General features: G+C 60.9%; 51 protein-coding genes (2 of these 51 cut by a window edge). 11 read left to right on the plus strand and 40 right to left on the minus strand.

Annotated features, from left to right (window positions below):
* Positions 1-422, minus strand: partial view of an alkaline phosphatase gene (locus tag GRX31_RS03150; protein ID WP_047326519.1) — the 5' end (the start) only. The gene continues 1,096 nt to the left of window position 1, outside the view; only the first 422 of its 1,518 coding nucleotides appear in the window; its start codon is at positions 420-422; the stop codon falls past the left edge of the window.
* A gap of 38 nt (positions 423-460) precedes the next feature.
* Positions 461-1,873, minus strand: a complete 1,413-nt coding sequence (locus GRX31_RS03155; protein ID WP_016445549.1) for an alkaline phosphatase — start codon at positions 1,871-1,873, stop codon at positions 461-463.
* A 194-nt stretch (positions 1,874-2,067) separates the two neighbouring features.
* Here GRX31_RS03155 and GRX31_RS03160 point away from each other — a divergent pair, with 194 nt between their 5' ends.
* On the plus strand, positions 2,068-3,165 hold the full coding sequence (locus GRX31_RS03160; protein WP_160851410.1) for an MBL fold metallo-hydrolase: 1,098 nt from the start codon (positions 2,068-2,070) through the stop codon (positions 3,163-3,165).
* Positions 3,166-3,184: 19 nt separating this feature from the next.
* Here the strand turns inward: GRX31_RS03160 and GRX31_RS03165 are convergent, their stop codons facing one another.
* The 11 genes from GRX31_RS03165 to GRX31_RS03215 form a co-directional block, all read right to left on the minus strand.
* Positions 3,185-4,066 (minus strand): class I SAM-dependent methyltransferase, encoded by an 882-nt coding sequence (locus tag GRX31_RS03165; RefSeq protein ID WP_017406651.1) that lies wholly within the window; start codon positions 4,064-4,066, stop codon positions 3,185-3,187.
* Positions 4,063-4,683, minus strand: a complete 621-nt coding sequence (locus GRX31_RS03170) for a DUF1415 domain-containing protein (protein ID WP_016445546.1) — start codon at positions 4,681-4,683, stop codon at positions 4,063-4,065. The genes GRX31_RS03165 and GRX31_RS03170 overlap by 4 nt, the downstream gene beginning before the upstream one ends.
* A gap of 138 nt (positions 4,684-4,821) precedes the next feature.
* Positions 4,822-6,000: a deoxyguanosinetriphosphate triphosphohydrolase gene (locus tag GRX31_RS03175; protein ID WP_160851412.1), complete on the minus strand. Its 1,179-nt coding sequence runs from the start codon at positions 5,998-6,000 to the stop codon at positions 4,822-4,824.
* A gap of 64 nt (positions 6,001-6,064) precedes the next feature.
* The gene (gene aroB, locus GRX31_RS03180; protein WP_160851414.1) at positions 6,065-7,183 is read right to left on the minus strand and encodes a 3-dehydroquinate synthase; all 1,119 of its coding nucleotides are present in this window, start codon (positions 7,181-7,183) and stop codon (positions 6,065-6,067) included.
* A gap of 129 nt (positions 7,184-7,312) precedes the next feature.
* A complete protein-coding gene (locus GRX31_RS03185) occupies positions 7,313-7,858 on the minus strand; it encodes a shikimate kinase (RefSeq protein ID WP_174538850.1) in 546 nt (181 codons plus the stop codon).
* A gap of 8 nt (positions 7,859-7,866) precedes the next feature.
* Positions 7,867-9,474 (minus strand): Ig-like domain-containing protein, encoded by a 1,608-nt coding sequence (locus GRX31_RS03190; protein WP_160851417.1) that lies wholly within the window; start codon positions 9,472-9,474, stop codon positions 7,867-7,869.
* A 23-nt stretch (positions 9,475-9,497) separates the two neighbouring features.
* A complete protein-coding gene (gene pilQ, locus GRX31_RS03195) occupies positions 9,498-11,648 on the minus strand; it encodes a type IV pilus secretin PilQ (protein ID WP_160851419.1) in 2,151 nt (716 codons plus the stop codon).
* On the minus strand, positions 11,645-12,193 hold the full coding sequence (locus GRX31_RS03200; protein ID WP_160851421.1) for a pilus assembly protein PilP: 549 nt from the start codon (positions 12,191-12,193) through the stop codon (positions 11,645-11,647). Before GRX31_RS03200 ends, pilQ begins: the two co-directional genes overlap by 4 nt.
* Positions 12,190-12,870 carry a type 4a pilus biogenesis protein PilO gene (locus GRX31_RS03205; protein ID WP_160851424.1) on the minus strand — a complete coding sequence of 227 codons (681 nt, stop codon included), beginning with the start codon at positions 12,868-12,870 and terminating at the stop codon, positions 12,190-12,192. Before GRX31_RS03205 ends, GRX31_RS03200 begins: the two co-directional genes overlap by 4 nt.
* Positions 12,870-13,481 carry a PilN domain-containing protein gene (locus GRX31_RS03210; protein WP_043789993.1) on the minus strand — a complete coding sequence of 204 codons (612 nt, stop codon included), beginning with the start codon at positions 13,479-13,481 and terminating at the stop codon, positions 12,870-12,872. Before GRX31_RS03210 ends, GRX31_RS03205 begins: the two co-directional genes overlap by 1 nt.
* A complete protein-coding gene (locus tag GRX31_RS03215) occupies positions 13,478-14,557 on the minus strand; it encodes a pilus assembly protein PilM (protein ID WP_026062715.1) in 1,080 nt (359 codons plus the stop codon). The genes GRX31_RS03210 and GRX31_RS03215 overlap by 4 nt, the downstream gene beginning before the upstream one ends.
* A 371-nt stretch (positions 14,558-14,928) precedes the next feature.
* Between GRX31_RS03215 and GRX31_RS03220 the strand changes: the two genes are divergently transcribed.
* A complete protein-coding gene (locus GRX31_RS03220; RefSeq protein WP_046238459.1) occupies positions 14,929-17,253 on the plus strand; it encodes a penicillin-binding protein 1A in 2,325 nt (774 codons plus the stop codon).
* 70 nt (positions 17,254-17,323) lie between these two features.
* On the opposite strand, the gene cyaY is transcribed toward GRX31_RS03220, so the two are convergent.
* Positions 17,324-17,662 (minus strand): iron donor protein CyaY, encoded by a 339-nt coding sequence (gene cyaY, locus GRX31_RS03225; RefSeq protein ID WP_017406663.1) that lies wholly within the window; start codon positions 17,660-17,662, stop codon positions 17,324-17,326.
* A gap of 12 nt (positions 17,663-17,674) precedes the next feature.
* Between cyaY and lptM the strand changes: the two genes are divergently transcribed.
* Together lptM and GRX31_RS03235 are read left to right on the plus strand one after the other, a co-directional pair.
* Complete coding sequence (gene lptM, locus GRX31_RS03230; RefSeq protein WP_082254145.1) at positions 17,675-17,956, plus strand: LPS translocon maturation chaperone LptM; 282 nt, start codon at positions 17,675-17,677, stop codon at positions 17,954-17,956.
* A gap of 91 nt (positions 17,957-18,047) precedes the next feature.
* Positions 18,048-18,875 carry an MBL fold metallo-hydrolase gene (locus GRX31_RS03235; protein WP_160851426.1) on the plus strand — a complete coding sequence of 276 codons (828 nt, stop codon included), beginning with the start codon at positions 18,048-18,050 and terminating at the stop codon, positions 18,873-18,875.
* On the opposite strand, the gene GRX31_RS03240 is transcribed toward GRX31_RS03235, so the two are convergent.
* The 12 genes from GRX31_RS03240 to GRX31_RS03295 all read right to left on the minus strand — a co-directional run bounded on the left by GRX31_RS03240 (position 18,872) and on the right by GRX31_RS03295 (position 32,837).
* Positions 18,872-19,492: a sulfite oxidase heme-binding subunit YedZ gene (locus GRX31_RS03240; RefSeq protein ID WP_160851428.1), complete on the minus strand. Its 621-nt coding sequence runs from the start codon at positions 19,490-19,492 to the stop codon at positions 18,872-18,874. The genes GRX31_RS03235 and GRX31_RS03240 overlap by 4 nt on opposite strands.
* Positions 19,493-19,505: 13 nt before the next feature.
* A complete protein-coding gene (gene msrP / locus GRX31_RS03245) occupies positions 19,506-20,486 on the minus strand; it encodes a protein-methionine-sulfoxide reductase catalytic subunit MsrP (RefSeq protein ID WP_016445533.1) in 981 nt (326 codons plus the stop codon).
* Positions 20,487-20,678: 192 nt separating this feature from the next.
* Positions 20,679-22,016, minus strand: a complete 1,338-nt coding sequence (gene ccsB / locus GRX31_RS03250; RefSeq protein WP_016445532.1) for a c-type cytochrome biogenesis protein CcsB — start codon at positions 22,014-22,016, stop codon at positions 20,679-20,681.
* Positions 22,013-24,196: a cytochrome c biogenesis protein ResB gene (locus tag GRX31_RS03255; protein ID WP_160851430.1), complete on the minus strand. Its 2,184-nt coding sequence runs from the start codon at positions 24,194-24,196 to the stop codon at positions 22,013-22,015. The genes ccsB and GRX31_RS03255 overlap by 4 nt, the downstream gene beginning before the upstream one ends.
* Positions 24,197-24,335: 139 nt before the next feature.
* Positions 24,336-24,986, minus strand: coding sequence for a c-type cytochrome (locus tag GRX31_RS03260; protein WP_016445530.1), 651 nt, complete (start codon positions 24,984-24,986; stop codon positions 24,336-24,338).
* Between the two features lie 279 nt (positions 24,987-25,265).
* The gene (locus GRX31_RS03265; RefSeq protein ID WP_160851432.1) at positions 25,266-26,198 is read right to left on the minus strand and encodes an AraC family transcriptional regulator; all 933 of its coding nucleotides are present in this window, start codon (positions 26,196-26,198) and stop codon (positions 25,266-25,268) included.
* Between the two features lie 61 nt (positions 26,199-26,259).
* On the minus strand, positions 26,260-27,228 hold the full coding sequence (locus tag GRX31_RS03270) for a carbohydrate kinase family protein (RefSeq protein WP_160851434.1): 969 nt from the start codon (positions 27,226-27,228) through the stop codon (positions 26,260-26,262).
* 1 nt (position 27,229) lies between these two features.
* Positions 27,230-28,669, minus strand: a complete 1,440-nt coding sequence (gene dalD, locus GRX31_RS03275; RefSeq protein WP_160851436.1) for a D-arabinitol 4-dehydrogenase — start codon at positions 28,667-28,669, stop codon at positions 27,230-27,232.
* Between the two features lie 62 nt (positions 28,670-28,731).
* Entirely contained in the window at positions 28,732-29,784 is a 1,053-nt protein-coding gene (locus GRX31_RS03280; RefSeq protein ID WP_074921493.1) for an ABC transporter ATP-binding protein, read from the minus strand.
* 23 nt (positions 29,785-29,807) lie between these two features.
* On the minus strand, positions 29,808-30,629 hold the full coding sequence (locus GRX31_RS03285) for a carbohydrate ABC transporter permease (protein ID WP_160851439.1): 822 nt from the start codon (positions 30,627-30,629) through the stop codon (positions 29,808-29,810).
* Positions 30,630-30,633: 4 nt separating this feature from the next.
* Positions 30,634-31,491 carry a carbohydrate ABC transporter permease gene (locus GRX31_RS03290; RefSeq protein WP_151019603.1) on the minus strand — a complete coding sequence of 286 codons (858 nt, stop codon included), beginning with the start codon at positions 31,489-31,491 and terminating at the stop codon, positions 30,634-30,636.
* 35 nt (positions 31,492-31,526) lie between these two features.
* Positions 31,527-32,837 (minus strand): ABC transporter substrate-binding protein, encoded by a 1,311-nt coding sequence (locus tag GRX31_RS03295; RefSeq protein ID WP_047326507.1) that lies wholly within the window; start codon positions 32,835-32,837, stop codon positions 31,527-31,529.
* A gap of 231 nt (positions 32,838-33,068) precedes the next feature.
* On the opposite strand from GRX31_RS03295, the gene GRX31_RS03300 reads away from it, so the two are divergent.
* Complete coding sequence (locus tag GRX31_RS03300; RefSeq protein WP_202396475.1) at positions 33,069-33,971, plus strand: SMP-30/gluconolactonase/LRE family protein; 903 nt, start codon at positions 33,069-33,071, stop codon at positions 33,969-33,971.
* Positions 33,972-33,994: 23 nt separating this feature from the next.
* Here the strand turns inward: GRX31_RS03300 and pgi are convergent, their stop codons facing one another.
* A complete protein-coding gene (gene pgi / locus GRX31_RS03305; RefSeq protein ID WP_034364876.1) occupies positions 33,995-35,539 on the minus strand; it encodes a glucose-6-phosphate isomerase in 1,545 nt (514 codons plus the stop codon).
* A gap of 154 nt (positions 35,540-35,693) precedes the next feature.
* On the opposite strand from pgi, the gene zwf reads away from it, so the two are divergent.
* From zwf to GRX31_RS03320, 3 genes are all read left to right on the plus strand, one after another.
* Positions 35,694-37,148 (plus strand): glucose-6-phosphate dehydrogenase, encoded by a 1,455-nt coding sequence (zwf, locus tag GRX31_RS03310; RefSeq protein WP_016445520.1) that lies wholly within the window; start codon positions 35,694-35,696, stop codon positions 37,146-37,148.
* A 217-nt stretch (positions 37,149-37,365) separates the two neighbouring features.
* Positions 37,366-38,136, plus strand: coding sequence for a ribosome biogenesis GTP-binding protein YihA/YsxC (gene yihA, locus GRX31_RS03315; RefSeq protein ID WP_160851443.1), 771 nt, complete (start codon positions 37,366-37,368; stop codon positions 38,134-38,136).
* A 45-nt stretch (positions 38,137-38,181) separates the two neighbouring features.
* Positions 38,182-39,093 carry an alpha/beta fold hydrolase gene (locus GRX31_RS03320; protein WP_160851446.1) on the plus strand — a complete coding sequence of 304 codons (912 nt, stop codon included), beginning with the start codon at positions 38,182-38,184 and terminating at the stop codon, positions 39,091-39,093.
* Here GRX31_RS03320 and GRX31_RS03325 read toward each other — a convergent pair.
* Both GRX31_RS03325 and GRX31_RS03330 read right to left on the minus strand, forming a co-directional pair.
* Complete coding sequence (locus GRX31_RS03325; RefSeq protein ID WP_160851448.1) at positions 39,087-39,953, minus strand: lysophospholipid acyltransferase family protein; 867 nt, start codon at positions 39,951-39,953, stop codon at positions 39,087-39,089. The two genes, GRX31_RS03320 and GRX31_RS03325, sit on opposite strands and share 7 nt — an antisense overlap.
* The gene (locus tag GRX31_RS03330) at positions 39,950-40,795 is read right to left on the minus strand and encodes a lysophospholipid acyltransferase family protein (protein ID WP_160851450.1); all 846 of its coding nucleotides are present in this window, start codon (positions 40,793-40,795) and stop codon (positions 39,950-39,952) included. The genes GRX31_RS03325 and GRX31_RS03330 overlap by 4 nt, the downstream gene beginning before the upstream one ends.
* A gap of 134 nt (positions 40,796-40,929) precedes the next feature.
* Between GRX31_RS03330 and metK the strand changes: the two genes are divergently transcribed.
* From metK to GRX31_RS03345, 3 genes are all read left to right on the plus strand, one after another.
* Positions 40,930-42,111, plus strand: a complete 1,182-nt coding sequence (gene metK, locus GRX31_RS03335) for a methionine adenosyltransferase (protein WP_017403953.1) — start codon at positions 40,930-40,932, stop codon at positions 42,109-42,111.
* Positions 42,112-42,346: 235 nt separating this feature from the next.
* Entirely contained in the window at positions 42,347-44,353 is a 2,007-nt protein-coding gene (locus tag GRX31_RS03340; RefSeq protein WP_160851452.1) for a tetratricopeptide repeat protein, read from the plus strand.
* A gap of 12 nt (positions 44,354-44,365) precedes the next feature.
* A complete protein-coding gene (locus GRX31_RS03345) occupies positions 44,366-46,222 on the plus strand; it encodes a glycosyltransferase (RefSeq protein WP_160851454.1) in 1,857 nt (618 codons plus the stop codon).
* Here GRX31_RS03345 and GRX31_RS03350 read toward each other — a convergent pair.
* The 11 genes from GRX31_RS03350 to GRX31_RS03400 form a co-directional block, all read right to left on the minus strand.
* Positions 46,219-47,367: a glycosyltransferase family 4 protein gene (locus tag GRX31_RS03350; protein WP_160851456.1), complete on the minus strand. Its 1,149-nt coding sequence runs from the start codon at positions 47,365-47,367 to the stop codon at positions 46,219-46,221. The two genes, GRX31_RS03345 and GRX31_RS03350, sit on opposite strands and share 4 nt — an antisense overlap.
* A gap of 9 nt (positions 47,368-47,376) precedes the next feature.
* Positions 47,377-48,291, minus strand: a complete 915-nt coding sequence (locus GRX31_RS03355) for a GDP-mannose 4,6-dehydratase (protein WP_160851458.1) — start codon at positions 48,289-48,291, stop codon at positions 47,377-47,379.
* A gap of 19 nt (positions 48,292-48,310) precedes the next feature.
* The gene (gene gmd, locus GRX31_RS03360) at positions 48,311-49,345 is read right to left on the minus strand and encodes a GDP-mannose 4,6-dehydratase (protein ID WP_160851525.1); all 1,035 of its coding nucleotides are present in this window, start codon (positions 49,343-49,345) and stop codon (positions 48,311-48,313) included.
* Positions 49,346-49,461: 116 nt separating this feature from the next.
* Positions 49,462-50,607, minus strand: a complete 1,146-nt coding sequence (gene rffA, locus GRX31_RS03365; protein ID WP_160851460.1) for a dTDP-4-amino-4,6-dideoxygalactose transaminase — start codon at positions 50,605-50,607, stop codon at positions 49,462-49,464.
* Positions 50,604-51,221, minus strand: coding sequence for a class I SAM-dependent methyltransferase (locus GRX31_RS03370; protein WP_160851462.1), 618 nt, complete (start codon positions 51,219-51,221; stop codon positions 50,604-50,606). The genes rffA and GRX31_RS03370 overlap by 4 nt, the downstream gene beginning before the upstream one ends.
* Positions 51,222-51,223: 2 nt before the next feature.
* Positions 51,224-51,529, minus strand: coding sequence for an EamA family transporter (locus tag GRX31_RS03375; RefSeq protein ID WP_160851464.1), 306 nt, complete (start codon positions 51,527-51,529; stop codon positions 51,224-51,226).
* Between the two features lie 94 nt (positions 51,530-51,623).
* On the minus strand, positions 51,624-52,337 hold the full coding sequence (locus tag GRX31_RS03380) for a WbqC family protein (RefSeq protein ID WP_202396460.1): 714 nt from the start codon (positions 52,335-52,337) through the stop codon (positions 51,624-51,626).
* On the minus strand, positions 52,334-53,014 hold the full coding sequence (gene purN / locus GRX31_RS03385; protein WP_160851466.1) for a phosphoribosylglycinamide formyltransferase: 681 nt from the start codon (positions 53,012-53,014) through the stop codon (positions 52,334-52,336). The genes GRX31_RS03380 and purN overlap by 4 nt, the downstream gene beginning before the upstream one ends.
* Positions 53,007-53,945, minus strand: a complete 939-nt coding sequence (locus tag GRX31_RS03390; protein WP_272918439.1) for a glycosyltransferase family 2 protein — start codon at positions 53,943-53,945, stop codon at positions 53,007-53,009. Before GRX31_RS03390 ends, purN begins: the two co-directional genes overlap by 8 nt.
* A gap of 117 nt (positions 53,946-54,062) precedes the next feature.
* On the minus strand, positions 54,063-56,195 hold the full coding sequence (locus tag GRX31_RS03395; protein WP_160851470.1) for a YfhO family protein: 2,133 nt from the start codon (positions 56,193-56,195) through the stop codon (positions 54,063-54,065).
* A gap of 21 nt (positions 56,196-56,216) precedes the next feature.
* A protein-coding gene (locus GRX31_RS03400; RefSeq protein WP_160851472.1) for a glycosyltransferase crosses the window boundary here: on the minus strand, positions 56,217-57,355 show its 3' end. The gene runs 2,611 nt beyond the window's last position; 1,139 of the gene's 3,750 nt are visible here — the last part of the coding sequence; the start codon falls outside the window, past its right edge; its stop codon occupies positions 56,217-56,219.

Below are 57,355 nucleotides of genomic sequence, written 5' to 3' on the forward strand. Positions count from 1 at the left end.
GCCGGGCAGGTGGTGTCCTCGCCGTTGATGTACTGCTGGCCGTTGGCCGCGTAGGCCATGGTCTCGGCCGACATGGAGATGACTTCGTTGTTCATCTTCACGCCGGTCATGTAGGCGGCCATCGAGGGCGCGCTGTCCGTGGTCTGGCCATCGCGCGAGAAGGTCTTGATGCGGCTGGCGTAGGGCAGGGACTGCATGGTCAGCGTGGCGCGTTCGCTGCTGGCCAGGGAGCCGGCCTTTTCGGCCAGCTGCTTTTCACCCTTGTAGATGCGCGCGGCGGTCACGGTGACCGGGCCCATGCCGTCGCCAAGGAAGAAGATGACGTTCTTGGCCTCGCCAGCCGCATGGGCTGCAGGCGCCAGCAGCGCCAGCGCGCCGGCCGCCGCCAGGGCGAGGGAGGTCTTTTGGAGGATCGGATGCATGTGGAATTCCTTGAGTGCCTTGAATGCAGCGTGCGGCATCACAAGCCGATGCTCTTCTTGATCAGGTTGAACACGGCCGTGTTGTCGATCACGCCCGAGAACGTATCGGCGCCCATGCCTTGAGCCCCCAGGAACACGTCGCCGCCGCCGTGGGTTTCGGAGGCCAGGGGCACCACGGCCTCCTGCAGGTAGTCGGGGCTCTCCAGCGAGGCCGCGTCGATGGGGCCGCGCGTGGCCAGGCGCTTGGGACCGTTGCCGAAGCCCAGGATGGTGTAGGGATTGCCATCCACATCGGTGGAGGCCTTGCCGTCCACGTAGTTCTTGACCAGGCCCAGCACGCCGGGCTTGCCGGCCTCGGTCTTGCCGGTGCGCGCGGCATAGCCGTTCAGGTGCAGCGTGTGGTCATGGTCGGCTGTGACGACGATCAGCGTGTTCTTCAGGCCCGGATCGAGCTTGGCCATCTTGTCCAGCGCGGTCTGGATGGCGTTGTCGAAGGCCACGGTATCCTGCAGCGCGCGGCGCGCGTTGGTGGCGTGCAGCGCATGGTCGATGCGGCCGCCTTCCACCATCAGGAAGAAGCCCTTCTTCTTGGCCGACAGTGCGTCGATGGCCTTGCCCGTCATCTCGGCCAGGCTCGGTTCCTTGGTCGCGTCGCGGTCCAGGTCATAGGCCATGTGGTCCTTGGTGAACAGGCCGGCGATCTTGCTGCCGTCCACGGGCAGCTTGTCGAACTCGCTCTTGTTGGCGGCGTAGCTGTACTTTTGCGTCTTGAACTCGGCGATCAGGTTGCGGCTGTCGTTGCGGCGGCCGCCGTCGGCCTTAGGCGTGAAGTAGTACGAGCCACCGCCCAGGATCACGTCCACGCCGTCGCCGAGCTTGCTGTTGTAGCCGGATCCGCCAGGCACCAGGGCCGCGGCAATGGTGTTTTCCGCATCGCGGTGGCAGACGTGCGAATAGGTGGCTGCCGGCGTGGCATGCGTGATGCGCGCGGTGGAGACCACGCCCGTGCCGTAGCCGGCGGACTTCATCTGCTCGAGCAGCGTGGGAACGGCCTGGCCGTTGCCGCTGGGGCAGGTGCTGTCGTAGTTGGTGTGATAGGCCTTGCCGCTGGCATCCGTGGCCTTGGTGTCGGGCGTCATGGAGATGACTTCGTTGTTCATCTTCACGCCGGTCATGTAGGCGGCCATCGAGGGTGCGCTGTCCGTCACCTGGGCGTCGTTCGAGAAGGTGTGGACGAAGGCCGTCTCGGGCAGCTTGTCCATGGTCAGCTCACCGTCTTCGCCCACGCTGTAGATGCGCGCGGCGGTCATGGTGGTGATGCCCATGCCGTCACCCAGGAAGAACAGCACGTTCTTGGTCGGGGTGGCAGCGGACGATCCATCGCTGCCGCCACAGGCGCTCAACAGCAGCGACGCACCGGCCAGCGCGCTGCACAACATCTTCAGTTTCATGCGGATATCCCTCTGTAGGCAGGGGACCCCGCGGCAAGGCCGCGCCCTCCCCCTGTTGATTGATTTGTGCACTGTAGGAACAGCCCGTGACGAGCCAGTGACAGTCAGCCCAGGCCGGCAGGCGTATCGTTGCAGGCAAGGCGCTGAGGGCCGGATAGCATTGCGGCCAGCCCAGCGACGGAACAAGGAACCCCATGAACCAGACAGCCCAAGACCCGATCGCCTCGCAGGCCCCGGAAGCGCCGCCCAGGCCGGTGCTCGACTACCCGTTCGAGGCGCCGCCGCAGCACGGGCAGACGCTGGAGGTGGCGCCCGGCGTGCTCTGGCTGCGCATGCCCCTGCCCTATGCGCTGGACCACATCAATCTCTGGGCCATCGATGACGGCCAGGGCTGGGCCATCGTCGATACGGGTGCGCGCACCGACGAAGGCGTGGCCACCTGGCGCGCGCTGTTCTCCCAATCCACCGATGGCCGCTCGCTGACGCGCGTCTTCGTCACCCACATGCACCCCGACCATGTGGGCCTGGCCGGATGGCTGACGCGCAAGTTCCATGTGCCCCTGTACATGACGCGCCTGGAGTACCTCAACTGTCGCGTCGTGGTCTCGGACTGCAGCCGCGAGGCCCCGCCCGACGCCATCGCCTTCTACCGCCGCGCAGGCTGGAGCGACAGCGCACTGGAGTCCTACCGCGCCCGCTTCGGCAACTTCGGCAAGCACATCCATGCCCTGCCCGACAGCTACCGCCGCCTGCACGATGGAGAGGAACTGCGCATAGGAAAACACCTGTGGCGCGTGGTGGTCGGCAGCGGCCACTCGCCCGAGCACGCCAGCCTGTACTGCCCCGATCTCAAGCTGCTGATCTCGGGCGACCAGGTGCTGCCGCGCATCTCGTCCAACGTCTCGGTCCACCCCATGGAACCCGACGCCAACCCCATGGCCGACTGGATGGAGTCTCTGGAAAAGGTCAGGCGCGAAGTGCCCGACGATGTGCTCGTCCTGCCCGCGCACGGCGATTGCTTTCGCGGCCTGCATGCGCGCATCGATTCGCTGGTGGCAGGCCAGGAGCGTGCCAGCGACCGGCTGCTGGCAGCCCTGGCCGAGCCGCGTCGCGCCGTCGATGTCTTCGGCGCCCTCTTCTCACGCCCGATCAGCGAATCCAGCCCCGCCCTGCTGGGCATGGCCACGGGCGAAAGCCTGGCCTGCCTGAATCATTTGATGCATGCGGGGCAGGTGCAGCGCAGCATCGATGCCGATGGCATCGCTTGGTACCGCGCCGTGGCGGGGGCCTGAGACTGCAGCGGCAGCCGGCTCAGGCTGCCTGCAGCAGCGGATAGCGCTGTGCCATCGCATCCTGCAGGCCGAACTCCGCCAGGATGGCGCGCATGCGCTCGACCGCACTGCGCTTTTTCTGCCCCGTGTAGCGCGCAATGATCAGTTCGTTTTTCATGCTGTGCTCCCAGCCCACCAGCTCTGTCACGGTGACCTGGTAGCCGCAGGCCTCCAGGTACAGGCAGCGCAGCACGTTGGTGAGCTGGCTGCCCATTTCGCGGGTGTGTATGGGATGGCGCCACAGTTCGGCCAGCGGCGTGCGCGTCAGGCTCAGCGCCTTGGTCTGGCGCAGGCAGGCTGCGACCTCGGCCTGGCAGCAGGGCACCAGCACCATGGCCTTGGCCTTCTTCTCCAGGCCGAAGGCGATGGCGTCGTCGGTGGCGGTGTCGCAGGCGTGCAGGGCCGTGACCACGTCGAATTGCGCAGGCATGAAGTCGGCATGCGTGGACTCGGCCACCGACATGTTCAGAAAGCCCATGCGCTCGAAGCCCAGCTCGGCAGCCAGCTTCTGCGAAGCCTCCACCAGCGGCGCGCGCGTTTCTATGCCGTAGATATGGCCGCGCCCCAGCGGCTTGAAATACAGGTCGTAGAGGATGAATCCCAGGTAGGACTTGCCGGCGCCGTGGTCGGCCAGGGTGACCGCATGGCCGTCGGCCGACAGTTCTTCGAGGATGGGCGCGATGAACTGGTAGAGGTGGTAGACCTGCTTGAGCTTGCGGCGCGAATCCTGGTTGATCTTGCCTTCGCGCGTGAGGATGTGCAGTGCCTTGAGCAGTTCAATGGACTGGCCGGGCTTGAGGCCCAGCTGCGCGGTCACATCCTGCTCGGGCTTTGCGGCAGGCTTGCCCTGGCGCGCCTTCATTCGGCAGCGCCCGGCTTGGCTGCGTGCGCCATAGGGCAGCGCGCGCCCACACCCAGGTCCAGCCAGCCTTCGATGCCGATCTTCTCCAGCGTCTCCATGTTGCGCTCGTAGATGGATTCGGCTTCGGGGAACACCTCGACCGCCTTGTCTATGCTGTCCTCGCGCAGCAGGTGCAGCGTGGGATAGGGAGAGCGGTTGGTGCAGTTGGTGACGTCGTCGGCTTCGGTGCCCTCGAACTGGAACTGCGGGTGGAACGAGGCCACCTGCAGTATGCCGCCCAGGTCCAGCTCCTCGACCATGGCGTCGGCCACTTCGAGAAAGTCGTTGAAGTCCAGGAAGTCCTGCAATGCGTGCGGCAGGATCAGCAGCGTGGTGTCGCGCTTGTCCGGGGAGGCCTCGGCCAGGGCTTCCAGCTCGCGGTGCAGGTCTGCCGCCACGCCTTCGGCGTCGGTGGCCTGGCTGACCGTGTAGTGGATCTGGCCCTTGATGTGCACGCCCTTGGCGAAGGGGCACAGGTTCAGGCCGATCACGGCCTTTTCGAGCCAGTGCACCGTATCCTCGATCACGGTGACAGGCGGAAACTCGGCCGCGCGAATCTCGTGGTTGGTATCGGTCATGGCTGTGCCCTTCAAAAATGCGAACGGGGGCACTGCGCCCCCAGACATTGCGAAACCGTCCAGGAACCCTTCCCTGCCCTGTCACGCAGGGTCCGCATTCTAGCCGCGCCGCCCCGGCGACGCCGTTGCTCGGATTTCTCAGCCCAGCAGGCGCAGGCCCGTCAGCAGCTCATGCTCACGGGCCGCGTAGCGGTCCGTCATCCCGGCGATGAAGTCGGCCACCACCCGCGCACGCGCCGATACGTCCTCGGCCAGCATGGCCCGCTGCACGAAGCGCGGCTTCATGCGATCGGGCTCGACCATGTAGGCCGCAAACAGCTCGGCCACCACCTGCTGCGCGCCTTCCATGGTCTTCACCACCTGCTCATGGCGGTAGAGATTGCGGAACAGGAACTGCTTGAGCTGCTGCGACTGCTGCCTCATGGTATCGCTGAAGCCCACCAGAGGGCCAGGCTGGGCGCGCACCTCGTCCACCGAACAGGGCCGCGCCTGCGCAATGCGCTGCTGCGTGGCGGCGATCACGTCATAGACCTGATCGCTGAGCATGCGGCGGATGCTTTCGTACAGCAGGCGCCGCTCGGCCAGGGGCATGCCCAGTTGAGGATGCTCGGCCAGTGTTGCGTCGTGATAGCGCGCGAACAGGGGAACAGCCTCGCACAGCTGGGGCATGGTGATCAGGCCGGAGCGCACGCCATCGTCCACGTCATGGGCGTTGTAGGCAATGGCATCGGCCAGGTTGCACAGCTGGGCCTCCAGCGAAGGCTGCCGGCCCAGCAGAAAACGCTGCGCCACCCCGCCGGGCTCGCGCGCCTCCAGGTGCTCGGCATTGGTGCGCGAGCAATGCTTGAGAACGCCCTCGCGCGTCTCGAAGCTCAGGTTCAGGCCGTCAAAGGCTGGATAGCGCTCTTCCAGCCGGTCCACCACGCGCAGGCTTTGCAGGTTGTGCTCGAAGCCGCCATGCGGCTGCATGCAGGCATTGAGCGCGTCCTGGCCCGCATGGCCGAAGGGGGTGTGGCCCAGGTCGTGGGCCAGGCAGATGGCTTCGACCAGATCCTCGTCGAGCTGCAGGGACCGGGCGACCGAGCGGCCCAGTTGGGCAACCTCCAGCGAGTGCGTCAGCCGTGTGCGGAACAGGTCGCCTTCATGGTTGACGAAGACCTGGGTCTTGTAGACCAGCCGCCGGAACGCCGAGGAATGGACGATGCGGTCCCGGTCGCGCTGGTAATCGCTGCGCGTGGGCGCAGGCGCCTCCGGGAAACGCCGCCCCCGGCTGAACGCCGGGTTGCAGGCATAGGGGGCCAGGGCCTGTTTCTGCATTCGATCGCCTCATCATGCTGACAAGGGCACTCTAGCAGTTCCGGCTTGCCCCCAGCGCCGCGCGTCAGGCGCAGCAGGCGTCTATGACTTCGCGCACCAAGGCATCGGGCGCCGAGCGCATGACGGCCTTTCCCGGCCCGTCAATGAGAACGAAGCGGATCTCGCCCGCCTCGGACTTCTTGTCCACGCGCATCAGTTCCAGATAGCGGCCAGCGTTGTCACGCGCATCCAGCACGGCGCCGCGCACCGGCAGGCCCGCACGTTCGATCAGCACGCGCAGCCTTTGCACAAAGGCGGCATCCACCAGGCCAAGGCGCTGCGACAGCTCGGCCGCCATGACCATGCCGGCGCCCACGCCTTCGCCGTGCAGCCAGTTGCCGTAGCCCATGCCGGCTTCGATCGCATGCCCGAAGGTGTGGCCGAAATTGAGAATGGCGCGCAGCCCAGCCTCTTTCTCGTCCTGCCCCACGACCCAGGCCTTGATCTCCACGCTGCGCTTGATCGCGTGCGCCAGTGCAGTGCGGTCGCGGGCAAGCAAGGCGTCCATGTTCTCCTCCAGCCAGGCCAGGAAGTCCATGTCGGCGATGGGCCCGTACTTGATGACCTCGGCCAGGCCGGCGCTCAGCTCGCGCGCGGGCAGCGTGTCCAGCGAGGCCAGATCGCAAACCACCAGCTGCGGCTGGTAGAAGGCGCCGATCATGTTCTTGCCCAGCGGATGGTTGATGGCGGTCTTGCCGCCCACCGACGAGTCCACCTGCGACAACAGCGTGGTGGGCACTTGCACGAAGGGCACGCCGCGCATGTAGCTGGCGGCAGCAAAGCCCGTCATGTCGCCAATGACGCCGCCGCCCAGCGCGAACAGCACGGTCTTGCGGTCGCAACCACCGGACAGCAGGTCATCGAAGATCAGATTCAGCGTCTGCCAGTCCTTGTGGGCTTCGCCATCGGGCAGCACCACGGTCCGCACGCTGCGGTAGCGCTGCTCCAGCACGCGGCGCAGTGCTGGCTCATAGAGCGGTGCGACCACATCGTTGCTGACGATGACGGCCTGTACCGCAGAAGGCAGCGCGGCATAGGTGGCTGCCTGGTCCAGCAGGCCGGTGCCGATGGCAATCGGATAGGAGCGCTCACCCAGGTCAATGGTCACGACCTGGGCAGCAGGCGAGGAGGAGGCGTGGGGCAAGATGATGTCGCTCCAGGGGAGAAAGAATGAAAAGGTTTCCGCGACACGGCAGCGCGCCCGGCAAATGCCGATCTTAAAGAAAAAGGCCCCGGCAAGTGCCGAGGCCTTTGGTGTTCCAGCAGGCAGCGTTCAGGCCAGTTCCGCCTGCATGCGTATGCGCTGGGCGGCCTGCGCCACAGACAGGCCGGATGTCTGGATCACGAAGTGCGCCGTCTCCAGATACAGGGGCTCGCGCTGCAGCAGCAACTCGCGCAGGCGCAACGCCGGATCCTCCACCTGCAGCAAGGGCCGCGTCACATCGTTGCGCAGCCGCGCGGCGATGTCCTCTGGCGTGCAATCCAGGTAGAAGACCTGGGTGCGCTCATGCAGATGGCGGCGATTTTGCTCGCGCAGCACCACGCCGCCGCCCGTGGACAACAGCAGGCTGGATGTGGAGGCCGACAGCTCATCAATGACCTGCGACTCCATGTCGCGAAAAGCCTGCTCGCCCTCACGCTCGAAAAACTCCCGGATGCTGCAGCCCAGGCGCTGCTCGATCACATGGTCCGAATCCACAAAACGCATCGACCACAGGCGCGCCAGCTGGCGCCCTATGGTCGATTTGCCGGAGCCGGGCAGGCCGATCAGGGCCACCACCGGCGCACGGAGCGAGGCAGGACCTTGATCGGGATTCACCGACTTGTTCACTCGGGCAGGCAGACGGATGTCACTCCGTAAGGCGAGGTCAGGAAGGAGCCGTTCTTCTGGTCGCCCTCGACGAACGAGGTCACAAAGATGCGCTCGGCACGACCTTCGGAACCAGCCGCATTGGAGCTCACCGTCAGCTTGTAGATCAGCCAGGTGGCTACGTTCTGCGGATATTCCGTCTGCACGATCACGCGGCCATTGGCTCCCGTTTTGCGGCCATTGAAATAGGAAACCACGATGTCTGCCTTGGGCGGCGTCAAGCGGCCATCGCCATTGGCGTCTTCACCGCTGTCCAGATTGCCGTTGCGGTTGATATCCTCATTCAGGCAAAAACCGGATCCATCGACATGTGCATTCTTCACAGTGTCATAGCTGCCAAATCCATATCGCAGGATATCCACGCTGACCGAAACATCCGCATCCGCAACCGCCTCGCCGGCAGCATTGGCAACAGCCACGTCGAATTTCTTGATATAGGTCAGGTTGTTGGCGCCCTTTTCCAGCTCATTGTTGTCGCCAATAGTGATGGAAACAGGCTCGCTGGCAACCGTCAGAGTGCTGACGCGCGACGCGGGGCACTTTCCATTGGATACGGCGGCATCAGAATTGCCGTAGCACATGCGGATGCTGACCCCATTGGTCGGGCTGATGCGCAAGCCTGGAATATATTGCGCCAAGGCAACACCGCTGGCATTGGAAATCACGGACTGGCTGCCCGTGGAGATAGCTTCTCCGGAACCCAGCCCGGGCGGAACGATCTCGAAGCGGACGCGCATATTGGGAATGGCGCGGTTGTCCTTATCCAGGAACAGTGCCCTCAATTGCGCCATATTTGTACGTCCGCCATCCAGATTGGGCTTGATAGTATTCGGCACTATAGAAAGGCTTGCCGCACTGACAACACCTACAGCATCAGGCACCTGAGTAGCTCCGCCGGCAACAGTGATCTGTTCATTGGAAACCACTCCCGAAGCCTTTGCTTGCAAGGAATAAATTTGAGCAGCACCAGGTGCGTTAAATGCAGAGAACTTCGCCACACCCGATGTATCAGTTTGGGCAGTAATCGCTGCACTCAGGGCAGATCCCGAGAGGACGACAGGAATCCCCGAGATTCCAGCACCATTGACATCGGCAACTTTTGCCGTTACCTCCACTGGCTGTCCGGGGGTCGGAGCAGAAGGCACTACCGTCAATGCTATCTGACTACCGGTGACGGCAACGACACCCGCACCAGTTTGAGCACCAGCCTTGAGGTCGAACCGAATATCTCGATTGGAACGATCACCACCAATCTCAATTTTCCCACTCATGCGTCCGGATGCATCCGTCACATTGGAGGTGGGAGTGAAAATACCTGAAGTCAAAACCACAGAGACAGGAGCATTTGCCACAGGGTTTCTACTGGCAGACAATGCAGTTACTGTGATTGTTGCCACATCGCTTCCGGAATTTGCAATAACGGTCTTATCCAGCAGGAACTCCACACTGGCCACATCAGGCGTCGCTCCACCTGTCCCACCTCCAGGAGTTCCTGGATTTCCACCACCGCCACCGCAGGCGACTAACGCGCACGACGCCAATATTGTAAGCAAGATTCTTTTCATCAACTATCTCCCAAAGATTTTAATTAACGCTTGAGACCATCAGATATCATTTTTGGCGTAATAAACACCAGCATTTCTCGCTTTTGAGATTCTCTCACGCGACTTTTAAAAAGATGCCCCAAAACAGGGACATCACCCAATAGCGGAATCTTGTTTTCCGTATTGGTTTCCTCCATCTCGAAGATACCGCCGATGACTACAGTTCCACCATTTTGGACAAGAACCTGGGTACGCACATGCTTGGTATCGATGGCAACACCTTGCAACGTGCTCTCACCACGTGAATCCTTGTTGACATCGAGGTCCAGAATGATATCGCCTTCGGGAGTGATCTGAGGCGTCACCTCCAACTTCAGAACCGCCTTTTTGAAAGCAATGGTCGTCGCACCGTTAGGCGCGGTCACAGAGTAGGGATACTCAGTACCCTGCTCAATCAATGCCTTGGTTTGATCAGCCGTTACCAATCTCGGACTGGAAATGATCTTTCCCTGTCCATCGGACTCCATAGCAGAAAGCTCAAGAGTCAGGAATCGATTTGCAGCCGCATTGAAAATAGACATGGCAAACGTCCCGGAGTTCGCCACGTTTGACAGCTTCCCAGGCAGATTGACAAAATTTCCCGAGGTATTCACAGCCTGCCCGCTTGCCCCAGCGGAAGCATTGGCATTATCAAAACCAGTGCCGATGGCCACGCGGTTATCCCCACCAATACTGTATCCCCCGTCGCCACCGCGCTGAGCCCGCAAATCCCCGCCGCCTAGACGAACGCCCAGTGCACGGCCAAATGTGTCACGGGCTTCAACGATACGAGCTTCGATCAGCACTTGGCGAACAGGCACGTCCAGTGTTGCCAACAGCACCTTCACTTCTTCCAGTTTCGTGGCTGTGTCGGTCACGAACAGCTGGTTGGTTCGGGGCTCCGAAATCGCAGATCCGCGCTCAGACAGAAATCTGGTGGAGGTTCCGCCAGCCCCACCGCTCCCACCGCTGCTTGCGCTGATCTGTTGAAGAATATCGGCCGCCTTCGCATAGTTCAGCTGAAAGCCCTGGGTGCGCAGCGGCTCCAGTTTCTGAATTTCCATCGCGGCTTCATAGTCACGCTTGGTGCGTGCATCGATCTCATCCTTGGGCGCAATCCAGAGCACCGAGCCCGACTTGCGCATGCCAAGGCCCTTGGCATCCATGATGATCTGCAGCGCCTGGTCCCAGGGAACATCCTTGAGACGCAGGGTCAACGCCCCGGAAACCGTGTCCGAGGTCACGATATTGAAGTTCGTGAAGTCGGCAATCACCTGCAGCAGGGAGCGCACTTCGATGTTCTGGAAATTCAGGGAAAGCTTTTCACCGCTGTAGCCGGGGCCCTGTGTGAGCTTGCTCACATCCACCTTTTTCTGACGGACCTCGATCACAAACTGGCTGTCGCTTTGATACGCGCTGTGCTCCCAGTCACCGACGGGAGCGATACGCATGCGCACGGATTCCCCCTGCTGCACCGAGGAGATTGTCTGCACCGGTGTTCCGAAATCTGCAACATCCAGCTTGCGGCGCAAGCCTTCAGGCAAGGAAGAACGCAGAAAATCGACGACCAGTTCCTTGCCTTCGCGGCGCAGATCCACGCCAATCTGGCTATTGCTCAATCCCACGACGATGCGGCCCGAGCCATCGCTGCCACGACGGAAAGCAACATCCCGAATGGGTTGGATATCATTACTGGCGGCTGTTTTGGCTTCAAACACACCCTGCTGCGCAGAAGGCTTCACCGCAGCAGACACGGCCACAGGATCCAGCAGGATCAGCAACGCCTTGCCTTGGCGTTCAGTGCGGTAGGAAGTCGCCGTTTTCAAATTCAGCACCAGCCGGGAGCGGCCCGAGGCTTCCACGATATTGATGGAACGCAGGTTGCCCTGATTGAGTTCGACCATCGATTTGCCCGTGGCATTGGCTGCGCCAGGAAAATCCAGGGCGATCCGCGCAGGCGACTGGATCGCAAATCCGGTCGGGTCCGCAGCCAGCGCTTCGGAAAGCTCGATGCGCACCACCTCGGTGCCCCCCTGGATGGAACCGGAGACCGACTCTATCGCGGACTGCGCCCATGCAAAAGAGCCCAGCAACCAACCGCCCAAGGCGATTCCCCAGCGAGCTTTGTGAGACATGCTGCGATGTGTACCCATCATTTCCTTCCCTCCTGCAACTCCAGTGTGCTGTTTCTTTCTATCCAGTCGCCGCTGCCATCCTGGACGATTTCCCGCAACTGGATGGAAGTCTCCGTGATCCGGGTGATCTTCCCGTAGTTCTGCCCCAGGTAATTTCCTGGACGAACCTGATACAGCAAGGCTCCTACCTTGATCAACGCCGTAGGAACACCCTTCTTGTCAAGGCTGCCCACCATGGTCATTGCATCCAGGGGCTCTGCTTCCAGCGGCTCCTTGCGGCGATTGAGTTCTGCGGCAATCAGGCTGGTATTCGCATTGGTCTGGGCCGATTCCTTGCGCAGCACCTGCATCAGTTTCAAGGGATTGAAGGGGTCCATGCCATCAGCCCCCAGGTAGGCTTGGGGCGTAAACGCTTTGGGCTTTTCCAAAGGCTTGATCCGAGGCTTTGCATTGGCTTTCTCCTGGGCCATCCAGGTTTGCAGTTCCTCTTGATCAAAAGAGGTGCAGCCCGAGACGGCCAAACAGGCAGACAACATAAGCAAGACGCTGCAGCGCATGTGTCTCATTTCTTCTTGCCCTTCCCGGCGGCCGCACGTTGCGCCTGCACTTCCTCGGCATCCAGGTAGCGGAAGGTTCGCGCCGTCGCCTCCATGCTCAAGACCTCGCTGCCCTCCTTGCCCACAGGGACAATCGACAAGTTGTTCAAGGTCACGATGCGAGACAGGTAGGCCACGTCGGAAGCGAATGAACCGATGTCATGAAAGCGTCCTGTGACCTTCAAAGCAATGGGCAGCTCGGCGTAGTACTCCTTGACCACCATCGCCCCGGGGCGGAACGTTTCAAACTGCAGGCTGCGCCCCAGTCCGGCCTGGTTGATGTCCGAGAGCAGCGCAGCCATTTCCGCCTTGCTGGGCAACTGCTTTTCCAGCTGTGTCACATATTGCTGGACCTGTTCACGCTGCTTCTTCAGGCCATCCAGGCTGACCGCCTTGGACAGCTTCTGGCTGAAGTCCTGGCGCAGCGTGACTTCGGTGTTGCGCTCTTGCTCCAGCATGTCCTCATAGTCCTTGATCAGTACGTACCAGAGCAAGGCGGCGACGCCCAACGCAATGGCAACGCACAACAGAAAACGCGGCAGCAAGGGCCACCGCGAAGGATCATTGGGATCAAGACCACGGAATTGGCGCTGGATGTTCTCCTGCAGTGCGGAGAAGTCGATGTCGTTCTTTTTCTTCTTGGCCATCACTGGGACTTTCCTGGGTTGGCCGCCGTCGGAAGGCCTTTCTCCGCAACGCTGGCGCGCGTGAGCTGGAAGCGCAGATTGAACGCTGCAGCACGGCGCTGGTCCTTGGGCGTGACGTTGACCGTCTTGGCCACGATCTCCACCAGTTCCGGCTTGGAGATCCAGGGCGTTCCCTCGGATAGATTGCGCAGCATCTCGGACACCCGCTCATTGGACTGCGCCGTGCCCTGCATGGTCACGGCCAGACCTTCCTGCTTGATGCTGGTGATGTAGACGCCATCGGGCAGCTGGGACACCAGCTCATTGAGCATGTGCACCGGCAGATTGCGATCGGACTGCAGGTCTTCCACGGCCTTCTGACGTGCACGCAGGGCAGTGATCTCATCCTCCAGCCCGGCGATTTCCTTGATCTGGGACTCCAGCACCGTGATCTCGGCGCGCAGCATGCTGTTCTTTGCCTGCTGGGCTTCGATCATCATCTGGTACCACCAGTAGACAGCACCAATGATCAAAAGCCCTATCAGGGCCGAAAGGACCATGGTGGCCTGGAATGCTTCCTTGCGTCGCTTGCGTGTGGCTTCTCTGTGAGGAAGCAGATTGATCAGGATCACGACACAAACCTCCGCATGGCCAGACCGCAGGCGGTCAGGTAGGCGGGGGCCTCGCGCGACATGCGCTTGAGGCGCACGCCGCTGCCGACTTCCATGCCATCGAAGGGATTGGCAAGGCTGCAGGCGAATCCGGTCTGCTGCGTGATGGCCTCGGACAGGCCGGAAAGCGGTGCCGAGCCGCCAGCCAGCAGGATGTGGTCTATGCGGTTGTGGGGCGTGCTGGTGAAAAAGAACTGCAGTGCGCGCGACACTTCCTGCGTCATGCTCTGCACGAAGGGCTTGAGCACGGCGGAAGCGTAGTCCTCCGGCAGTTCGCCGTTGCGCTTCTTGGACTCGGCCTCTTCGAGGGAAAAACCATATTGGCGCGCGATCAGCTGCGTCAGCTGGGCGCCGCCAAAGGCCTGGTCACGGTCGTACAGCACCTCGTCGTCACGCAGGATCTGCATGCTGGTCGTCATGGCGCCTACCTCGAACAGCGCCACCAAAGCGTTGTTGCCCTGATTGGGCAGGCGCTCGATCAACCGTCCGGCGGCCATGCGGGAGGCATGGGGCTCGATGTCGATGACCATCGGCTTGAGGCCGGCCGCCTCGGCCAGGCCCTGGCGGTCCTGCACCTTCTCGCGACGGGAGGCGGCAATGAGCACATCCACGTCGCCAGGCGAATTCGATGACGGGCCTATGACACAGAAGTCCAGACTCACTTCGTCGAGCGAAAAAGGAATGTACTGATTGGCCTCGGATTCGACCTGGACCTCCAGTTCCTGCTCGCTCATGCCGTCGGGCAGCGAAATCTTCTTGGTGATCACGGCCGAAGCCGGCAATGCCATGGCCACGTTCTTGGTCCGCGTGCCGCTTTTTTTGACCAGCCGCCGTACAGCCTCTGCCACTTCGTCGAACTTTTCGATGTTGCCATCCGTGATCCATCCCCGCTCCAGCGGCTCGATGGCACAGCGCTCCAGCAACAGTTCGCCCGACCTGGCACGAGACAGCTCAACGAGCTTGGCGCTCGAAGAACTGATGTCGATGCCTAGCAAAGGTGCGGGCTGGCGACTGAATAAGGATCCCATAGCAATCAACTTGCCCTCCCTCTTCTTGTGTATGTAAAGAACGCAACAAACCTTCACATATAGGTTGAATGCTATCAGCAAGACTGCGCGCAACTCACCATGCCTGCCGGAGCACGGTTGACGGTAGTGGCCAAAAACAGACATTGTTGCGGGCCATCAAATGCGACAGGAATGCACCCCTGCTTGCATGTCGGCCTGTACGCCTGGCTTAGGATGCGAGGCTTGCGGCCATGCTGGCAACCGTGTGCAGCCGCCTCCTACCGACCCCCTGGGGAACGCATTTTTATAATGCGGCACTCCTCAGCACTCCCTGCGACATGCCGTCCTCAGACTCCCGAGAACCCCAGGCTGGAAAGCCTCGCTCCGCTCCGTCCAAGCCCATGCATTGGTTTCCCAAGGCCTTGCTATGGCTGACGGGCATCGCCGTCGCCGGCGCGCTGGCCCTGATGCTGACCGTGGCCGTGGCCCTGGCCATGGCCTACCCCAACCTGCCCGACGTGTCCGAGCTGGCCGACTACCGGCCCAAGCTGCCGCTGCGCGTGTACTCCAGCGAAGGCGCCCTGCTGGGCGAGTTCGGCGAGGAGCGGCGCACGCTGACGCCCATCCAGGACATCCCCAAAGTGATGACCGACGCGGTGCTGGCCATTGAAGACACCCGCTTTTTCGAGCACGGTGGCGTCGACTACAAGGGCATGGCCCGCGCCGCGCTGGCCAATCTGGGCCGCGTGAAAAGCCAGGGCGCATCGACCATCACCATGCAGGTGGCACGCAATGTCTATCTGTCTTCCGAGAAAACTTTTACACGCAAAATTTACGAAGTCTTACTGACTTTCAAGCTAGAGCATCTGCTGAGCAAAAACCAGATTCTCGAGATCTACATGAACCAGATTTATCTGGGAAATCGGGCCTATGGCTTTGCCGCCGCCTGTGAAGCCTATTTCGGCAAACCGCTCAAGGACATCACCGTCGCCGAAGCCGCCATGCTGGCCGGCCTGCCCAAGGCGCCCTCGGCCTACAACCCGATCAGCAACCCCAAGCGCGCCCGCTCGCGCCAGCTCTACATCATCGAGCGCATGGAGGAAAACGGCTTCATCACGGCGGCCCAGGCCACTGAAGCCAAAGCCGAGCCGCTGAAGATCCGCACAGGCTCCTTCAACACCCGGGTGCATGCCGAGTACGTGGCCGAAATGGCGCGCCAGCTGATCTTTGCCCAGTACGGCAACGAGGCCTACACGCGCGGACTGAACGTCTATACCACCATCAATGCCGGCGAACAGGAAGCCGCCTACGCCGCGCTGCGCCGCGGCATCATGGACTACGAGCGCCGCCAGAAGTACCGCGGCCCCGAGAAGTTCGTGGCCCTGCCCGCCGACGCCGAGGACCGTGAAGACGCCATCGACGACACCCTGGCCAACCACCCCGACAACGGAGACGTGCTCGCCGCCGTGGTGCTGGATGCCAACCCGCGCAAGATCCTGGCGGCCCGTGCCGACGGCGAGCAGATCGAGATCACGGGCGAAGGCCTCAAGCCTGCCGAATCGGGCCTGAACCCCAAGGCACCGCCCAACATCAAGATCCGTCCCGGCGCCGTGATCCGCGTGGTCAAGACGCCCAAGAACACCTGGGAAATCACGCAGCTGCCCGAGGTGGAAGGCGCCTTCGTGGCCCTGGTTCCCCAGACGGGCGCCTTGCGCGCCCTGATCGGCGGCTTCGACTTCCAGAAGAACAAGTTCAATCATGTGACCCAGGCCTGGCGCCAGCCCGGCTCGGCCTTCAAGCCCTTCATCTACTCCGCGGCGCTGGAAAAGGGCTTCTCGCCCTCCACCATGATCAATGACGCACCGCTGTTCTTCAGTGCGGGCGTGACGGGGGGGCAGCCCTGGGAGCCCAAGAACTACGACAGCCGCTACGACGGGCCGATGACCATGCGCACAGGCCTGAACAAGTCCAAGAACATGATCTCCATCCGGCTGTTGCAGGCCGTGGGGCCCAAGCAGGGCCAGGAGTGGGTCACGCGCTTCGGCTTTGACGCCGCCAAGCACCCGGCCTACCTGACCATGGCTTTGGGCGCAGGTGCCGTCACGCCGCTGCAGCTGGCGGCAGGCTACTCCGTGTTCGCCAACGGCGGCCACCGCGTCAATCCCTGGCTGATTTCCCGCGTCACCGATCACAAAGGCCGCATCCTGTCCGAATTCACACCGCCCCCGGTGCAGGAACTGCCCCAAGCCATCGACGCGCGCAACGCCTTCATCATGGACAGCCTGCTGCAGGACGTGGCGCGCGTGGGCACGGCAGCGCGCGCGCAGTCCACGCTCAAGCGCCCCGACCTGTATGGCAAGACCGGCACGACCAACGATTCGGTGGATGCCTGGTTTGCGGGCTTCCAGCCCACGCTGGCCGCCGTATCCTGGATCGGCTACGACACGCCGCGCAACCTGGGTAGCCGCGAGACCGGCGGCGGCCTGAGCCTGCCGATCTGGATCAGCTTCATGCAGCACGCGCTCAAGGGCGTTCCCGTGGCCGAGATGCCCGTGCCGCCCGGCGTCGTGAACATGGGCGGCGAGTGGTACTACGAGGAAAACGCGCGCAACGGCGGCGTCAGCAGCCTGGGCATGGACAGTGCATCCACGGGCAGCGCCGCAGGCGCCACGCCCCCGCCCGCCACCGAGGAGCGCAACCGCATCCTCGACCTGTTCCGCAACTGAGGCGGTCGACCACGCAAGAAAGCCCGGCCATGCCGGGCTTTTCTTTTGGAGCCAGCCGAAAGCCGGGGTCTCAGCGCGCCGAGAACTGCAGCGCCAGGCCCGATTGCTCGGTGGCGTAGCGGCTCAGGTTGGCGAAGAACTCGCCCGCGCCCTTGGTATCGAGCCAGGCGCCCTGCGACGCGTCGTAGCGGTAGTGGAAGCCGCCGGCCTTGGCGGCCAGCCAGATCTCATGCAGCGGCTTTTGCTGGTTGATCACGATCTGGCTGCGGTTGGCAAAGACCAGGGTCACCATGCCTCCCACGCGCTGGGCATCGAGGTCGGCATCGGTTTCATCGTTGATGCGATCGCAGTCTTGCTCCACCGCCAGCAGCAGTCGTTCGGCAAGGTCCAGAAATTCTTGGTCGGTCATTACAATTCGCTTATGTTGAAAGCCTCGCAAATTCTAGTCAGGTGCATTGCCCTTGGGGCCTGTGCGGCGTCCCTTGCGGCCTGTGGGCAGAAGGGGCCTCTGTTCCTGCCCAGCTCGCCAGCCGCCAGCCACCGCGCCACGCTGCCGCAGACCCTGGGCATCTCCAGCCCGGCCGAGCGGGCAACGCCCGCACCGGCGCCCACCACCTTGCCGACCGGCCCCTCCAATGCAGCCGTCGAGGAAAGCTCCACGCCCACGGGCGCCTCGGACTCCCGCAGGCCACAGGCCGACTGACGCGGCAGCCGCACTGCGGCTTGATGCACGTCAACCCCGCTGCATGGCATGGCGCTTAGAGTGACCGCATCTTGTCCCTCGACAACCCGCCATGCCCGTAGAGCTTTACCGAGACAAAAACCACGCCTGCCTGATGTTCACCGACCTCATCGAGGAAGATGGACAGGCCATCCAGGCCAACCAGTTCCTCATCGTCGATGACGACACGGGCGCCATCATCGATCCGGGCGGCAATCTCGCGTTCAACGAGCTGTTCATGGGCATGTCTCGGCATTTCGCGCCGCACAAGCTTTCCTATCTGATTGCCTCCCACGCCGATCCCGACATCATTGCCTCGCTGGATCGCTGGATGACCAGCACCAAGGCCCAGCTGGTGATCTCGCGCATCTGGGAGCGCTTTGCGCCCCACTTCACCAAGGTCGGCAAGACCGAGAACCGCGTGATCGGCGTGCCGGACGCCGGCGGCCGGCTGCCGCTGGGCCGCCATGAGCTGCACCTGCTGCCCGCCCACTTCCTGCATGCCGAGGGCAACTTCCACTTCTACGATCCCGTCAGCCGCATCCTGTTTACGGGCGACCTGGGCGTGTCCCTGATGAACGGCATCGAGGCACAGGTGCCGGCGACCGATCTGGTGCCGCACATCGCGCGCATGGAAGGCTTTCACCGCCGCTACATGGTCTCCAACAAGATCCTGCGGCTGTGGGTGCAGATGGCGCGCCAGCTGCCCATCGACATGATCGTGCCCCAGCACGGCGCGCCCATCATGGGCGCCAAGGCGATTGCCGACCTGTTCAACTGGCTGGAAGGCCTGCAGTGCGGCATTGATCTGTTCGACCAGCGCAACTACCAGTTGCCCATGGCGGACATCGACCCCGTCACCCGCCAGCTGCGCCCTGCCCTGCGCGCCGTCGCGGGCTAGCTTCTGGCGCGCCGGCGGCGCAGTGCATGGGCCACACGCCAGCCCAGCAGCAGCGCAAGAATGGCGGCGTATACGCCGACCTCGGCGAAGTTGTTCTTGCCCGCGCGCATCCAGAAGAAATGCAGCAGGGCCAGCGGCGCCACCGCATAAATGCAGCGGTGCAGCCATTGCCAGCGCTTTGCGCCCATGGCCCGGAGCACACGGTGCGGCGATGTGGCGGCAAGCGCGGTCAGCAAGAGCAGGGCCGCAAAGCCCACGAGGATGAACGGGCGTTTGGGGATGTCGAGCACGATCTCGCCCCAGTCCAGCCCCATGTCGAACCACGCATAGCACAGCAGGTGCAGCACGGCGTAGAAGAACACATACAGGCCCAGCATGCGCCGAAAGCGCGCCAGCGCCGTCAGCCCCAGCGCCTGGCGCAGCGGTGTCACGGCCAGCACCACGCACAGAAAGCGCAGCGTCCAGTCCCCCGTGGAGCGCAGCAGGGCCTCGGCCGGATTGGAGCCGAGAGTGTTCAGGATGGCTCCGGCCAGCAGCCACGCAAACGGCAGCAGGCACACAAGAAACACCAGCGGCTTGGCCGCCCGGTGCAGCAAAAGGCGCTGTAACACCGTCATTGCATGGGCCGCATCAATAGAACTTCTTCAGATCCATGCCCGTGTAGAGCTGGCCGACCTGGGCTTCGTAGCCGTTGAACAGCAGCGTCTTGCGCTTCTTGGCGAACAGGCCATCCTCGCCAATGCGCCGCTCCGTGGCCTGGCTCCAGCGCGGGTGCGGCACGTCCGGATTCACATTGGAATAAAAGCCGTACTCGTTGCGCGCCGCCTTGTTCCAGGCCGTGCCCGGCTCCTTGTCGGTCAGGCGGATGGCAACGATGCTCTTGGCGCTCTTGAAGCCGTATTTCCACGGCACGACCAGCCGCACGGGCGCGCCATTCTGGTTGGGCAGCACTTCGCCATACATGCCGAAGGCCAGCAGCGTCAGCGGGTGCATGGCTTCATCAAGGCGCAGCCCCTCGGTGTAAGGCCAGTCCAGCACGCCGCTGCGCAGGCCCGGCATCTGCGCCTTGTCGGCCAGGGTCACGAATTCCACGTACTTGGCACTGCCCAGCGGCTGCACCTTGCGCAGCAGCTCGGCCAGGGAATAGCCGACCCAGGGAATCACCATGGACCAGCCTTCCACGCAGCGCAGCCGGTAGATGCGCTCTTCCAGCGGTGCGAGCTTGAGCAGCGCATCCAGGTCCAGTGTCTGCGGCTGCTGGACCAGGCCTTCGATCTTCACTGTCCACGGCCGCGTCTTGAGCGTGTGGGCGTTCTTGGCAGGATCGTCCTTGTCCAGGCCGAATTCGTAGAAGTTGTTGTACTGCGACGCATCGGCATAGGCGGTGACGCGCTCCATGGAGTTCGCACCCGGCACCTGCGAAGGCACGGAAGCCAGCGCCGCCAGCTTGCCGGGGCGCTGCACGCCTGCCGCCCAGCCCGGCAAGGCGGCACCGGCCGAACCTGCGGCCAGGTACTGCAGCCAGGCCCGGCGCTGCAGGTAGCTCGCCCGGGGCGTGATTTCGCTGCCTTGCGGATGTTGGAAGCCGTTGTCGTGGGAGCGGATCAGCATGGGAATCTCCGAAAGTGCCTGCTGCGGCAGGGGTGCCGGGCGGCATGACGATTGGGAGCCTTGCAGGCCCGCGCAAGTTCCATGCTACGCCCCAGCCTCAACTGCCATGAAAAAGAGCCGGATATAAAAAGGGCTGCATGCGTGCCGGCGCATGCAGCCCTTTGTTCGGCGGCGGTCCGAATCAGCAGCGGATCACAGCTCGCCGTAGCTGTGCAGTCCCGACAGGAACATGTTCACGCCCAGGAAGGCGAAGGTGGTGATGGCCAGCCCGCCCAGCGCCCACCAGGCGGACACGGTGCCGCGCAGCCCCTTGACCAGGCGCATGTGCAGCCAGGCCGCGTAGTTGAGCCAGACGATCAGCGCCCAGGTCTCCTTGGGGTCCCAGCTCCAGTAGCCGCCCCAGGCCTCGGCCGCCCACAGCGCGCCCAGCACGGTGGCGATGGTGAAGAAGGCAAAGCCCACGGCGATGGACTTGTACATCACATCGTCCAGCAGCTCGAAGCTGGGCAGCCGCTCGGCGATGCGCTTGCGCGCCAGCAGGATGCCGGCCACGATCAGCGCCGAGACGCCGAAGTACACCATCCAGTAGCTGCCGCCGTTGTCGGTCGCACCCTTGCGGAAAACGATGGGCTCGAAGCACAGCACCACGCCCAGCATCCACAGCGGGGCGAGCTTGTACCAGCGCGTCTCCGTGGCCTGCTGCTTGATGAGGTAGGCGAAGGAGACCATGGCAGCCAGCGCGAAGGTGCCGTAGCCGATGAAGTTGGCCGGCACATGCAGCTTCATCCACCAGCTCTTGAGCGCCGGCACCAGGGGTTGGATCTCGTGCGCCTCGCGCACCAGCGTGTACCACAGCAAAAAGCCCACGGCCGCGCTGACCACCAGCATCACGAAGCCACCCAGGGCGCGCGTGTCGTAGTGCTGTTCGTAGTACAGATAGAACAGCGCCGTCATCCAGCAGAACATGACGAACACTTCATAGAGGTTGCTGACCGGGATGTGCCCCACGTCAGGGCCGATCAGATAGCTCTCGTACCAGCGCACCATGGTGCCCACCAGCGCCAGCGTCACGGCCAGCCAGGCCAGGCGCGAGCCCAGCAGCGACAGCGCCGTGCCCTCGCCCCGCGCAAACATGCCGATCCAGTAGAAGACGGTGCTGATGAAGAACACCATGCTCATCCAGAGGATGGCCGACTGGCTGGACAGGAAGTACTTGAGGCCGAACACCGTGTCCGAGCGCGCCAGCTGCGCCCCCTCCGGCCCCTGGTACAGCGCAATGGCCAGCAGCGACAGCCCGGCCACCACCAGCATCAGCGCCCGCAGCGAGCGCCAGAACCAGCCCAGCCAGATGGCCGCGGGAATGGTGCCGACCAAGATGCACTTCTCGTAGACGTCCATGTACTCGCCATAGCGCTGCAGCGCATAGAGCAGCCCCGCCGCCACGAGGGCCGCAAACACCCAGTCGAACCAGTTGCGGCGGGCGAAGAAGCCCTCGTTGAGCGTCAAAGTCGTCGTGGTGGCGGTGTTCATGCGGAACCTCCGGGGGGTTTCTTGTGGATGGGCTCGGCGCCTATCAGCTTGCCGGCCAGCATGGCGAATTCTCTATCACCATCGAGTGTCTTGCGATTGGTGGACAAGGCCATTTCGGCATGGCTTTGGCCATCGCGAGGCGTGAGCCAGATCCAGATGCGGCGGTCGCGCACGTACAGCATGCAGAACACGCCGATGATGAGAAACAGGCAGCCCAGATACACCACGTTCTTGCCCGGCGCACGCGCCACCTGGAACACGCTGGCCTGCACCTGCTTGAAGTCCTGCAGCATGAAGACCATGGGCACGGGGTAGAACTGCGCGTCGCTGAGCGAGAACACGGACTGTGTCATGAAGGACTGCGTCTGCTCGCTGGGCTCCAGCGGTGCCTGGCCGGCCTGGGCCCGCACGATCTGGGCCATCTCGAACAGCACGCCATTGAGAATGCGCACCAGCACCTCGCCCGCGCGTTCACGCTCGGCCGCGGGCACATTGCTTTCCATGAAATCGGAGATGGCCTGCAGCCCGCCCAGCGGCTTGCCATCGGGACCCTTCTTGTCGGTCTGTCCCGCGAACAGCTCCAGCGCCTTGGTGGCCGACTGCGCCAGCGCACCGCTCAGCTCGGAGCGCGAGGAATCGATGGCCTTGGCCACATAGGCCCGGGCCGCCTGCTCGCGCAGTTTGGGATCCTGCAGCGCGCTGCGCAGGCGCAGGAAGGTGTCCATTTCGCTTTCGGGGTCGGCGGGAATGCGCAGATAGCGCATGGCGTCGGCCTGGTTGTCGCGCACGCCCAGCAGGAACACGCGCTGGCCGTCGCCCGTGTCCACGGGCAGCATGTAGTTCTGGAACTCGCGCGCCTGGCCCGCGGCATCGCGCAGCTTGTAGCGGATGCTGGGGCCGATGTTGCGCAGCTCCTTCTTGGTCACGGTCTTGTGGGCCGCGCCCAGGCGCTCGTCGATGGCCTGCTTCAGGTCCACCTTGCGCACATCGGTGGCGCTGCCACTGGCGCCGCCCGCACCGCCGAAGTTCTCGACGTTGATGGTGCGCAGCTCGGCAAACTCCAGCGTCAGCGCCTCGTCCTTGCCGTCGGCGAGCTTGCGCGTGAACTGGCTGGAGCCGCCAATCACGCCCTCGACATCGAAGGGCTTGGTCCCGGCCTCCAGCGGCACGGCATGCAGCTTCACCGACGAGCCGCCGTCATCAAAGCTGGACTGGTAGATCTCGATGCCGCGGTAGCTGGCCGGGTGGTTGACCTCGATGCGCTTTTCCAGCTTCTCGCCCGTGGCCTTGTCGTGGATGACGACCTCGCTGGCAAACAGCTTGGGCATGCCCGTGGAGTAGTACTCGACGATGAACTTCTTGAGCTCCACCGCAAAGGGCAGCTCCTGCAGCAGCACGCCATCGGACTGCGACAGGATGGCCGTGCCCGCCGTGCCGCCCTCGGTCACCAGCAGGTTGCCGCGGAAGGTGGGGTTGCGTTCGCTCAGCCGGTGCTGCTCGGACACCTCGGAGATCAGGCCACCGCCGGTATAAGGTGTTTTGCCTCCCAGCCACATCTGCGCACGCACGATAAGGTCACCGTCGAACAGCCCCCCCAGGCAGATCAGCACGATGGCGCCATGGGCGGCGATGTAGCCCAGCTTGTGGGCCGCGCCCGCCTTGGCCGCCAGCATCCAGCCCGTGCCGGGACCGGCCGCCGTGTCCCGCTGCTGCAGCCGCACCTTCCAGCCGCCCGACACCAGCTGCTGGCCCAGGCGCCTGGCGGCTTCCTCGGTGCTGCCGGGCACCACATTCTGCGCACGGTGGCTGAAGGCCTTGAGGCTTTGCTCGCGAACGTTTTCCTTGAAATTGCGCAGATCGGCCAGGTACTTGGGCGCATGGCGTGCCACGCACAGCGAGGTACTGATCACCAGAAAGGCCAGGATCAGCAGGAACCACCAGGCGCTGTAGACCGCATTGAGCTTGAGCGCAAGAAACAGCTGGGCCCAGAACGGTCCGAACTGGTTGACGTAGTTGCCCACCGGCTCATGCTGCTTGAGCACGGTGCCGATCACCGAGGCAATGCAGATGACCGTCAGCAGCGAGATCGCAAAGCGCATCGATGCCAGCAGCTCCAGCATCGCGCGCGCGGCCTGCGGGCGGGGGGAGGCAAGAGCGGCACCGGAAGAGTTGTCTGACATGAAGAGCGAAAAACCAAAACCCGAATGAAAAAAGCGGGACCATCTGCATTCATGCGATGGACCCGCCTGGCTTGGGGCGTCTATAGGGCAATAGGTTCCCGGTGATTACCCTGGGAACCGCATCGGTTCCGGGAGCACATCAACGCAGGCCAGCGATGTAGTCTGCCACGGCCTTGATTTCGCGATCGTTAAGCTTGGCAGCAACCTGCGTCATCTGAATGCTATTGCCGCGCTTGCCGTCACGGAAGGCCGTGAGCTGGGTGGTGGTGTAGTCGGCGTGCTGGCCGGCCAGACGCGGGTACTGGGCCGGGATGCCGGCACCGTTGGGGCTGTGGCAGCCTGCGCAGGCGGCGATGTTGCGCTCCTGGATGCCACCACGGTAGATGCGCTCGCCCATGGCCACCAGGTCCTTGTCCTTGGCAAAGCCGTCCTTGGGCTTTTGCGCATGCAGCCAGGCGGCGATGTTCTTCATGTCAGGCTCGCTGAGCATGCTGGCAAAGCCCTTCATCACCGGGTCCTTGCGCTTGTCGTCCTTGAACTCCAGCAACTGCTTGACCAGGTACTCGGGATGCTGGCCGGCCAGCTTGGGCTGGATGGGCACCGTCGAATTGCCGTCAGCCGCATGGCATGCCGCGCAGACGGCGGTGTAGCTGGCCTCGCCCTTCGCCAGATCGGCCTTGGCCGCCTTCGGCTGAGCCGGGGCAGCAGGTGCCTCGCCAGCGGAGAAAGCGGGAAAGGCGGGGGCTGCAGCAAGAATGGCAGCCGTCAGCAAAGAGGCAAGCAACTTCATATCGAGGGCGTGGTTCTGTTGTTGAAAGCGCAAAATTCGGCGGATTCTACAATGGGGTCCCCTGTGATTGATATCGTCAGGAACCCTGCTTTCGCCCCTGCGCGCAGAGGAAGACACATTCCTTGATCGTGGTCACAAACTGGCCACGGATCCGGTGCGGAACATGTGTTTTTCGCAACCCAGCATATCGATCTGTGCCAGCGCGGCAATAAGGGCTCTACCCATGTGGCGCGCAATACCACACCCCTTCTTTCCCGGATTCCAGGTCCCTCGCCCGCCTCAGCCCGCGCCGAAGCGGCTTTCGGCCTGCCTGCGGAATTCCGAGGGCGTCATCCCCTTGATTTCAAGGAAGCGCCGGTTGAAGTTGGCCAGATTGCTGAAGCCGACCTGAAAACAGATATCGGCGATGAAGCAATCGGTCTGCATGAGCAGATGGCAGGCACTGTTGATGCGCACGCGGCTGACAAAGTCGGTGAAGCTGTTGCCTGTGGCACGGCGAAAGAAACGGCTGAAGCGGCTTTCGCTCATGCCCAGTTCGGCCGCCACGTCCGCCAGGCTCAGCGGCTCGTTCACGCGCGCCATGATGCGGTTGACCACCTCGTTGATCTGGTCCACCTGGGCCTCGGCCTGCACGCCCTGCATCTGCACGGCCGACAGCAGCCGGTAGTCGGTGCATTCGGAAAGATCGGACAGCAGATCACAAAAGGCCGCGAAGCGGCGCATGCCGCGCGCACCCCGGACCGCCTCCCAGTGCACGCGCGCTGCCTCGGCCATGCCGAAGAACTCGATGCCGTGGCGCGCGCGGTCCAGCAGCTGCAGCACCTCGCGCATCTCGGGGATCTGCTCGGCCGCACGGGCAATGGGATCGTGGTTGAACAGGATGACGAGATCGCGTTCGGGCGCGCCGGCCTCGGGCACGTCGAACGATATCCAGTTGTGCGGCAGGCGCGGCCCGCACAGCACGAGGTGGCCCGGCTCGAACGGCCCTATCCAGTCACCCACGAAGGCACGGCCCGAGGTGTGGGTGATGAGGTGCAGTTCGTACTCGTCATGGAAATGCCAGCGCACCAGCGGACTCGGGAAACCATGCGCCAGGCAGCGCACCATGCCACTGCCCTCCACGTCTTCATAGCCCAGGGCGGGCGTGCGGACAAAGTCGCGCTCCAGTTCGGGATGGCGCTGGCGCGGCGGGCGGCGGCGTGTGCTGGGCATGGCAGTCGGTCAATCAGGGACGATGAGACGGGCACAGGGCGCACGGTAACACCGGCGGCCGCTACGCCCTGTGGTGCTGCTGCGCCTGCGCAGCATCCAGGCCCGCAAGCGCGGCATCCAGCTCCGCACGCCAGGGCGGCTGGGCGCCGGCGCGCGTGCAATTGAGCGCGGCAGCCGTGGCCGCAAAGCGCAGCACCTCGCGCCACGCGGCATCTGGCAGGGACTGCAACTGCTGCGCCTGCTCCACGCCGCGCTCGAGCAACGCCACGGACAGTGCCGCACCAAAGGTGTCGCCCGCGCCGATGGTGTCCGCCAGCGGCACTGCAGGCGGGCGCACCGACAGCGGAGCGCGGCCTGCGCGCAGCAAGGTGGCGCCCTCGGCCCCCTGCGTGAGCACCACGGCCCTGGGCCCGCGCGACAGCCAGCTCCCGGCAGCCTCCAGCACCGGCTGACCGGGCGCGATGAAGGCCGCATCCTCGTCGCTGAGCTTGACCAGGTCGGCCAGGGCCAGCCAGTCCAGGCAGTCGCGCCGGAAGGCCTGCGCATCGCGGATCAGCGTAGGGCGCACATTGGGGTCGAAGACGATGAGGCGCCGACCGCGCTGCGCGGCCACCAGATCCAGGATGCGCGGCCCCGCCGGCGCATGCAGCAGCGCGATGGAGCCGAACTGCAGGATGCGGCATTCGTCCGGCAACTTCGGCAGCTCGGCAGGCGCCCACAGCGTGTCGGCCGTGCCCTGCATGTAGAAGGCATAGCGGTTGGTGTGTTCGCCGCGCTCCACAAAGGCCAGCGTGCTGGGTGCGCTGCAGCGCTGCACCAGGCGCATGTCCACGCCGTTGCGCTGCAGGTGCGCGAACAGGCGCTCGCCAAAGAGGTCCTCCGAGAGCTGCGAGACAAGGCCCGTGGCCTGCCCCAGCCGCGCCGCCGCGATGGCGCCATTGGCGGGCGCCCCGCCCTCATGGCCCTGGAAGGCCAGGCCGCCCGTGGCGGTGAAATCGATCAGGGCCTCGCCCACGATGGCTATGCGCATGTCAGCTCCGCCTTGTGCATGTTTCGGTTCTGTCCACAAATGCCCGTACCCGCTCCGAGGCCCGGCGCACCGACTCCACCAACAGCGGATGGCCTGCCACCTCGCCCCACAACAGCGGCTCGGCGCACAGCGAGGCCACGGGATCGGGCGCCGCGCAGATGGCATGCGCCACCGCCGGGTCCATGGCCTGGTCCTGGTACGCATAGGGCAGTGTGCCCCGGTGCCAGCGCTGCAGGAAGGCCAGGAACAGCGCAGGCAGCATGGCCGCGGCATCGATGGCGGCGTTGTCCGCCAGCCGCTCGCGCAGCGTGGGCGCGATGAAGCCGGGGATCTTGGCAAACCCATCGGCCGCCACGCGCTGGTTGGTGTCGCGCAGGGCCGCATTGCCAAAGCGCTCCAGCACCGTGTCACGGTAGGCCGGCAGGTCCAGCGGGCTGGGCCGGCCCGGTGCGCAAAGGCAGGCGATCACATCCCGGGTCACGTAGTCCCAGGCCATTTGGCGTATCGCGGGCACGGCGCAGCCTTCGTGGATATGCTCCAGGCCCGCCAGCGTCCCGGCCCAGGCGATGCAGCTGTGGCTGGCGTTGAGGATGCGGATCTTGGCCTCTTCGTAAGGCGCCACCGAGGGTACCAGCTCCACGCCCACCGTCTGCCAGGCGGGGCGCCCGGCAATGAAGCGGTCCTCGATCACCCATTGCGTGAAGCGCTCGGCCAACACCGCGGCCTCGTCGTCGCGGCCGGTGGCGGCCAGCACGCGCGCGCGCAGCTCAGGTGGCGGGCGGGGAGTGATGCGATCGACCATGGCGTTGGGGCAGCTGGTATGCCGCTGTGCCCAGTCGGCCAGCCCATGCAGCTGTGCCTGGCGCATGAAGGCCAGCAGGCCGGAGCGCAGGCGGTCGCCGTTGTGGCGCAGGTTGTCGCAGCTCAGCAGCGTGACGGGGCCGGCATCGGTGGCGCGGCGCGCCTGCAGGATGGCGCAGAGCACGCCATAGAGGGTGGTCCCCGCCTCTCCCCGGCGTGCGCGCTCCAGGTCCTGCGCCAGATCGGGATGCGCGGCGTCGAGCGCTCCCTGACCATCCAGGCAGTAACCGGCCTCGGTGACCGTGAAGGAGATGATGCGGGTGGCCGGCCAGGCGCCCCGCTGCACGACGGCGGCCAGCCCGGGCGCGTACGGAATCACCTCGCTCAAGGCATCCATCCACTGGTAGTGCACCGTGCCGTTGGGCGCAATCGTCTCCAGCGTGTAGGCACCGCCTTGTCGCACCAGGGCGTCCAGCGTCTGCGCCATGTCAGGGCGCAGGTTGGCGCCCACCAGCGCCCACTGCGTGTCGCCCGCATCCATCAATCGCTGCTGGTAGGCAGCCTGGTGCGCGCGATGGAAAGAGCCCAGCCCCAGGTGCAGCACCGTGGGGCGGGAAAGGGAGGGGGCAGTCGCGTTCATGGTGTCCCGGACAAAGGGATGGGATGAGACGGAAAGAAGAAGGCAGGGCTCGGCCGCCAGGCTCAGCAGGCCGCCAGCGCACGGCCATCGCGGTCGAACAGATGGAGCATGCAGCCCGGGTCGAGGGACACCCTCACCCCATCGCCCACGGCCAGCGGCATGCGCTCGGTCTGGCGCGCCACCAGCGGCACGCCGGCCACGTCCACATGGACCAGCGTGTCGGCACCCAAGGCTTCGATCAGGTCCACGCGCCCCTGGACGCCAGCCCCATCACTGGGACCTGCATCTGCCCGGGACAGGCGCAGCGCCTCGGGGCGTATGCCCAGCGTGCCGTCCCGCGGCAAGCGCCCCTGCGTGCTGGCCGACAGGCCCGGCACGGCATGGGCCGCCAGCAGGTTCATCGGCGGCATGCCGATGAACTGCGCGACAAAGCGGTTGGCCGGGCGGTCATAGAGTTCCAGAGGAGAGCCCACCTGCTCGATGGCGCCGTCGCGCATCACCACCACGCGGTCGGCCAGGGTCATGGCCTCCACCTGGTCGTGCGTCACATAGATGGTGGTGGCGCCCAATGCACGGTGCAGCTTGAGGATTTCCACACGCGTGTTGCCGCGCAGCGCCGCATCCAGATTGGACAGCGGCTCGTCGAACAGGAAGACCTTGGGCTCGCGCACGATGGCGCGTCCGATGGCCACGCGCTGGCGCTGCCCGCCCGACAGCTCGCCCGGGCGGCGCTCCAGGCAGGCCGTGAGATTGAGCGTTTCTGCCGCCCGGCCGACCTTGCGCAATATCTCCTTGCGCGGCACGCCCGCCAAGCGCAGCGCAAAGGACATGTTGTCGTACACGCTCATGTGGGGGTACAGCGCATAGCTCTGGAACACCATGGCCAGATCGCGCCGGCCCGAGGGCGCGTGCGTGATGTCGCGCCCATCGAGCAGCAGATGGCCCGCGCTGACGGACTCCAGCCCCGCGATCAGGCGCAGCAGCGTGGATTTTCCGCAGCCCGAGGGGCCGACGAAGACGATGAACTCGCCGCGCTCGATGGCGAGGTCCACGCCACGGATGATGTGCGCCTCGCCAAAGCTCTTGCGCATGTCTTGCAGTTGCAGATAGGCCATGGTTTTCTTGGTTTGAAGAGCGGCTACTTGACGGCGCCGAAGGTCATGCCCTGCACCAGTTGCTTCTGGCTGAACCAGCCGAACACCACGATGGGCGCGATGGCCAAAAGCGAGGCGGCCGAAAGACGGGCCCAGAACAGCCCCTCGGGGCTGGAGTAGGAGGCGATCAGCGTGGCCAGCGTGCCGGCGCGCGCGCTGCTGAGGTTGAGCGACCAGAAGGCCTCGTTCCAGCTCAGCACCAGACACAGCAGGCCCGTGGAGGCAATGCCGCCCAGCGCCAGCGGCAGCACCACATGGCGGAACTCGGCCCACAGGCCGGCGCCATCCATGCGCGCGGCTTCGAGGATCTCGTGCGGGATGTCCTTGAACGCGCTGTAGAGCATCCACACCATGATGGGCAGGTTGGACAGCGTGAAGACCACGGTCAGCACCGTGAGCGTGTCCAGCAGGCCGGCGCCCTGGGCCAGCACGTAGATGGGCAGCAATGCGCCCACGGCGGGCATCATCTTGGTGGACAGCATCCACATCAGCACATCGCGTGTGCGCCGCGTGCGAAAGAAGGCCATCGAGTAGGCGGCGGGCACGGCGATGGCCAGGCCCGCCAGGGTGGACCCCAGGCTGGTGACCAAGGAGTTGCGCGCGTGCAGCAGGTAGTCGCTGCGCTGCTGCACCTCGCCGAAGTTGGCCAGCGTGGGCTCGAACACGAACAGCGGCGGCACGGCAATGGCCTGCAGCTCGGTCTTGAACGCGGTCAGGAACAGCCAGCCCAGCGGAAAGAACAGCAGCAGCGCCAGCGCCCAGGCCGCGGCGGCACGCAAGGCGGTGGAAAGTGAAGGGGCCGTCATGCGCTCAGTCCAGGCTCTTGCCGACGATGCGGATCAGGAAGACGGCAACGATGTTGGCCAGCACCACGGCGAACAATGCCCCCGCAGAGGCCACGCCCACGTCGAAATGCATCAGCGACTGCTTGTAGATGAGATAGGTGAGGTTGGTGCTCTCGTTGCCCGGGCCTCCCGCCGTGGTGATGGCGATCTCCGCAAACACGCCCAGCAGGAAGATCATCTCGATCATCACCACCACCGCCATCGGTCGGGCCAGATGGGGCAGCGTGAGGTGGTGGAAACGTTGCAGGGCATTGGCGCCGTCCATGCGCGCCGCCTCCATCTGCTCGCGGTCCAGCGACTGCAGCGAGGTGATGAAGATCAGGCAGGCAAAAGGCAACCACTGCCAGGACACCATGATGACCACGGACAGCAGCGGCACCTCGGTCAGCCAGTCCACAGGCTCCAGGCCCAGCGCCCTGCACAGGCTGGCCAGCACGCCGTAGATGGGATTCATCATCATGTGCTTCCACAGCAGCGCGTTGACGGCGGGCATCACGAAGAAGGGCGAGATCAGCAGCACGCGCACCATGCCGCGGCCCGGAAATGGCTCGTTGACCAGCAGCGCCAGCAGCACGCCCAGCACCACGGTGATCGACACCACGCTGGCCAGGAACACCAGGGTCTGGCGCACGGCGGGCATGAAGTCCGGGTCGGTGACGAAGAACTCGTAGTTGCGCCGGCCCACGAAGGGGTGGCCGCCCGGCTGCATGAGGTTGTAGTCGACGAACGAGAAATACACCGTCATCAGCAGCGGCACCAGCATCCAGCACAGCAGCACGGCCACGGCGGGAGCCATGAGCGCGCGGGGCAGCAGGCGCGTCATGGGCGCGGGGCTTGGTCGAAGCATCGAGGCAGCCATCACTTGTAGTAGCCGCTTTTCCTCATCTCGCGGTCCGCCAGGGTCTGCGAGGTCTTGAGCGCCTGCTCCACCGTGGCTTTGCCCGACAGCGCCGCACTGACTTGCTGCCCCACGGCAATGCCTATGGCCTGGAACTCGGGGATGGCCACGTACTGCACGCCGATGTAGGGTGAGCGCGGCTCGGTCGCATCGCTCAGGCTCACGCTGTCGATGGCGCTTTTCTCGGCGCCGGCAAAGTCCGCGACTTTCTGGAACTCGGCGCTCGCATAGGTGGACTGCCGCGTGCCCGTGGGAACGGCGCGCCAGCCATGCTCGCGCGCCACCAGCTGCACATACTCCTTGGAAGTGGCCCATTTGATGAAGGCCTGGGCCGCATCCACCTTCCTGGAGCTGGCGGGAATGGCCAGGTTCCAGGTCCACAGCCACGTCGCCCCCTTGGGCGTGGAGGCCACGGGAGCGGCCGCATACGCCACCTTGCCGGCCACCTTGGACTGCCGTGGATCGCCCACGAACGAGGCCGCAATGCTGGCATCGACCCAGGCCGCGCACTTGCCCTCGTTGAACAGCGCCAGGTTCTCGTTGAAGCTGTTGGCCGATGCGCCGGGCGGCCCGTAGGCCTTCAGCAGCTCCACATAGAAACCCACCGCCTTCTTCCAGGCCGGTGTGTCCAGCTGCGGCTTCCATTGCATGTCGAACCACTGGCCACCGTGGGTGTTGACCATGGTGGTGACCAGGGCCATGTTGTCACCCCAGCCCGGCTTGCCGCGCAGGCAGATGCCGTAGACGCCAGCCTTGGGATCATGGGCCTTGGCGGCAAATTCCCGCACCTGCTCCCAGCTCGGCTGCGCGGGCATGGTGAAACCCGCCTTTTCGGCCAGATCACGGCGGTACATGAGCATCGATGCCTCGCCATAGAACGGCAGGGCGTGGAGCCTGCCTTCGTGCGACAGGCCCTTGCGGATGGAAGGCAGCAAGTCGTCTGCGTCATAGGCGGCATCGGTGGCAATCGGCAGCAGCCAGCCATTCCTTGACCAGATCGGCACCTCGTACAGGCCCACCGTCATCACGTCGAACTGGCCGCCCTTGGTGGCGATGTCGGTGGTCACGCGCTGGCGCAGCATGCCCTCTTCCAGCGTGACCCATTTGAGCGTGATGCCGGGGTGGGCCTGCTCGAAGCGGGCAGAGAGTTTCTGCATCTCGATCATGTGGCCGTTGTTCACGGTCGCAATCACGAGTTCGGTGTCGGCCTGTGCGCCGGCGGCCGATGCGGCCACGGCCAGCGCCGCGCCCACCCTGAGCAAGCTGTGCATGTCTGTCTCCTTCGCAATGAATGCTGTGGTCTTCGCGGTCCATCCCTGCCGCTGGTGACCGATTGTGGGGACAGGCCTGCGGGTGCATTGGTACGGGCAGCCCGGCCGCTGATACTTCTATGCACATGCCTGGCTAGAGATATCCCTGATCTGCGCAACACACTATCTGCGAGCAGCGGTCTGGCGGGAGCCGCTCCTAGAATGCTGGCCATGACTTCCAGCGAGCAGACCATGGCCATGCAGATCGCCCAGGTTCCTCCCAGCGCCCTGGGCGAATCGCCCTTCTGGCACCCCGCTGATCGCCGGCTCTACTGGTGCGATATCCAGGGCCTGCGCATCCATGCCTGGGACCCGGCCAGCGGCCAGCAGCAAAGCTGGGCCACGCCCAGCGAGCCCGGCTGCTGCGCGCCCACGGACCAGGGCCGCATCGTCATCGGCCTGCGAGACGGCTTCGGCCTGCTGGATCCGGCCACCGGCCACATCACCATGCTGGCCGGCCTGGACCACGATCCACGCCAGTTCCGCCTCAACGACGGCCGCTGCGACCGAGCCGGCCGCTTCTGGGCCGGCTCCCTGTTCGCGCCCAAGACCGCGCCCGAGGCGGCACTGTGGTGCCTGCGCGCGTTGGACAACGGCGGCTACGCGGTCCAGCGCATGGCAGGCGACTGCACCACGGCCAACGGGCTGGCCTTCAGCCCCGACGACGCATGGCTGTACTGGGCCGACACGCCCGCACACCGCATAGACCGCTTTGCCTTCGACCTGGATACCGGCACGCTGGGGGCCCGCGCACTGTGGAAGGCCTTCGCGCCCCGCACGCAAGGGCGCCTGTACGGCGGCCGGCCCGATGGTGCCTGCGTCGACACCCGGGGCCACTACTGGGTGGCCATGTACGAAGGCGGCTGCGTGCTGCGGCTGGACCCGCAGGGCGAAGTCGTGCAGCGCATCGAGACGCCCGTGCGCTGCCCCACCATGGTCTGCCTGGGCGGAGAAGACCTGCGCACGCTCTACATCACCTCCGCCTCGCACGGCCGCCCCGAGGAAGAACGCCGGGCCGCCGTGCCTGCCGGGGCGTTGATGCATTGCCGCGTCGAGGTGCCAGGGCTGCCGGTCAACTGCTTCCGGGAGGCGTAGAGCGGGGCCAGGCCCTCAGGCCATCAGGCCCGCAGCCGCTGCAGCAGGCCGGCGGTGGAGGCGTCCAGCCCCGCCATGTCGCCATTGCCCAGGCGCAGCTGAAGGTCACGCGCCAGCAGCTTGCCCAGCTCCACCCCCCATTGGTCGAAGCTGTTGATGCCCCACAGCGCGCCGGCCACGAACACGCGGTGCTCCTGCAGCGCAACCAGCGCGCCCAGCGCCGCAGGCGTGAGCGCGTCCAGCAGCAGGAAGCTGCTGGGACGGTTGCCGGGGAAATGGCGGTGCCCGTCCTCGCTGGCGCGCCCCTGCATCAGGGCCTGGGCCTGGGCCAGCGCGTTGGCCAGCAACTGTTCCTGGTGGCCTGGCAAGGTGTGCGAAGCCTGCTTCACCGCAATGATCTCCAGCGGCACGATGTCGCTGCCCTGGTGCAGCATCTGGAAGAAGGCATGCTGCCCATCCGTGCCGGGCTCACCCCAGAGCACGGGCGCCGAGCCCAGCGCCAGCGGCCGGCCCTGCCGGTCCACGCGCTTGCCGTTGCTCTCCATCTCCAGTTGCTGCAGATAGGCCGGCAGGCGCCGCAGGCCTGCGTGGTAGGGCGCGATGCAGCGGCTGCCAAAGCCCAGCAGATTGCGGTACCAGACGTCGAGCAGGCCCAGGCGCACGGGCAGATTGGCCTGCAGCGGCGACGTGCGGAAATGCATGTCCATGGCGTGCGCACCGGCCAGCATGGCGCGAAACGCGGCAGCGCCTACGGCAACGGCCACCGGCAGTCCGATGGACGACCACAGCGAATAGCGCCCGCCCACCCAGTCCCAGAAGCCGAAGGTGGTGGTGATGCCCATCTGCGCCGCCGCAGCGGCATGGGTGGTCAGCGCGACGAAATGGCGGGACACCTCGCTGCCGCCGTTTGCGTGGAACCAGTCGAGTGCGCTGCGCGCATTGGTCAGCGTCTCCTGCGTGTTGAACACCTTGGAGGCCACGATGAACAGCGTGCTGCGCGGCTGCAGGCCCACGAGCACGGCCTGCAGCGCGTGGCCATCCACGTTCGAGACGAAGTGCATGCGCCGGCGCGCATCGCCCAGGCCTTGCAGCGCCTGGACCGCCATCTGCGGCCCCAGACCCGATCCGCCTATGCCCATGCACACCACGTCGGTGATATCCGCGTCCGCACGCACGCGCTCGGCATAGGCCAGCATGGCATCCAGCGTCTCGTGCACCTGGGCCAGCGCCCAGGCCAGGCCCGGCGGCGCATTGCCGGGCGGATGGCGCAGCAGCGTGTGCAGCGCCGCACGCCCCTCGGTGGAGTTGACGGCCTCGCCCGCGAACATGGCGTCGCGCTGGCGCTCCACCTCGCAATCGCGGGCCAGCTGCAGCAGCAGGTCTTCGGCCTGCGCGTCCCACAGATTCTTGGACAGGTCCGCAAAGCAGTGCGGAGCCTCCTGGCTGAAGCGCGCGAACCGGGCGGGGTCAGAGGCGAAGGCACCGCGCAGGTCGAAATCGGGCATCACGGCCCGGGCGTGGTTTTGCAAAAGAGGCCAGGCGAGGGCGTGATCGCAACGGATAAGCATGGGGTTCACCGACAGGGCTGCTTGCAGAGAAGTAATCAAATTACAACAATAATCATCTGAAGCTTCAATCAAATGACGTTGTGCCTCTATAATTTATTCGATTTCCTAAAAAGTTGGTAACTCAGTTACCAAAATATTCACCTCGGGAGGCAACATGGGTTTCGATCTGGTCTTGTTTGGCGGCACGGGCGATCTGGCATGGCGCAAGCTCATGCCGGCGCTGTTCCAGGCGTTTCGCCACGGCACCCTGCCCGAGGGCGGCCGCATCCTGTGCGTGGCCCGCGATGACCTGAGCGACGACCAGTACCGCGCCCTCATCCAGTCGCGCTTTGACGGCGTCGAGCTGTCCAAGCGCCCCAGCCCCGAGGAATTCGCCCGCTTCGCAGACCTGCTGCACTACCTGCGCATGGACCTGTCGCAGCCCGCCGACTACGGGAAGCTGGCACAGGCGCTGGCCGCGCGCGACGCAGAAACGGTGGTGATGTACGTGGCCACCGCCCCCAGCCTGTTCACCACAGTCTGCGAGCAGATCGCCGCCGTGGGCCTGAACGGCCCGCGCACCCGCGTGGTGCTGGAAAAGCCGCTGGGCCACGACCTGGCCTCCAACCAGGCCATCAATGCCACGCTGCGCAAGGTGCTGCGCGAAGAGCAGGTGTTCCGCATAGACCACTACCTGGGCAAGCCCTCTGTGCAGAACCTTCTGGCGCTGCGCTTTGGCAATGCGCTGTTCGAGCCGCTGTGGCGGCGCGAGACCATTGCCAACATCCAGATCACCATCGCCGAGGAACTGGGCGTGGAAAGCCGGGGCGCGTTCTACGACCAGACCGGCGCGCTGCGCGACATGGTGCAAAACCATGCGCTGCAGCTGCTGTGCGCCATCGGCATGGAGCCGCCGATCAACGCATCGGCCCATGCCATCCGCGACGAAAAGCTCAAGGTGCTGCAGTCGCTCAGGCCCTGGACGCCGGAAACCCTGAGCCAGCACGTGGTGCGCGGCCAGTACCTGGCCGGCGCCAGCCAGGGCCAGCCCGTGCCGGCCTACCAGCAGGAAAAAGGCGTGGCGGCGGGCAGCCAGACCGAGACCTTCGTCGCCCTGCGCACCGAGATCTGCAACTGGCGCTGGGCCGGCGTGCCCTTCTACATCCGCACCGGCAAGCGGCTGGCAGGAAGGGACGCGCGCATCGTCGTGAACTTCCGGCCCGTGCCCCACCCGATCTTCCGCTCGCCCCTGTCCGAAGCCAATCGCCTGGTGATCAATCTGCAGCCCAAGGACGGGCTGGAGCTGCACCTGCTGGCACAGGGCGCCACCCAGCAGCAGGCCGAGCCTTCGCTGGCCCCCGTGCACCTGAACCTGGACTTCGACCAGCGCTTCGGTGCCAAGCGCGTGGGCGCCTACGAGCGCCTGCTGCTGGACGTGATCGCCGGCAGGCTGAACCTCTTTGTGCGCAGCGACGAGCAGGAGCAGGCCTGGCGCTGGGTGGAACCCATCCTTCAGCACTGGCGCAGCGACACCTCGGGGCCGCGCGGCTATGCGGCGGGCAGCTGGGGGCCCAGCGCAGCCAGCGCCATGATTGCGAGGGATGGCTTTTGCTGGAGCGAAGAGGTTTAGGCTCCCCCTGAGGCGCTGCGCGCCTTCCCCCTCTCTGCCCGCTTCGCGGGGAGGGGGACGACAGCTTAGCGGCGGGGCGGCCCTTGCTCGCTGTCTCCGACTTTGGAGTGCGCCAGTTTCATGCGCCACGCTTTGTCAGCACCGTTGCCTATAGCCCGCTGGGCGCGCCGGTTCCATGGGGGAACCTACAATGAGGCCCCGAGAGACTGACCACACCATGAATCCTGCTGCGCCGGCTGGCGATGCCGCCCCCACTTCCTCCCTGATCGATCCCAAGCTGGCCATGGGCTGGATGCACACGGCGCGCTTTTTGACGACGGCTGCGCAGTTGCACCATCTTCCCAAGGTCGATGTGCCCGAGATCGCGTTCGTGGGCCGCTCCAACGCCGGCAAGTCCACCTGCATCAACACGCTGACGCAGCAAAAGCAGCTGGCCTTCGCCTCCAAGAAGCCTGGCCGCACACAGCACATCAACCTGTTTTCCCTGGGCAAGCAGGGCGTGACCGACGCCGTGCTGGCCGACCTGCCCGGCTACGGCTATGCCGCCGTCTCGCGCACGGACAAGCAGCGCTGGCAGCGCGTGATGCTGAACTATCTGGTCAGCCGCGAAAGCCTGTCGGCCATCGTGCTGCTGTGCGATCCGCGCCTGGGCCTGACGGAGCTGGACGAAGCCCTGCTCGACGCCATGCGCCCGCGCGTGCAGGAAGGCCTGAAATTCCTCGTGCTGCTGACCAAGGCCGACAAGCTCACGCGCGCCGAGCAGGCCAAGGTGCTGTCCATCACGCGGCTCAACGCCGGTGGTGGCGAAGTGCGCATGTTCTCCGCGCTCAAGAAGCAGGGCGTGGACGAGGTGGCCCAGCTGCTGTGGCACTGGAGCCATCCCGAAGGCCTGAATCCGCCGGCGGCCACGGACGAGCCCGCCGACGTCGCGAACGTCACGAACGTCGCAACTGCGACGCCCGCCGCGACCGACAGCCCCCAAGATTAGCGCCTGGAGGCGCTCGTGTAGCCAGCGCCCCGCAAGGAGCGCAACATGGTGAACACCTGCATTCGCGAGCTGCCTCACGGCATCCATCTGCACTGCCGCGTCAGCGGCGAACCCGGCCAGCCACTGCTGCTGTTCCTGCACGGCTTTCCTGAAGGCAGCTTCATCTGGGAAGGCATGCTGGAGCAGTTCGGCACGCAGTGGCGTTGCGTCGCCCCCGATCTGCGGGGCTTTGGCCGTTCCAGCCAGCCGGCCGGTGTGGAGCAGTACAAGGCCAAGCACCTGCTGCAGGATCTGGCGGCGCTGATCGCCATCGAAAGCCCTGGCGCACCCGCAGCCTGCGTGATCGCCCACGACTGGGGCGGTGCCCTGGCCTGGGGCCTGGCCAACCGCCATCCCGGGCTGATGCAACGGCTGATGATCCTCAACGCCCCGCATCCGGGCGCCTTTCTGCGCGAACTGCTGCACAACCCCGTGCAGCAGGCCGCAAGCCAGTACATGCATTTTCTGCGCCGACCTGATGCGCCCGCCCTGCTGGCCGAGAACGACTGGCAGCGCATGCTGGGCTTTTTCCGCACGCCGCAGGGCGAGTTGCCCGGATGGCTCACGCCGCAGTTGCAGCAGCGCTACCGAGAGCACTGGGACCTGGGCGTGCAAGGCTCCTGCCACTACTACGGCGCCAGTCCCCTGGTGCCGCCCCGGCCCGAAGATCCGGACTCAGCCGAAGCACTGCGCAACCTGAGGCTGCCGCCCGAGATGCTGGACATCGGCGTGCCCACGCATGTGCTCTGGGGCGACAGCGACCCGGCGCTACAGCCTGCCCTGGTCGAAGGTCTGGAGCCGTGGGTGCCGCGCCTGACGGTGCAGCACCTGGCCGGCACCTCGCACTGGGTCGTGCACGAGCAGCCCGATGCGGTGCAGCAAGCGCTGGAGCAGTTCCTGTCCCGCCCCCTTCAGTAGACCGAGGGCTCGCCCTCGGGCCGGGTCTTGAAGCGCCTGTGCACCCAGTAGTACTGGTCGGGCATGGTGCGGATGGCCGCCTCCAGCTCACGGTTCATGCGGGCCGTATCGGCCTCGGCATCGTCGGTGGGGAAATCCGTCCAGGCCGGCGTGATCTCGGCCACGTAGCCCGTGGGCGTCATGCGCGTGTACATGCCCAGCACCTTGGCCCGGCCCAGGCGTGCAAAGCGCGACAGCGAGGGGATGGTGGCCGCGTTCACGCCGAAGAAGGGCACGAAGACCGAGTCGTTGCGGCCGAAGTCCATGTCGGGCAAAAGGTACAGCAGCCCGCCCTTGCGCAGGCTGGAGATGATGGGCTTGACCCCGTCGGCGCGGTTGAGCATGCGCACGTCGCCAAAGCGCTGGCGCCCTGACATGAACCACTCATCGACCGCAGGGTCCGGATGGGTGGAAAAAATCGAGGTGAAGGGCCGCGTGGTGTGCAGCGGCAAGGCCAGCCCGCCCGCGTCCATGCTGTAGAAATGCGGCGCGAACAGGATGGTGGGCGTATCGCCATCGAGCTCATGCACGGCGCCCTGCAGCTTCACGCGCTCGGCCACCACCTCGCGCGGCGCGGCCCACAGCCAGCTGCGGTCCAGCCAGGTCTGGCAAAAGACGATGAAGTTGCGGCGCGCCAGCTCCACGCGCTGCGCCTCGGTCAGCTCGGGAAAGCACATCGCCAGATTGCGCAGCGCCACCTTGCGGCGCGGCGCGGCCAGCACGAACAGCACACGCCCCAGAAACGCACCCAGCCCCCGCAGCCACGGCAGCGGCATCCACGCCAGCGACCGCATCAGCCATACGCCGATGCGCCCGCTCATGCACCCACCTCGCCGGCAGCTGCTTCACGGCGCGGCTGCTTGTAGCGCGCATAGCCCCACAGGTACTGCTGCGGGCATTGGCGGATGGTGTGTTCCATCGCCTCGTTGATCTGCTGCACCGCAGCTTCCAGATTCTCGGACAAGGGCACGGGCAACTCCTCAAGATACAGCGCATAGCCCCGCCCCCAGGACAAGCGCTCACAACGGGCCACGATCACCGCGGCCCCCGTCTGCAACGCCAGGCGCGCCGCCAGCGTCATCGTATAGGCATCACGGCCGAAGAACGGCGACCAGACGCCCTGCCCCTCGGGCGGAACCTGGTCGGGCAGCAGCCCCACGGCCATGCCCTTGCGCAACGCCTTGATCATCTGGCGCACGCCAGCCAGCGTGGTCGGCACGGCCTGCACGCCAGGGCGGTTACGCGCCGTCTCCATGACGCGGGCCAGCCAGGGCTGGCGCGCGGGGCGGTAGAGAATGGTGATCTCGCCATGCTCGGCCGACCATTGCCGTGCCGCATGCTGCACCGACAGCTCGAAGCAGCCCAGGTGGGGCGTCAGAAAGATGATGCCGCGCCCGGCGGCGTAGGCCCGGCGCACGCATTCCTCGTTGTGCATCTGGCAGCTCGGCTGCCTGCCCATCCACATGCGCGGCAGCTCCGCCACCATGCGCCCCGCGTGCCCCACGGCCGGCGCCACTGAGCCGTAGCCGGCCTGGCGGGCATTGGCCAGAAAGCGGCGCCGGTACGTGCCGGAGGCCACGAAAGCCATCCAGCCCATGAGCGCGCCAAGGGGGTGCAATAGCCACAAAGGCAGTGCAGCAAACAGTCGGAACAAGGAAGGCATTAAAATGTGCGGGTCGCTGAGTTAACTGAGCAACTTGCAGAGCGACGTAAAACAAGTCTGCTAAAGCGTTCGCCAGGGCTCCTGCAGCTTGGGCAACGCCCATCAAAAAAGCTGCAACCAAGGAGTTTATTCACATGGCGAACGATTTTCTTTTCACCTCGGAATCCGTCTCTGAAGGCCATCCGGACAAGGTGGCCGACCAGATCTCTGACGCGATCCTGGACGCCATTTTCGCCCAAGACCCGTACAGCCGCGTGGCCGCCGAGACACTGACCAACACGGGCCTGGTGGTTTTGGCAGGTGAGATCACCACGGGCGCCAACGTCGACTACATCCAGGTCGCACGCGACACCATCAAGCGCATCGGCTACGACAACACCGACTACGGCATCGACTACAAGGGCTGCGCCGTGCTCGTGGCCTACGACAAGCAAAGCCAGGACATCGCCCAGGGCGTGGACAAGGCCAGCGATGACGAGCTCAACACCGGCGCCGGCGACCAGGGCCTGATGTTCGGCTACGCCTGCGACGAGACCCCCGAGCTGATGCCCGCGCCCATCTACTACGCGCACCGCCTCGTCGAGCGCCAGGCACAGTTGCGCAAGGACGGCCGCCTGCCCTTCCTGCGTCCTGACGCCAAGAGCCAGGTGACCATGCGCTACGTGGACGGCAAGCCCCACAGCATCGACACCGTGGTGCTGTCCACCCAGCACAGCCCCGACCAGTCGGAATCGGCCACCAGGATGAAGTCCAGCTTCACCGAAGCCATCATCGAGGAAATCATCAAGCCCGTGCTGCCCTCCGAGTGGCTGCAGGACACCAAGTACCTGATCAACCCCACGGGCCGCTTCGTCGTGGGTGGCCCCCAGGGTGACTGCGGCCTGACCGGCCGCAAGATCATCGTCGACACCTACGGCGGTGCCTGCCCCCACGGCGGCGGCGCCTTCAGTGGCAAGGACCCGACCAAGGTGGACCGCAGCGCCGCCTACGCCGCGCGCTACGTGGCCAAGAACATCGTGGCCGCCGGCCTGGCGCGCCAGTGCCAGATCCAGGTGGCCTACGCCATCGGCGTGGCACGCCCGATGAACATCACGGTCTACACCGAAGGCACAGGCGTCATCCCCGACGCCGAGATTGCCAAGCTGGTGGCCGCCCACTTCGACCTGCGTCCCAAGGGCATCATCCAGATGCTGGACCTGCTGCGCCCCATCTACAGCAAGACCGCTGCCTATGGCCACTTCGGCCGTGAAGAGCCCGAGTTCACCTGGGAGCGGACGGACAAGGCAGCGGCGCTGCGTGCTGCGGCTGGCCTGTAAGCAAAATGCCAGGGGCGTTCACGCCCATCTGATGGCCTCCCGGCCCCATGCCGCGCCTGACGCAGCATGGGGCTTTTTTCATCTCGAGCCTTCTCACAACACTCACGTCAAACCGGCGCAGCAGGCTGCGGTAGCGGGTTGCTCGGCTGGTAAACTGCCTGCGCTCTTCCCAAGAGCGGCCATTTCCCGGCCCACCATTCCAAGTTCCGCCACATCCGAGACAAGACAAGAAGCAATGGCTGCCCCCTCCAAAGCGATTTACTGGTTCAGTGCCCTTCTTTTGCTGGCCATATTGGGGGTGTATCTGCCCGGCCTGAACAACGGGCTGCTGTTCGACGATATGCGTCTGACGGATGGAACGATTTTCGGCAACTATGGCAGCCTGTTGGACTTCAAGCAGCGCACGCTGTCGTATGGCAGCTTCGTCTGGATCGAACAGATTTTCGGAGACGGCTGGTGGAAGCAGCGCGTCTTCAATATCGCCTTGCATCTCGCGACCGTGGCGGCTCTCTATGCATTGTTCAAGGCACTGCTGACACAGACGCGCTTTCCGCACGACATCGAGGAGCAACCCCACTTCCACGCGTCGCGCGATGCAGCCCTGCAACTGGGCCTGGTCCTTTTCGCGCTCAACCCTGTCGCGGTCTACGCCGTTGGATACCTGGTGCAGCGATCCATCGTCATGGCAACGCTCTTTGCCGTTCTGGCATGCTGGGCCTTTGTGCGCGGGCTTCAGGGCGGGCGAGCCCTCTGGCATATCGCGGCATTGATCTGCTATGTGCTCGCCATCCTGTCCAAGGAGCATGCCTTTCTGACGGTCGCCATGGTGGTGCCGCTCTATATCTTTGTGCGGCGCCCCGGCCTGAAGGCTGCCATGGTCATTGTGGGAATGGCCTTGCTGCTGCTGGCCGTTGCCTCGGCGGCAGTCTTTCATTTCTTCGGCAGTCTGGTGGGCCAGATTTTCGACGAGCAATCCCAAGGCTATGCAAGGCAATTGGAAGCCCTTCGGCCCGGGATCACCTCACAGATCTATCCCCTGAGCATCCTCAATGAAGCGGCCCTGTTTTTTGCCTATGGCTTTCTGTGGATCGTTCCCTATGTGGGCTGGATGTCCATCGACCTGAGACCGGCATTTCCTCTCGGCTTCGGCTCGATCTGGCACCTAGCCGGCGCGCTCGGTTACCTGGCCCTGCTGGCCTGCTCAATCTGGGCCGTGCTTAGGCGTCCCGGTGTCATTGGCTTGGTCGCGCTCTGCCTCCTGTTTCCCCTGCTCTGGTATGCGACCGAATTCGCCACGGTCTGGCTGCAGGACCCCTTCGTTCTGTATCGCAGCTATCTGTGGGCTGTGGCCATCCCGGGATTGGCGGCCATTGCGCTGACGGGGGTCAAGCCACGCACCATCTACATCGTCGGCATCGTCATCGGCGTGGTGTTCGGAGCCCTCGCTTTCGAACGCGTGCTCTCTATGCAGGATGCAGGCACATCCTGGGCCGATGCCGCTGAAAAAATCGACAAAAAAGCCCCCGCCAATGCCGTGGGACGTGGCCGTGCCTTCCTGAACGTAGGAACAGCACACGCAGACAAGGGCATGCTCGACCAGGCGCTGCAAGACTTCGCCACGGCCAACGCACTTGGAGACTTGGGCGGTAATGCGCTGTTCAATATGGGTGCCGTTCTGTCCCAGCAAAAGAAATTCCCCGAAGCCCTCAATGCCTTTGCCGCAGCCCAGGCCAAAGGCTTCAATGGCCAAGCCCTGTACTACCAGAAAGCCGAAGCGTTGATGGCCACAGGCCAGTTGCGCGCAGCATTCGAGGAATACTCGCGCGCCCTGGGCGAGCCCACTGGAGACAGTGCCAACGCCAAGCAAATGGAGCAGACCCTGCGCCTGAAACGCGCAGAGGCGGCCATAGGTGCGCAGCAATACAAAGTTGCAGCCGACGACTTCCGAACTCTGCTGCAGACCTCGCCAAACGCCCCTCGCCTGATCGTCGGATTGGGGCTGGCCCTTGTCGGCCAGGGTGATAGCGCTCAAGCCAAAGAGCTGCTGGAACCACTGGTTGCTCGCAGCCCCAGCGCGCCCGCTTTCTACGGGCGTGCAATGGCCTATCACGGCCTGGGCAACCTGCCGGAAGCACTGAAGAGTCTGGATCAGGCAATACGCCTGGAGCCACAGAATCCGCAGTACCGGCAGGTCCGCAATCAGCTGAGCCCGGCTACCGCAAAGCCTCAGACGACGAAGTAGGCGCTGTCCGCCATGGCCCTGCGCATACTTCACGTCGGTAAATTCTTCCCTCCCTACCGGGGCGGCATGGAAGTCTTTCTGGCCGACCTGATACACGAGCAACGACGCCAGGGTGTCGATGCCCATGCCCTGGTCCATGGTGATCCGGAGCCGGATGATCCCGCCTGGCTGGAACGCGTGCCCGTTCAATTCAATCTGGTCTATGCCCCCATGGCCATGGGATTCCAGCGCGCACTGGGCCGCGCCATCGAACGCATTCAGCCCGACGTACTGCACCTGCATCTGCCCAACAACTCGGCGCTTTGGGCACTGACCCTGCCCATCGCGCGGCGCGTGCCCTGGGTCATCCACTGGCACTCCGATGTGGTGGTGTCCAACATCAAGTGGTCCGTGGCATTGGGCTACATGCTGTACCGGCCATTCGAGCAGGCCTTGCTGGAACGCGCCCAACAGGTATTCGCAACGTCGCCACCCTATCTTGAGGCCAGCAATGCCCTGCGCACCTGGCGCAGCAAATGCGAGATCGTTCCGCTGGGCCTGAACCTCGAAACCATTCCTGAACCAGCGCTGCTGCATCACGGCCAAGGCTGGCGGCCCGACACCCGGCTGCGCCTATTGTCCATAGGACGGTTGACCTACTACAAAGGCTTCGAGACCTTGATCCGAGCCGTCTCGGCCATGCCTGGCGTGGAGTTGCTGATCGCGGGAGAAGGAGAGCTGCGAGCATCCCTGGAAGAGCTGATACGCCAATGCACTCCAGAGGGCAGACAGGCCTGCGTGCGACTGATGGGCTCGGTATCGGACGAGGAAAAACATGCCTTGTTTGCAGAATGCGACATCTTCTGCCTTGCCTCGCGCGAACGCACGGAAGCTTTCGGCATCGTATTGCTGGAGGCCATGCTGCACGGCAAGCCCTGCCTGGTCACCGACCTTCCCGGTTCGGGCATGCCCTGGGTGGTCGCCCACTCACACGCCGGCCTGCATGTACCGTTTGAAGACATTGATGCCTGGCGCAGCAGCATTGCTCGCCTGCAGCACGACACGGCCCTCAGGCAACGACTGGGCCAATCGGGCCACAAGGCCTTGCATCGGTTTTTCAGCATCGGTCCCTGCGAACGCAGCGTGGCACGCCACTACCGCAGCCTGGCACCCGACACCCGCCCGGCAAGAGCACGCCAGGACTTGCTGGTTGTCATTTCCACGCGCAACAACGAAGCCGAGATAGCGCACCTGATACGTCGCGTGCATGCATTGGTCGAGGCCAGCGTGCTCGTCGTGGACAACAGAAGCACGGATGCCACCTGCCATGAAGCCGAGCAATGCGGCGCCAGGGTACTGCGCCCCTTGCTGGCAATGACCAATTGGGGCAGCCTGCAGACCGGCCTGCGCTACGCGCAGACCCATGGGTTCCAGACCGTCGTCACCATCGACGCTGAAGGTCGCTATGAGGTGGAGGAGCTGCCCACGCTGCTGGCACAACGCCAGCAGGCGGACATGGTCGTAGCCTACTTCGCCGAGCGCAACAGCCTGGTGCGCCGCATCGCGTGGCAATGGTTCCGCTGGTTGACAGGTTTTGGCCTGCGGGATTTCGTTTCTGGATTCAGGCTGTACAACCGGCAGGCGCTGGAGGTTGCGACCTCCACCGAAGCCACCATGCTCGACTACCAGGACATCGGGACTTTGCTGCTCATGCGTCGCCAAGGCTTGAATGTTGCAGAGGTGGCACTACCTCTGCACACGGCCAGGGTCAACAGATCGAAGATCTTCCAGTCATGGGGTAACGCGGTGCGCTACGTGGCAGTGTCTTCGCTGTTGAGCATCGCCCATGGCAAAACCCGAAGCGGCTCTGCTTACCCTCCCTCGATTTAGCGGCGTACTCGCGTGTACACGCCCACAGTCTGCTCCGTGCACTGATCCCAGGAAAACTGTGCGGCCCGAACCAGCCCCTTGGCCCGTGCTGAATCCTGCCACTGGGTATCGCTCAGGCAAGCCCTTAGCTGATACGCGATATCTTCCACCTGCATCGGATCGGCCAGACGGGCTGCTCCTGCCGTAATTTCCGGCATGCAAGACGTGTTGGAGGTCAGAACCGGCACTCCGCTGGCCATCGCCTCAACCAACGGCAGGCCAAATCCTTCATACAACGATGGATAGGCAAACAATAGCGCTCCGGCATACAGCAAGGGGAGCTGAGCCTGGTCCACAAAGCGCAGATAGTGCATCCACCCCTCGTCGTGGGCTACGGCCATCTGCCGATGCATCTCGTCGGAGCTCCAGCCCTTCGACCCAGCCACTACCAAGGGAAAACCGCGCCGTAGTTCAAGAGGCAAGCTGCCATATGCTCTCAGTAGCCGCTCCAGGTTCTTACGGGGCTCGATCGTCCCTACATAAAGCGAATATCCGCGATATCGCAGATTCCATTGCGCAAGCACATGTTCAACCTCTTCTCGTAATCTCGGGCGATACACCGGATCGACGCCCAGACCTATTGCAGTCACATTTTCGGGAGCCCAGTCATAGCGCTCAAGAAACTCTTGTCGGACCGTCTCCGAATCAGTGATCACATGGTGCGTGCGCTTCATGCTGGCACCAAATGCAAGATTAAGGAAATCGACACGTGCTGCTGGATGGAACTGAGGGTGCAGCACATGCGAGAGATCGTGAACGGTGCTGACGGCCGCGCCATCGAATGGAGGCACGACGTAATTCGGAGAGTGATATACCGCGTGCCTGTTCCCCCGTAGACGCCAGCCATAAATGGCCGGCGTCAGGGCTTGATAGGCACGGACGGCTAAGCGGTTGGCAGCAAGGCGCGTACGCAAGGTCGCCCGCTCATGGACAGGCTGATCAAGACCCGACAACGGATCAGCAACCCAGCGCCCCATTGCGAAGTAACGCAAGCGTTCCACGTCCGAATGGCTAGCGAGGCGCTTTGCCAGTTCATAACTGTATCGGCCAATACCAGTCAGCGGCGGGCTGAGAACATCGGTGGCCAGAATCACGTCCAAACCCATCACAACGCCTCACAAACCGTCATGAAGCATCCAGTGCAGCGTTTCATCCCAAGGTGTCAGGGGCTTGTCGCCGATCAAGGCCTCAAGTCTTGATGTGTCTGCACACAAGGTCTTGACCTCGTTCGCCCTTACAAAGGCTGGATTAACCTGGACTTGCATCTCGTGCCCCGTCAGTCGAACACATTTTTCCAGCACCTCTTGTAGAGAATTGAGTTGTTGCGAACCCACATTGACCACGGTGCCGGTCACCCGTCTGTCGGCCAGCAAACGATAGGCGCGCACCACATCGCGCACATCGGAAAAATCGCGCCAGACCTGCAGGTTGCCCAGCTCGATCTGGGATGACTTGCGACGGAAATGATCCACGATCTTGGGGATAAGGAAATCCCTGGATTGCCCAACACCGGTGTAGTTGAACGGCCTTGTTATCACAATGGGCAATTTATCCATCCACAGCCGCGCCATCATCTCCATCGCCGACTTGCTTACTGCATAGTCATTGGCCGGATTCAGGGGCGTTGCCTCACTCAGCTTTCCTTCTGCTGTATTGCCGTAGACGTTGGCACTGCTGGCGAGCAATACGCTCTCCGGCACTTGCTTCAGGCTCGCAAGCGCCTGAAGCAGGTTGCGGGATCCACCCACATTGACGCGGTAAAAGTCCACTGGCGAACCATGGCCCACGAAGGCGATGGCCGCCAAGTGAAAAACAGCGTGCGGTGCAATTTCCTGCACAGCTGATTGCAACTGAGCATAGTCTTCAAGATCGGCAACTCGATAATTGGCAAGGCCTTGCTGAGGAGCGTGCCCCACCCCCCAAACCTCCCAACCGTGTTGCTCAAGCTCTTGAACAAGATAACGTCCAGTGAAGCCGGCAGCTCCGGTCACCAGGGCTCGCTTGTTTGCACCGCTTTGCTGTTGATTCATAAATTACCGGTCCGATCTATCAGAAAGAAAATCCGGCTTGATTGCGGCGCAAATCAGCATCAACCATCATCTGGCACAACTCTTCAAGAGTTGTGGTTGGCGCCCAGCCCAATTTTTCCTTGGCCCTGGCAGGATCACCAATCAAAAGCTCCACTTCCGCGGGACGATAGAACTTAGGATTGACACGCATCACCGTCTTTCCCGTTGCCACGTCCACGGCCGTTTCATTCTCGGTCTCTCCCTTGAAATCCACGGTAATTCCAGCACCCTTGAAAGCCATACTGACGAAATCGCGCACAGTCTCGGTACGATTTGTAGCGAGAACAAAGGTGTCGGGTTCATCGGCCTGAAGCATGCGCCACATGCCCTCCACATACTCCTTGGCGAATCCCCAATCGCGCTTGGCATCCAGGTTGCCCAGCTCCAGAACATCCAGCTTGCCCAACTTGATCTTGGCCACGGAATCGGTGATCTTGCGGGTGACGAACTCGCGACCGCGCAGAGGGCTCTCATGGTTGAACAAAATACCACTGGAGCCGAAGATACCGTAGCTCTCACGGTAATTCACCGTCATCCAGTGCGCATACAGCTTGGCTACGCCATAGGGGCTGCGCGGATAGAATGGGGTGGACTCCACCTGGGGAATCGCCTGCACTTTGCCGAACATCTCCGATGTACTGGCTTGATAGAAGCGAATCTTTGGGTTAACGATGCGTATCGCCTCAAGCAGATTAACCGCGCCAAGTCCGGTAATTTCCGCCGTCGTGACTGGCTGCTCGAACGAAACCCCCACAAAGCTCTGTGCCGCCAGATTGTAGACTTCAGTAGCTTCTGACTTTTGCAAAAGCCTGATGCTGGACGACAGGTCTGTCAGATCGTACTCGACTAGATGCAGATTGGGGTGATCCTTTATACCCAATTCTTCAATGCGCCAGAAATTGACCGAACTCGTACGCCGATAAGTTCCATAAACCTTATAACCCTTCTCCAGCAACAATTGCGCAAGATAAGCGCCATCTTGGCCGGTTATTCCGGTGACAATTCCAATCCGCATGTAAACCTCTCTTACTTTTATAAAGACAATACTCATACTTGAGTATTCAAAGCATCGAAAATCAATTAGGCCGATTTCAATACTTCATGAATCACAAGCACGCAGGCGTTTATTCTTCAACGATCATCGCCAAGATGCGACAATGCGTCTGAAACCTTGGCAATGACCACGTCAACATCTGAATCCAGGCCAACCCAAAGCGGCAATCTTACCAGTCTCTCGGAGTATTGATCTGTGATGCCCATGACTCCATGGTATCGACTGAATTTTTGAGCCGCCGGGGCCGAATGCAGCGGAACATAGTGGAACACGGAGCCAACGCCCTGCGATTTCAAATAATCTATAAAAACAGTTCTTTTCTTTAAATTTGGCAGCAAAATATAATACATATGCGCATTATGATCACACCTCTCCGGGACAACCGGACGCCGCAGTTTCTCTTGAACCTCAAATTTCTCGAAGGCAGAGTTGTAGCTATTCCACAGCGCTATTCTTCGACTGTTTATATCATCAACAGCCTCCATTTGAGCCCACAGGAATGCAGCAATCAGCTCTCCCGGCAAGAAACTTGATCCGAGATCACACCAGGTGTATTTATCGACCTGCCCACGGAAAAATTGGCTCCGATTGGTGCCCTTTTCTCGAATAATTTCAGCACGCTGTACAAGCTCCGGGTCATTGATAAGCAATGCGCCACCTTCGCCAGAGATTATATTTTTTGTCTCATGAAAGCTGAGACATCCCATGTGCCCTATGGAGCCAAGCGGGCGCCCCTTATACTTTGACATTATCCCTTGGGCGGCATCTTCAATCACGATCAAATCGTGACGTTTTGCAATATCCATGATCACATCCATCTCGCACGCAACACCAGCGTAATGAACAGGGATGATGGCTTTGGTTCGAGGCGTAATAGCCGCCTCGATCAATTTTTCATCAATATTTAAAGTATCCGGCCTAATATCAATAAAGACAGGAACAGCACCTCTAAGCACAAAAGCGTTCGCCGTGGAAACAAATGTGTAGGATGGCATGATCACTTCATCGCCCGGACCCAGGTTTGCGAGCAAGGCAGCCATCTCGAGCGCGGCAGTACATGAATGGGTCAGAAGTGCTTTCTCACAGCCAATACGAGCTTCCAGCCAACGCGAGCAGGATTTTGTAAAAAACCCGTCTCCTGCCAAATGACCATTCGAGTGGGCTTGAGCAATGTACCAAAGCTCTTTTCCCGTCATGTAGGGCTTGTTAAAAGGTATTGTCATTTTTCGCACTCCATAAACCAATGGGTATAAGGAATCCAGGCCCTATGCTTCAGAACACCCTTCACAGACGAAAAATGCTCACTTGCTATTGCATTATAGCCGGTGGAATTTCTCACATTCTGTCCACGATCTCTGGATATGAGGTATCGCGCAATTGGGTTCTGCCCCGAGGCATAGCAGGGATCAAAAGTGACCACATACCCACCTGGAGCTAGCGCATCTTTTGCCAGATGCAAAAGAGATCTGGCCTCATCATCACTCAAGTGATGCAAGACACCAAGAGCCAAAACTCTATCGAATTTCGGATAGTCCTTCAGCATGGAGACATCAAGAATTCCACAATGAAATTTGCCGCGATTCCCGTATCTACTCTTTGCAGATTCAATATATTCAGGGCTGATATCAAATCCGAAATATTCGACATCCTCGGGCAAATATTCCAATATTTCAGCAGTACCGCATCCTATATCCAAAATCCGACAGCCAGCAAAAGACTTGATGAACTCATTCACCAACTCCCTACGAACTGTTTTCGCCCCCATGATGTTCTGAAGAGCATCATAGATCAAAGGAGATGTCAATACAGACCTGATTCCGCTAGTTATCTGACTCATCTCTATCCCTTGGCTAGAACAATTATTCCAAGTATCACAAGTGCACTACCGATGACTTTTTCCATGCTGACAGACTCATTGAAAATCAGGAACCCTGCCATCAATACAAAAATATAATTCAAACTGACAAATGGGTAGGCATAGCTAATCTCAAATTTGGTCATAGCCAGCATCCAGGAAATACCCGCAAAGAATGTAGCAATGATCCCTGACAAAACCCAAGGATTGATCAATAAATGAGCTACATATGCAATTTTTCCGGACATGTCAACAGGCAGCGGACCTGCAGAAGCCACCTGCCAGCGCATGACGAGTTGGCTATATACCGTAAAAAAAATTGTCGATAATATAAAGAAGTGATCAAGTATACGATTCAAAGCAGCACCTCATATGCTAGGAAATTCAAGGCATATGTGACGCGTCATTTCGCCACCCCCAAATAAACCAAGGAGCCTTGGGGCCAACGTTGAACAAAAGATCAAAAATGCTTACCCCGTGCTCAAACTGAAGATATTTCTGAGGATAGGCTGGATAGCCGGAATAATCCTTCCACACCAATTCGATCTTCTCCGCCTCAAACCCAGCAGCATCAATATAATTCTTTGCCGCCGGCCCTGATATATAAGTGCTAGCACCGACTTGCCGCAAAATCTCAAGCAAGCGTTCTTGCTTTTTCCCCGGTGCATCCAGTTCTCTAGAATCTCTAAAAGTCGTATTGATTCCCAAGAATCTATTCGACACAGATTTTATGATAAATTGGTTCAAATCAGAAAGATTTTTCCAGTGAATATCAATATATATCTCTTTCAAAAAAGGCTGATACATTTCAAAAAATGGAGATTTTCCATAGTTTGCAACCAGTGTCTTGTAATGCTTAATCTGCCAAGAATTATCTTTTATCTCAACATCACAAACCAACCTGTCTCCACTTGAACCTACGGGCACGGACAACCAATGCAGCCCCTGGGCCGTTTTAACTATATTTCTATTCCGCCAATCATTTTTAGTAAACTGAACATCATCATAGAAAATAAATTCATCTGCGTCATTAATCAAATCAAAATATCCCTTCCACGGAATATAATTCGACTGCAGAACAACCACTGTCTTCATCATTTCAGCAGATTCCAGAAATATTCTTGAGACAAATCATCTGGCAATGATATAGATGGATTAACCAGAACCATCCGATCTTTCAAACTACAAATCCTGCCACTCCAAACAATACAAGCAGGATCGTCCCACGATGCTAGCGCAGTCAACAACAGCACGCAGCCAGCACGGAACTCAATATCCATCACCAGTTCTACAATATCTTCTGGCGCCAACGAAAATGCTGCTTGTGCTTTTGGACGTCCCGCATCCACCTCGTTGGTTACCTCATGTACAGTGGCTCCGCCAATACATGATCCATATTTAATTGCAGATCTTACTGGCTCTGTGCCAATACTCCCAGCAAATGAGGGAAGCAAGGAGTAGTGAAGATTAATCATCTTCCCGCTGAACTCTTGAACAAAATCAGCACTAAGTATTTTATGAACTGTTGTGATAATTACATCAGGCTGGCAAAGTCTGATCTGCTCAATAAGTGTACGTTGCTTATCCGCATTAAAATCAATGCATTGATTGCGAAGCCCGTTGTTTTCGGCAAAATCAATTGCTAGGCAGGGCCTATCAGAAATCACCTCAACAATCTCAAATTCTGGCAACCAGTTTCTCTTAATGGCTTCGTGCACAAAGCGCAGATTCCCGCCTCCACCAGAACATAAAAAGAGGATTTTTTTCTTATTCATTGCTATTTTCCTCGTAATTAATTGACTGCCTCACCAAGTACAAAGGCTTGCGGGAGGATTTATAGTTCATTCTACCCACATACTCACCCAGTATACCTAGGATGAGTAGTTGTATTCCGCCGAACAAAACGATTGCAGCCATCAAAGATGCATAGCCTGCAGCAGTGATAACTCCCAAAAATTTGCCAAAAATAATTCCACTCAGCCACAAAAAGCCTATTGCGGAAAAAACGAATCCCGCCCACGTTGCAAGCTTTAGTGGCAAATCTGAAAATGTCACAAAAATATTTATCGTATGGGATAAAAGTTTTCTAAAGGTATAGTTGCTCGTACCATCCTTACGATTTCCATGCGGGACCTCGACAGTCGCATATCGGTTAGTTAGCCATGATAAATATCCATCAACGAATGGAAATGGGGTATCAAATTTGGCAAGCCCACGAGCAATATCACCTCGAATCAGCCGAAAACTTGTATAGGCTTCGTTCAAGGATGGAATGGCTTTATGGAAAAGCCATCGAGCCAGCTCGGAAGTGACATTGCGCCAAGCCTTGTGGGTACGTTCAGGGTAAACACCATAAACAAGGTCAAATCCCTCAAGCCCCTTTTCATACAGCAATTCCACGCTTTCTGGGAACTGTTCCAAATCGTCATCTAGCGTCACAACCCATTCCCCAGTTGTGAGGCTAATGCCACAGATGGTTGCAGCATGTTGCCCAAAGTTTTTACTAAGTTGAATACCTTTGACCCTGTTGTCCTGTTCAGAAATATCAACTATTTTTGACCAGGATTCGTCACCGCCACAATCCTCAACCATGAGGATTTCAAAGTCACTCGTAATTCTTTCCAATGAAATTCTCAGCCGCTCATAGAGCTCTTGCAAGCTCTTTTCTGACCTGTAAACTGGAATAACAACTGATATTTTCGACATGTAATTCACTAACCTAACAGATCATTAAAATTGCATCACCTGAATCGACGTGTGCAAACTCTGTTTAACCAAGGCCAGAGCTATAGCTAAATGCTAAAAACCCAGCCTAATATAAATCTACTGCACTTTAACATCCCCAACTTGACACCCTAGGTCTCTGATATCTGGAGGAGCCTTGAAAACATGATCTACATGCATTTCCAAGACGGCGAAGTCACTAGCACGACCAATGCTGACTTGTACCTTCCTCCAATTATCCGCCATAGGGTTATCCAAAATTTTAGCTTTGCCAAACAGGAGATTTAGGCCAAGTTGATTTCCATGAGGGCAAATATATTCGAATTCAAAATACCCTTGATCCTTTTTTGGAATAGGTAAAACAACAAAGGCTCTAAGTCCATTTATCCATCTAAAAGGCTTCTGATTTGGATATGCTTCTCGACTGTGCCAACCAAATGCATACTTCAGCGTGTCAATCTTTAAGTTACCTGAATTTACTTTCTCGGTAATCCTACTGTGCCAAGCGCTGATATCAAAACCATCATCTTTTTTCAGCTCCACATCTTCCCGTATCTTATATATAACAACGCCCTGGTCATCGTTGGTTTTTTCCAAATATGGAGATGTGTCCAATGCGGAAATGACAATATCATCTACTGCAGGCTGAAAACTTGTATTGTGTGCAATGATATATTTATAGTCATTTTCTTTTATCCACTGCCATTGTTCACGACTCAGCACGCCATCATTCAAGGAAAAAATTCTCGCAACTTGTGCATCAACGGCCTTGGGATAAAAGCTGCTATGTCCGGAAAAAAGTCGAATATCATACTTCAACGCAAATGGCAAAAAAGTACTATTCAGATAGTGATCGCTTTGATACTGAAAAGGTAAAGTAATTACCTTAGAACGACTCCCTTTTATTGACTGATAGGCAGAGTTCTCAAATGTAAAGATATTTACACGAGGGCTTAGATAATAAAAATCCCAAACAATGACTAGACAAGCAACCGCTCCCAACATTGGGCTTAATTTTGGTATCCCTCTATTACTAAACCAAGATGTCATCTGGGCGATACAAAATCCTAATAGGATTGCATATATTACAGAGACCACTGACATGATCCGCCCCGGAGTTCTTGTTCCATTAAATCCGGGAAAATTCTCAAAAAACCAACGATAAATTGGTACTTGTAAAGCCTGGTCAAATTTTGGGCCAAATATCAGAAAGAAACCCAACAAAAACAAAAAAGAAAAAATAGAAATAAGCGCAGATCTCTCCAATTGCTTATTTATACGGAATATTGGCGAAACAAACCAGAACAGAACAAAAATAGCGGAGACGCCAAAATAAACATTTTTCTCATTTCCACTAAATCTATGAAACAGTCTAGAAATCTCTGGCGTATAAAAGAAAGTTTCATCAAATTTTTGCCCATTATCTAAAACTCCACTTTTCATAAATGACAAGATAAACAAGCCATAAATAATGGTGCACAGTAAACCCGGAAATATCCAAGATATTTTCTTAAATGAAGCGCCTCCATTTTTCAAGAAAATAGAAATCGTTCCGTATAGAAAATACGGCCATAAGATGAAGGCGGCCCAGTAAAACAACTGGAAGTTTGCAGTAATAAGGAAAAAAGAAATTAAACCAACAACAAAGAAACTTTTACCTGAATTATTAAGTCTGGCTCGTTCAAAGAAATATATCAAAAGTGGTAGCAGTATCGCATCTACCCCATACACCATTTGTCCATACAAGAAACTTGTACGAAATGGAATTAGTGCAAGAAAAGTTCCAGCAACAATAGCGGCCACACGATTTTTCGTTAGTATATTGACCATCAAATAGCCAGCTATACCCACCATTGGGTAGGACAATATAACGAGGATGTTATAAGCCAAGATCGGACCGAAGAAAAAAGTCAATCCACCCACAATCGCCGTAAAAGGAAAGAAAATCAAACCTTCGGTGAAATTATGAGAGGCATATTGATATCCGGTGTAGTAAGGAAAACGGCCTCTAAGCAAGTTTTCATAAAAGAGGGAGTACCGATAGAATTGCTCATGGTGATCTCCCGGAACCATGTAGGCTAAGCCAGAACCAACGCTCCCAGCAGAAATACCATCTGCCATGTGTTCTAAAAATAACCGACCAGAATACAAAGTACCAATCAGAAATAGAAATAGTATATAAATTATCAGCAAACAGCGATTACTATTTATCTTATCAAAATATTTCATCATTACCCTAAGATATTGCTCATTCTATTGTTTGCTCAAAATAGCATCAATAAACTGATTGCAACATTTTTCCCATGTTAACCAATGCATCTCATCAGACAAAGGGCATTTATTCTGCATATATAAATCCAGCCAATTCTTTAGTTTATTCGCAAGCTGCTTCGGATCTACTGAGTCAAAATAGAATGCGTGTACTCCCGCGACTTCCCTGAATATGGGAATATCCCGAGCTATGATCGGTAGCCTATGTTGCGCGGCTTCTATCAATGGAAGCCCAAATCCTTCTCCATAGGAGCCAGCAATCAAGCTCGCACTACTAGCATAGATTTTTTCTAGATACTCATCACTGATGCCATCTAGCCAAAGAAGACGTTTTCCAAGCTCTTTGTGCGTCTTAAGCACATCAATGATCTCTGGGATATTTCTACGCATTGCTTCGGGAAGGCCTTTCCAGCCTTCTTTTCCAACAATGACTAAATTTACGTCTATACCCTCTTGCCAGAGCAGCGTAAATGCTTGGAGAATCTGCAGATAGCCTTTTCGCGGCTCTATTGTTCCCACCATCAAGAAGCTGACCTTGGACTGAATAATATCCATGATTTCTTTCGAATTATCATGAAGTCCATGAGAAGGTGCAGAATTACCTATATCAGCACCCAAATGTATCCAGTCAATTGAAAAATCCCTCTTCTGGGCAGCTGCTTCATCTATCCAATCTCCGAGATCCTTTGCCACTGCTTTAGATATACAGATCGCACCATTCAAATTAGCGACCGACTGCAGCCATCGATTCTGTATTTCATCCATTCCAGGAGGAAAAAATTCCGGAAGCTTTACAGGCAATAAATCGAATACCGTTGCATAGCAAGTGCACCCTCGTTGTCGATATTTCTCAAACAACCCTTGCTTTTCTGCTTCAACAAACGTATCACCAGAAAAATCAATATTAATCAGTATGTCATTTAATTCCGGTTCTACAATATCATCACCCAACTCAATGGACGGGTAGCCGAGAAGCTCAAAGGTGTATTTGCGTGCATATCTATGCCGCCATTTTCCACAAATATTGCTCAGATATATCGGCTCTATTCTAAATCCATCAGGAGGATTTTTTAGCAAAACTCCGACTAACGCACGAGCAACACGTTCAATACCTGTTTTAA

Source organism: Delftia sp. CH05, assembly GCF_009827015.1.
In the GTDB taxonomy this organism is placed as follows: Bacteria; Pseudomonadota; Gammaproteobacteria; order Burkholderiales; family Burkholderiaceae_C; genus Comamonas; species Comamonas tsuruhatensis.

What these genes read in the sequence shown, in the direction of transcription:
- GRX31_RS03255 (WP_160851430.1), bottom strand. Translation starts at nt 24,196, where the DNA reads ATGTCAGACAACTCTTCCGGTGCCGCTCTTGCCTCCCCCCGCCCGCAG.
- GRX31_RS03170 (WP_016445546.1), bottom strand. Translation starts at nt 4,683, where the DNA reads ATGACCGATACCAACCACGAGATTCGCGCGGCCGAGTTTCCGCCTGTC.
- GRX31_RS03220 (WP_046238459.1), top strand. Translation starts at nt 14,929, where the DNA reads ATGCATTGGTTTCCCAAGGCCTTGCTATGGCTGACGGGCATCGCCGTC.
- GRX31_RS03280 (WP_074921493.1), bottom strand. Translation starts at nt 29,784, where the DNA reads ATGGCCTATCTGCAACTGCAAGACATGCGCAAGAGCTTTGGCGAGGCG.
- GRX31_RS03270 (WP_160851434.1), bottom strand. Translation starts at nt 27,228, where the DNA reads ATGCGCATAGCCATCGTGGGCGAGGCCCTGATCGATTTCACCGCCACG.
- yihA (WP_160851443.1), top strand. Translation starts at nt 37,366, where the DNA reads ATGAATCCTGCTGCGCCGGCTGGCGATGCCGCCCCCACTTCCTCCCTG.
- GRX31_RS03395 (WP_160851470.1), bottom strand. Translation starts at nt 56,195, where the DNA reads ATGATGAAATATTTTGATAAGATAAATAGTAATCGCTGTTTGCTGATA.
- GRX31_RS03355 (WP_160851458.1), bottom strand. Translation starts at nt 48,291, where the DNA reads ATGAATCAACAGCAAAGCGGTGCAAACAAGCGAGCCCTGGTGACCGGA.
- GRX31_RS03175 (WP_160851412.1), bottom strand. Translation starts at nt 6,000, where the DNA reads ATGCAGAAACAGGCCCTGGCCCCCTATGCCTGCAACCCGGCGTTCAGC.
- GRX31_RS03340 (WP_160851452.1), top strand. Translation starts at nt 42,347, where the DNA reads ATGGCTGCCCCCTCCAAAGCGATTTACTGGTTCAGTGCCCTTCTTTTG.
- GRX31_RS03345 (WP_160851454.1), top strand. Translation starts at nt 44,366, where the DNA reads ATGGCCCTGCGCATACTTCACGTCGGTAAATTCTTCCCTCCCTACCGG.
- GRX31_RS03350 (WP_160851456.1), bottom strand. Translation starts at nt 47,367, where the DNA reads ATGGGTTTGGACGTGATTCTGGCCACCGATGTTCTCAGCCCGCCGCTG.
- pgi (WP_034364876.1), bottom strand. Translation starts at nt 35,539, where the DNA reads ATGCTTATCCGTTGCGATCACGCCCTCGCCTGGCCTCTTTTGCAAAAC.
- GRX31_RS03300 (WP_202396475.1), top strand. Translation starts at nt 33,069, where the DNA reads ATGGCCATGCAGATCGCCCAGGTTCCTCCCAGCGCCCTGGGCGAATCG.
- GRX31_RS03325 (WP_160851448.1), bottom strand. Translation starts at nt 39,953, where the DNA reads ATGAGCGGGCGCATCGGCGTATGGCTGATGCGGTCGCTGGCGTGGATG.
- lptM (WP_082254145.1), top strand. Translation starts at nt 17,675, where the DNA reads ATGTTGAAAGCCTCGCAAATTCTAGTCAGGTGCATTGCCCTTGGGGCC.
- GRX31_RS03260 (WP_016445530.1), bottom strand. Translation starts at nt 24,986, where the DNA reads ATGAAGTTGCTTGCCTCTTTGCTGACGGCTGCCATTCTTGCTGCAGCC.
- GRX31_RS03330 (WP_160851450.1), bottom strand. Translation starts at nt 40,795, where the DNA reads ATGCCTTCCTTGTTCCGACTGTTTGCTGCACTGCCTTTGTGGCTATTG.
- GRX31_RS03265 (WP_160851432.1), bottom strand. Translation starts at nt 26,198, where the DNA reads ATGCCCAGCACACGCCGCCGCCCGCCGCGCCAGCGCCATCCCGAACTG.
- dalD (WP_160851436.1), bottom strand. Translation starts at nt 28,669, where the DNA reads ATGAACGCGACTGCCCCCTCCCTTTCCCGCCCCACGGTGCTGCACCTG.
- GRX31_RS03290 (WP_151019603.1), bottom strand. Translation starts at nt 31,491, where the DNA reads ATGACGCGCCTGCTGCCCCGCGCGCTCATGGCTCCCGCCGTGGCCGTG.
- GRX31_RS03320 (WP_160851446.1), top strand. Translation starts at nt 38,182, where the DNA reads ATGGTGAACACCTGCATTCGCGAGCTGCCTCACGGCATCCATCTGCAC.
- GRX31_RS03205 (WP_160851424.1), bottom strand. Translation starts at nt 12,870, where the DNA reads ATGGCCAAGAAGAAAAAGAACGACATCGACTTCTCCGCACTGCAGGAG.
- cyaY (WP_017406663.1), bottom strand. Translation starts at nt 17,662, where the DNA reads ATGACCGACCAAGAATTTCTGGACCTTGCCGAACGACTGCTGCTGGCG.
- GRX31_RS03155 (WP_016445549.1), bottom strand. Translation starts at nt 1,873, where the DNA reads ATGAAACTGAAGATGTTGTGCAGCGCGCTGGCCGGTGCGTCGCTGCTG.
- pilQ (WP_160851419.1), bottom strand. Translation starts at nt 11,648, where the DNA reads ATGATGGGTACACATCGCAGCATGTCTCACAAAGCTCGCTGGGGAATC.
- GRX31_RS03390 (WP_272918439.1), bottom strand. Translation starts at nt 53,945, where the DNA reads ATGTCGAAAATATCAGTTGTTATTCCAGTTTACAGGTCAGAAAAGAGC.
- metK (WP_017403953.1), top strand. Translation starts at nt 40,930, where the DNA reads ATGGCGAACGATTTTCTTTTCACCTCGGAATCCGTCTCTGAAGGCCAT.
- GRX31_RS03165 (WP_017406651.1), bottom strand. Translation starts at nt 4,066, where the DNA reads ATGAAGGCGCGCCAGGGCAAGCCTGCCGCAAAGCCCGAGCAGGATGTG.
- GRX31_RS03295 (WP_047326507.1), bottom strand. Translation starts at nt 32,837, where the DNA reads ATGCACAGCTTGCTCAGGGTGGGCGCGGCGCTGGCCGTGGCCGCATCG.
- GRX31_RS03190 (WP_160851417.1), bottom strand. Translation starts at nt 9,474, where the DNA reads ATGAAAAGAATCTTGCTTACAATATTGGCGTCGTGCGCGTTAGTCGCC.
- gmd (WP_160851525.1), bottom strand. Translation starts at nt 49,345, where the DNA reads ATGCGGATTGGAATTGTCACCGGAATAACCGGCCAAGATGGCGCTTAT.
- GRX31_RS03380 (WP_202396460.1), bottom strand. Translation starts at nt 52,337, where the DNA reads ATGATGAAGACAGTGGTTGTTCTGCAGTCGAATTATATTCCGTGGAAG.
- msrP (WP_016445533.1), bottom strand. Translation starts at nt 20,486, where the DNA reads ATGCTGATCCGCTCCCACGACAACGGCTTCCAACATCCGCAAGGCAGC.
- rffA (WP_160851460.1), bottom strand. Translation starts at nt 50,607, where the DNA reads ATGACAATACCTTTTAACAAGCCCTACATGACGGGAAAAGAGCTTTGG.
- ccsB (WP_016445532.1), bottom strand. Translation starts at nt 22,016, where the DNA reads ATGAACACCGCCACCACGACGACTTTGACGCTCAACGAGGGCTTCTTC.
- zwf (WP_016445520.1), top strand. Translation starts at nt 35,694, where the DNA reads ATGGGTTTCGATCTGGTCTTGTTTGGCGGCACGGGCGATCTGGCATGG.
- GRX31_RS03235 (WP_160851426.1), top strand. Translation starts at nt 18,048, where the DNA reads ATGCCCGTAGAGCTTTACCGAGACAAAAACCACGCCTGCCTGATGTTC.
- GRX31_RS03375 (WP_160851464.1), bottom strand. Translation starts at nt 51,529, where the DNA reads ATGCGCTGGCAGGTGGCTTCTGCAGGTCCGCTGCCTGTTGACATGTCC.
- GRX31_RS03160 (WP_160851410.1), top strand. Translation starts at nt 2,068, where the DNA reads ATGAACCAGACAGCCCAAGACCCGATCGCCTCGCAGGCCCCGGAAGCG.
- GRX31_RS03200 (WP_160851421.1), bottom strand. Translation starts at nt 12,193, where the DNA reads ATGAGACACATGCGCTGCAGCGTCTTGCTTATGTTGTCTGCCTGTTTG.
- GRX31_RS03240 (WP_160851428.1), bottom strand. Translation starts at nt 19,492, where the DNA reads ATGACGGTGTTACAGCGCCTTTTGCTGCACCGGGCGGCCAAGCCGCTG.
- purN (WP_160851466.1), bottom strand. Translation starts at nt 53,014, where the DNA reads ATGAATAAGAAAAAAATCCTCTTTTTATGTTCTGGTGGAGGCGGGAAT.
- GRX31_RS03285 (WP_160851439.1), bottom strand. Translation starts at nt 30,629, where the DNA reads ATGACGGCCCCTTCACTTTCCACCGCCTTGCGTGCCGCCGCGGCCTGG.
- GRX31_RS03370 (WP_160851462.1), bottom strand. Translation starts at nt 51,221, where the DNA reads ATGAGTCAGATAACTAGCGGAATCAGGTCTGTATTGACATCTCCTTTG.